The sequence below is a fragment of the Plantactinospora sp. A48 genome (assembly GCF_055793945.1).
This window is the reverse complement of the sequence record NZ_JBTIXF010000001.1, coordinates 1-57671: the sequence shown is the minus strand read 5'-3', so window position 1 is coordinate 57671 and position 57671 is coordinate 1. Positions and strand designations below refer to the sequence as shown.

Sequence of the window (57671 nt, the reverse complement as noted above, 5' to 3'; positions counted from 1 at the left end):
GTGAGTGGGTCGACACCGATGTCGGTCATCCTCTGGGGGCCGCCGGGCAGCGGCAAGACCACGATCGCCCACCTGGTGGCGGGCGCCACCGACCGGCAGTTCGTGGCCATGTCCGCGCTCTCGGCCGGGGTCAAGGATGTCCGGGCGGTGATCGACGCGGCTCGCCGGCGCCGCCGGGCCGGGGGTTCGCCGACCGTCCTGTTCATCGACGAGGTACACCGGTTCAGCAAGACCCAGCAGGACTCGCTGCTGGCGGCGGTCGAGGACCGGACGGTCACCCTACTGGCCGCCACCACCGAGAATCCGTACTTCTCGGTCATCTCCCCCCTGCTGTCGAGGTGCGTGCTGCTCACTCTCCAGCCGCTCGGCGAGGACGCCGTGCGCGGTCTGCTGCGCCGCGCGGTGACCGACCAACGCGGCCTGGGCGGCGCGGTCACCCTGGCCGCCGACGCCGAGGACCACCTGGTACGCCTCGCCGGCGGTGACGTGCGCAAGGCGCTGACCGCCCTGGAGGCAGCAGCCGCCGCCGCTCTGGCCGGCGCGCAGCCGGAGCCGGGGTCTGGCGGAGGTGAGCACCGGCCCGAGGGTCCTTCCGGCGCGCAGCCGGAGCCGGCATTTGACGGAGGTGAGCACCGGCCCGAGGGTCCCGCCGGGGTCGTGATCGACCTGGCCGTCGCGGAGCGGGCCGTCGACGTGGCCGCCGTGCGGTACGACCGGGACGGCGACGCGCACTACGACGTGACGAGCGCCTTCATCAAGAGCATGCGCGGTTCGGACGTGGACGCGGCGCTGCACTGGCTGGCCCGGATGCTCGTCGCCGGCGAGGACGCCCGGTTCATCGCCCGCCGGATCGTCATCTTCGCCAGCGAGGATGTCGGGATGGCCGACCCCTCGGCGCTCGGCGTCGCCACCGCCGCGGCGCACGCGGTGGAGTACGTCGGCCTGCCCGAGGCGCAGCTCAACCTGGCGCAGGCGGTGATCCACATGGCCACCGCGCCCAAGTCGAATTCGGCGACCACCGCCCTCGGGGCGGCGATGGCGGATGTCCGGGCGGGTCGGGGTGGCCAGGTCCCGCCGGGGCTGCGGGACGCGCACTACGCGGGTTCCCGCGGTCTCGGGCACGGCCGGGGTTACCGCTATCCGCACGACGACCAGCGCGGGGTGCTGACCCAGCAGTACGTGCCGGACGATCTGGTCGGGGTGGACTACTACCGGCCCACCGAGCATGGCGCCGAGCGAGCGGTGGCCGGTCGGCTACCGGCGCTGCGCGGCATCGTGCGGGGTCGGTCGGCGCCCCGGCGCGCCGAGGGCGCGGGCACCGCCGGGGTCGGCGGATCCGGCACGCCGGCGGGGCGGGACGTGGCGCGGCTGGCGACCGATGCGCTGGCGGGAGACGACATCGCTGCCGGGGTGGAGCGCGCCGGCGCGATGGTGGCCGGCGGATCGCCGGCCACGGAAGGGGAGCAACCGTGACACCGCGTGGTCCGGAACGTCCGGGGGATGGTTCCGAGGAGCGACGCGAGCCACCGGCCCGGGGGCGCCGGTGGGGACGCGCCCGGTCCGAGCCGGTCCCGCCGGCCGAGGTACCGGCCGAGGAGGTCGGCTGGATCGACGACCTGCGGACGGCCCGCGACCGGCGAGGTGGGATCGGTGGGCCGGATGGTCGGGACGCGCCACCGGCCGGTGCCGAGCACGGGCCGGGCCGGCCCGCCGAGGTGCCGGATCCCCGGCGACCCGGCTCGGCGTCCGGTCCGGACGCCCCGGGCCGGTCCCGGGCGGCGGCCGGGGAGCCCTGGCCCGAGCGTCAGGCCCCTCCGCCGGGCCAACCTGGCACGCAGGGTCAGCCGGGCATGTCGGGTCCGCAGGGCCAGCCGGGCATGTCGGGTCCGCAGGGCCAGCCGAGGATGCCGGGTGGGCCGGGTCAGCCGGGTGGGCCGGCGGCGCGGCCCGGTCCGGCGACGCCGGCCGCGCGGTCCGCGCCGGTCCGGCCCGGTCCGGGCCCGGGTCCACAGGGTGCGCCGGGTCCACAGGGTTCGCCGGGTTCGCAGGGTGTGCCGGGTCCACAGGGTGTGCCGGGCTCGCAGGGTGCGCCGGGTTCGCATTCCGGCCGGGCGGGATTCGGTCCCGCGCCGGTCCGGGGAGCCGAGCCCGCCGGACCCACAGGCGATCCGGCGGGTCGCGGTGGCCAGCAACCCGGCCGGGTCCGGGACGGACTGTCCGAGATGTCGGGCGAGGTGCGCCCGCCTCGACACGGTGGTGTGGACGGACCGGGCGCGGACGGTGGCGGCGAGGTCCGCCCGCCCCGGCACGGTGCCGCCGGTGGACTGGACGTGGACGGCGGTGGCGAGAGCCACCGGCCTCGGCACGGTGGCACCGGTGGACCGGATGCGGGCGGTAGCGGTGAGATTCGCCCGCCCCGGCACGGTGCCGCCGGTGGACTGGACGCGGGCGGTACTGGTGAGATCCGCCCGCCTCGGCATGGCGGTGTGGACGGACCGGTGCCGCCACGGGGGAGTGGGGCGCCCGACGGGCCTCGCCGCCCGGCCCGCCCAGCCGACTGGCTCCGCCGCGGTCGCGGTGACCGGTCCGCGCCGGTGAGCGGCGCGGCCGGTGGCGCCGCGGGTCCGGTGTCCGGACCGCCCGTGCCGGACCGGTCCGTCGGTGGTGCCGCGGGTCCGCCGTCCGGGCCGCCCCTGCCGGGACGGGCTGCCGGCGTGGCTCGGCCCGGCCAACCGCCCGCCGGTCCCGGGGTGCCGGCACCGGCCCTGCCGCCGGCCGGTCAGCCACCGCGCGGAACCAGGCCACCCGGTGGGCCGGGTGGCGCGGCGCCGCGCGGAAGCGGATCACCGGCTCCGGCGGAGGACCCGACCGGGCCGTCGGCCCAGCACCCGGCCGCTGACCAGCGCACCCCTTACCGCCGTACCGATGGCAGGCCGCCGGCCCCGGTTGCACCCGGCGCGGTCCGGCCGGCGCCGGGCTCACCGGCTCCGCCGTCGGGTCGGCCGTCCGGTGTGCCCGGTGAGCCGGCCCGGGGTGCGGCCCGGCCGGCCGCCGCGGGTACCGAACCACCGCGCGGAGCGGTCCGGGTCGACCGCCCGGCGCCCGCCGGGCAACCGCCGGCGGGCGTGGCGCCGGTCGGCGGCACCGCCGTACCGGTCCGCCCGGCCGGACGGCCGTCGCCGGGACCCGACCGGCCGACCGCCCCGACGCCGCCGGCCGGACCACCTCCGGTGACCGGTGCCGCGTCGGTGCCGGTGGCCCGGGCGGCAGCCGTGGTGCCACCCGAACCGGTCGGCGCGGGACCGGGCCGGGGAGCGCCGCCGAACAGCGCCGTCCCGAAGTCGGTCGGCGAGGGCCGTAACCGGATGTCGACCGGGGTGGACGCGGTCCGCGGTGCCCCAGCGGAGCTGCGCCGCCAGATGCGGGAGAAGCGCCGGCTCCGGCTGGCCGCTCTCATCCTGGCCTGCCTGGTGGTGCTGGCGGCCCTGCCGCTCTACTTCGGTTTCCGGGCGGCCGACCGGGATCCGGTCTTCACGTCACTCGACGCACTCGGCCTGCCCGCCTGGTCCGCGATCGGCACGGTGGACGACGTGAGCGGCAACCGCTGGTGCATGATCGACTGCCGGTTGCGGGAACGGATCACGCGGTCCCAGCGCGATCCCGAGGAGACCAACCGGGTGTACGTCGCCGCGCTCAAGAAGGCCGGCTGGCAGCCCTGGCAGCCGCCGCTGTGTCCGGAGCAGAAGGTCGAGGGGCACTACAGCTGTTGGCGGCGGGACGAACTGACCCTGGACCTGTGGGTACGCAAGCCGACCTGCAACGTGCCGGCGGATCCGAGCGCGCCGCCGAACGGCCGGCTACAGCCGCCGCCGCAGGACCGTAAGGACGAGGCGGACTGCGCCGGCTCGCAGGTGTCGGTCAAGGTGCGTAACGCCGTCGACGACGACCGGACCGGTCCGCAGCCGAGCACCGATCCGTCGCTCACCGGTGTGGATCCACGGCCGACCGGTTCCTGACGATCCACTCCGGGCTCCGGGGCATCCGCCCGTCGTGCGACCCGTGGTCGTCACGGACTGTAGGGTCTGCACGTTGGCGGAGACGGACGGGTGTAATCGCCGGCCTCGATTCCGGTAGGCGAGACCGCAGCCGGGGTACCAGGGCCCGCGACGATTTCCGGATTTGGGTGGAGGAGGACACGGGTGAGTGGTGGAGAGATCGCCGCACTGGTCGCGGCTGGGGCGTTTCTGATGCTGGTGCTGGTGCTGGCGGTACCGATCCTCCGGTTGCGGCGCACGGTCGACGCGGCGACGCGGGCGATCAACGACATGAACGAGCGGACGGGTCCGCTGTTGAGTGACGTGACCGCGACGGTCGGCAACGTCAACATCGCGCTCCAGCAGGTCCACACCTCGCTGGACGGGGTCAACCTCCAACTTGCCAAGATCGACACGATGACCGGGCACGCCCAGAACGTCACGGCGAACGTGGCCAACCTGGCCACCGTGGTGTCCGCGGCGGCGGCGAACCCGCTGGTCAAGGTCGCCTCCTTCGGCTACGGCATCCGCCGGGCCGCCGCCGCCCGCCGGCACGCCGAGACCGAGAAGGAGGTCCGGACCGCCATCAAGCAGCGCCGCCGGTCCGCCCGCCGGTCCGACCGCTGAACCCGGCGCTGGAGCCGGGACGCCGACCAGGAAGGATGGGGGCATGAGGCGGTTGCTGTGGTTGGGGATCGGGCTCGCGGTCGGCGCGTTGGTGGTCCGCAAGGTCACCCGCACGGCCCAGGCGTACACGCCCGCCGGGATCGCCACGTCGCTCACGGAATCCGTTGGCGGCCTGGTGGAGTCGCTGCGTAGCTTCGTGGACGACGTCCGCGACGGGATGGCGGAGCGCGAGGAGGAGATCCAGCGCGCGTTCACCGAGGGCGTGCTGTACGAGGACAAGTTCGCCGAGCTGCGGGAGCCCGCGCCCGGCGCTGACGAGCGGTTCCGGGAGGAAGGCACCCGATGAGAACGGCGGAGATCAAGCGACGGTTCCTGGCGCATTTCGAGGCGGCCGGCCACACCGTGGTGCCGTCCGCTCCGCTGCCCGCCATCAACGACCCGAACCTGCTGTTCATCAACGCCGGCATGGTGCAGTTCGTGCCGTACTTCCTCGGCCAGCAGACGCCGCCGTACCGGCGCGCCGCCAGCGTGCAGAAGTGCATCCGGACCCCGGACATCGACGAGGTCGGCAAGACCAGCCGGCACGGCACGTTCTTCCAGATGAACGGCAACTTCTCGTTCGGCGACTACTTCAAGTCCGAGGCGATCCCGCTGGCCTGGGACCTGGCCACCAGATCGGTGGAGACGGGCGGCTTCGGGCTCGACGCCGAGCGGATCTGGCCCACGGTCTACCTGGACGACGACGAGGCGTACGAGATCTGGCGCAAGGTGGGCGTGCCCACGGACCGGATCGTCCGGCGGGGCAAGGCGGACAACTTCTGGTCGATGGGCATTCCCGGTCCGTGCGGCCCCTGCTCGGAGCTGTTCTACGACCGGGGTCCGTCGTACGGCCGCGAGGGCGGACCCGAGGTCGACGAGGACCGGTACCTCGAATTCTGGAACCTCGTCTTCATGCAGTTCGAGCGGGGGCCGGGGCAGGGCAAGGAGGACTGGCCGATCCTCGGTGACCTGCCGGCCAAGAACATCGACACCGGCATGGGCCTGGAGCGGATGGCGTCGATCCTGCAGGGGGTCGACAACCTCTACGAGATCGACGAGGTCCGGCCGATCCTGGACCACGCGGCCGGGTTGACCGGCAAGCGGTACGGCGCCAACCCGTCGCATGTGGCCAGCGAGTCGCACCCCGACGACGTCCGGCTGCGGGTGGTCGCCGACCACGTGCGGACCGCGCTGATGCTGATCGGTGACGGTGTCACGCCGGGCAACGAGGGCCGCGGCTACGTGCTGCGCCGGATCATGCGCCGGGCGATCCGCGCCATGCGGTTGATGGGCTACCAGGACCGTTCGCTGCCCGAACTGCTGCCGGTGGCCCGGGACTGCATGTCGCCGTCGTACCCAGAGCTGGCTACCGATTTCGACCGGATCTCCCAGTACGCCTACGCGGAGGAGGACGCCTTCCTGTCCACGCTGCGCGCCGGCACCACGATCCTGGACACGGCGATCGCCGAGACCAAGGCGACCGGCGGCGGGAGCCTGTCGGGTGCGAAGGCGTTCCAGCTGCACGACACGTACGGCTTCCCGATCGACCTGACCCTGGAGATCGCCGCCGAGCAGGGTCTCCAGGTCGACTCCGACGGCTTCCGTCGGCTGATGGCCGACCAGCGGGCGCGGGCCAAGGCCGACGCGCAGGCCCGCAAGACCGGGCACGTGGACACCTCCGAGTACCGGTCGGCGCTGGACGCGGGCGGCCCGGTGCTGTTCAGCGGGTACACCGAGATCAGCCGCGAGTCGACGGTCCGGACGCTGCTGTCCGGCGGTGGGGCGGTGCCGGCGGCCGGCGAGGGCGAGCTGGTGGAGCTGGTGCTGGACGCCACCCCGTTCTACGCCGAGGGCGGCGGTCAGCAGCCCGACCAGGGCCTGATCACGGTGGGCGGCGGCCAGCTCGAGGTGCTGGACGTGCAGCAGCCGATTCCGGGGTTGACCGTGCACAAGGCCCGGGTGATCCGGGGCGAGGTGCGGACCGGCGAGACGGCGTACGCGGAGATCGATGTCACCCGGCGGCGGGCGATCTCCCGGTCGCACACCGCGACCCACCTGGTCCACCAGACCATGCGGAACTTCCTCGGCGAGTCGGCGACCCAGGCCGGGTCGCTGAACGCGCCGGGCCGGCTGCGGTTCGACTTCAACACCCCCACCGGGGTGTCGCCGAGCGTGCTGGCCGACGTCGAGCAGCAGATCAACGAGGTGCTGCTGAACGACCTGGAGGTGCACGCCTTCATCACCAGCCAGGAGGAGGCCCGCCGGCTGGGCGCGATGGCGTTGTTCGGCGAGAAGTACGGCGAACGGGTCCGGGTGGTCGAGGTCGGTGACTACGCCCGGGAGCTGTGTGGCGGCACCCACGTCTCCCGGTCCGGTCAGCTCGGGCTCGTCAAGATCCTCTCCGAGTCGTCGATCGGTTCCGGGGTACGCCGGGTGGAGGCGCTGGTCGGCATCGACGCCTTCGGGTTCCTGGCCCGGGAACACCTGCTGGTGTCCCGGCTGGCCGAGCTGTACCGGGTGCCCGCCGACCAGGTTGCCGACCGGGTCGAGCAGACCGTCACCCAGTTGCGGGACGCCGAGAAGGAGCTGGAGAAGCTGCGGGCCCAGCTCGTGCTCGGTGGTGCGGGGGCGCTCGCGGCGCAGGCGCGGGACCTGAGCGGGGTCGCGTACGTCGGCACCGAGGCGCCGGAGGGCGCGGCCGGGAACGACGTCCGGACCCTGGCCCAGGAGATCCGGGGCAGGATCGACGCGGCTCGTCCGGCCGTGGTGGCCGTGGCGGCCCGCTCCGGTGGCAAGGCTTCCATGGTGGTGGCGGTCAACGCGGCGGCGAAGGGTCGCGGCCTGTCGGCCGTGGACCTGGTCAAGGGCGCCTTCTCGGGTCGGGGCGGCGGCAACGCGGACCTCGCCCAGGGCGGAGGTCTGCCGGCCGCCGAGGCGCCCGGCCTGCTGGGCGCGGTGGAGCGGGCCATCGCCGGGGCGTAGTCCGGGGATCGACCCGGCGCCGGGCCACTTCTGTTGCCCGGCGCCGGGTCCCTGCTGCTGCCCCTGGCGGTTCTCCTGCTGGCCGGTGTCCGGACCCGGTGCCGTGGGGTCACCTTTGGTGGCCGGTGTACTCCTTACCGTGTGGTTGGCGTGGTGGAACGCCCACCTCGGTTGCCGTAGGGCGGTTCGCTGTGGTTTTCTCGGCCACGACGAACCGCCCCCTTTCCCGTCTGCGGAGGAAACGGACCACGATGACAGACTTTCCGCGCGGCGTCCGCCTCGGGGTGGACGTCGGGCAGGTGCGTGTCGGTGTGGCCCGTTCCGACCCGGACGGGGTGCTCGCGACCCCGCTGGTGACGTTGGCCCGGGACCTGCGGACGGCCGATCCGGACGTCCCGACGGACCTGGCCGAGCTGGGCCGGCTGGTCGGCGAGTACGAGGCGGTCGAGGTGGTGGTCGGATTGCCGGTGACGCTGGCCGGCCGGCACGGGCCGGCCGCCGAGATCGCCTCGACCTACGCCCGCCGGCTTGCCGGAGTGGTGGAACCGGTCCCGGTCAGGCTTGCCGACGAGCGGATGTCGACAGTCGTCGCGTCTCGTAGGCTGTCCGAGCGGGGCGTCAAGGGACGGCGTCAGCGGGCGGTGGTCGACCAGGCGGCCGCGGTGGAGATCCTGCAGAGCTGGCTGGACGCGCAGCGGAGGCGGACGACATGATCGACGAGCTGGATCTCGGCTTCGAGGAGCGGGCCGAGAAGGGCCGACATCGGCGCGGTTACGTCGCCAAGCGGACCGGCGGGAAGGCCGGCGGCCGGGGCAAGACGTTCGCCGCGCTGCTCATGACGCTGGTCCTGCTCGCCGCCCTGGGCGGCGGCGCCTGGTACGGCTTCGGCCGGATCCAGAGCTTCTTCGGCACCCCCGACTACCCGGGTCCGGGCACCGGTGAGGTGGTCGTCCAGGTGAAGGAGGGCGACTCCATCAGCGACATCGGCAACACGCTGTACACGGCGGATGTCGTCAAGAGCGCCAAGGCGTACATCAAGGCGGCCGAGGACAACTCGCGGGGCAAGAACGTCGGCGAGGGGACGTACAAACTGCGCAAGCAGATGAAGGCGTCCGACGCGGTTAACCTGCTGCTGGACCCGAAGAGCCGGCTGGTCAACGGGGTGACCGTCACCGAGGGCGAGATCAGCCTGGCGATCTACAAGAAGTTGTCGGACAAGACCAAGATCCCGGTCGACGAGTTCAAGAAGGCCGCCAAGGACCCGGAGAACCTGGGTGTGCCGGACTTCTGGTTCAAGCGCAACGACCACAAGAAGACGACGAAGAGCATCGAGGGTTTCCTCTACCCGGCGACGTACGAGATCCCGAAGGGGGCCACGGCCGAACAGATCCTGCGGATGATGATCGCCCAGTTCCTCCAGGTCACCACGGACATGAAGTTCGTCGAGACGGTGGAGGCGGAGCGGGGCGGGATCAGCCCGTACGAGGCGTTGATCGCCGCGTCGATCGCCCAGGCCGAGTCGGTCAACGCCAAGGACATGGGGCCGGTGGCCCGGGTCATCTACAACCGGGTGTACGCCGGCAAGTACTCGGTGTGCCACTGCCTCAAGATCGACAGCGGGATCAACTACTGGTTCCGGTTGCAGGGCAAGGACCCCAAGGACTCCGACAAGATCAAGCAGAGCGAGCTGAACGACCCGAAGAACCCGTACAACACGCACGACGTCGACGGCCTGCCGATCACCCCGATCAGCAATCCGGGCGAGGCGGCGCTCAAGGGCGCGATGAACCCCCCGGAGAGCGACAACATCTTCTTCGTGTCCATCGACAAGGAAGGCACGATGGGCTACGCCAAGGACGACGCCGGCTTCCGGGACCTCCAGCGGACCATGTGCCGCAACGGCGTGCTGACCGGCGAGAACTGCGGGTGAGGGCCGCCGTCCTCGGCAAACCGGTGGGGCACTCGCTCTCCCCGGTGATCCACAACGCCGGCTACGCGGCAGCCGGGCTGCCCGGCTGGTCGTACACGGCGATCGAGTGCGCCGAGGCCGAGCTGCCCGACCTGGTCGCCGGGCTCGGTCCGGACTGGGCCGGCCTGTCGCTCACCATGCCGCTGAAGGAGGCGGCGCTCGGGGTGGCCGCCGAGGTGACGCCGGTCGCCGCCGCCGTTGGCGCCGCCAACACGCTGGTACGGCGGAACGACGGCACCTGGTACGCCGAGAACACCGACGTGGCCGGCATGGTGGAGGTGCTGACCACGGCCGGCGTGCCGGCGCGTGCCGAGGTCACCGTCCTGGGCGCCGGCGGTACCGCTCGGGCGGCGCTGGCGGCGGCGGCGCGGCTGGCCGCCGCCGAGGTGACCGTGCTGGCCCGGCGGCCGGCCGCGATCGACGACCTGCGACCGGTGGCCGAGCGCCTGGGCGTACCGATGCGCGGTGCCGACTGGACCGACGCGGCCCGGATGGACGCCGATCTGGTGATCTCGACCGTGCCGAAGGGGGTGGCCGACCCGCTGGCCGGCGCGGTCCGCTGGCGTCCCGGTTGCGTCTACTTCGACGCCCTGTACGACCCGTGGCCGACGCCGCTGGCGGTGGCCGCCGGGGCGGCCGGCTGCCCCGTGGTCTCCGGGCTGGACCTGCTGCTGGCCCAGGCGATCGGCCAGTTCGAGCTGTTCACCCGGCGCACCGCCCCACGAACCGCGATGGCCGCCGCGTTGGCCGCCGCCCGCCGCGCCTGAACCCGCCGGCCGGCCCCCGCACCCACGCTGTGCCGCCGTGCCGCGCTGTGCCGCCGTGCCGCGCTGTGCCGTCCGTGCGTCGGGCTGCGTCGTCCGGTCGCGCTGTGTCGTCCGGTCGCGCTGCGTCGTCCGTGCCGCGCCGGCCTGTCCGTGCCGCACGGGGGCCGTCCGGGTTGCCCTTCGTTGGGTGTACGCCAGCCACCTCAAGCTGCCCGGTTGAGGTGGCTGGCGTACATCCCGCGGGGTGGCGCGGTAGGCGCTCAGGCCGCGGCGGTCCGCGTACCCGATCGGGACAGGGTGAGCGCGGCGGTGAGTGACAGGGTCGTGGCGCCGAGCACGACGAGCGCCATCGGCACGGCACTGCCGGCGTCGCCGAGGCCGACCAGCGGCGCGGCGGCGGCACCCACCACCGACTGCACCGCCCCCAGCAGCGCGGCGGCGCTGCCGGCCGAGTCCGGATACCGGTCCAGGGCCAGCGCCAGGCTGTTCGGCGTCACCATGCCGAGCGAGCCGACGAAGACGAACAGCGCCAGGGCCACCGGTACGACGCTGCCGGCGGCCGCGCCGGCCAGCAGCCCCGCCCCGGCGGCCACGCCGACGAACAACGTGGTCACCAGCAGCCGGCGCGGATCGGTGCGGTCCAGCAGCCGGGCGTTGAGCTGACCCGTGGCGACCAGACCCAGCGCGTTCAACCCGAAGATCAGGCTGAACACCCCGCCGGGCAGGCCGAAGACCTCCTGGAAGACGAACGACGACCCGGAGATGTAACCGAACAGGCCGGCGAAGGCGAGTCCCTGGGTCAGCGCGTACCCCAGGAAGATCCGGTCGGCGAACAGCGACCGCATGGTGCGGGCGGTGGCGGCCAGACCGCCGGTGCCGCGCCGGTGCGCCGGCAGCGTCTCCGGCAGCCGCCAGGCGACCGCCGCGGCGAGCAGCAGCCCGATCACCCCGAGGGTGAGGAAGACCGTCCGCCACGAGCCGAACCGCAGCACCAGGCTGCCCAGGCTCGGCGCGGCGACCGGCGCGATCCCGAACACCAGGGTCAGCCGGGAGAAGTACCGGGCCGCGGCGCGACCGGAGTAGAGGTCCCGGACGATCGCGCGGGCCACCACCACGCCCGTACCGCCCGCGAAGCCCTGCGCGAACCGGACGCCGGCCAGGATCCCGGCGTTCGGCGCCGCGGCGCAGGCCAGCGCCAGCAGCGCGTACGCGGTGACGCCGATCAGCACCGGCCGGCGGCGGCCCCAGCGGTCGCTCAGCGGTCCGGTGACCAACTGGCCCACGGCGAGGCCGACCAGGCAGGTGGTCAGCGACAGTTGGATCTGCGCGGGCGTCGCGGCCAGGCTGGTGGTCAGGTCGGGGAGCGCCGGCAGGTACATGTCCAGCGACAGCGGCCCGATGGCGGTCAGCGTGCCGAGCAGCGCCAGCAGCGCGGCGCCGGCCCGTCCGGTGGGCGCCGCCGGATGTGTGGGCGCCGTCGGGTGTGTGGGCGCCGCCGGATGTGTGGGCGCCGTCGGGTGTGTGGGCGCCGCCGGATGGCTGTGCGCCGCCGGACGGTTGGGCGATGGCGGGTCCGGACGCACGGACAGGCCGGTCGTTTCCGACACGGTAGGCACTCCCCACGATTGACGATCTCCACCGCAACATAGCGCCGATGCCGGTCCACCGACCCGGGACGTGAGCAGGCAGACAGCGACCCCCGGCCGACCCGCGACAGGCCGGCCCTCGGAAGGTCCGGTCCCGGCAGCCCCGGCGCGCGGTGGGTCCGGCCCCCCGGCAGCTCCGGCGCGCGGTGGGTCCAGGTGTTAGGAGGGGGTCCTTCCTATACAAAAAGCGATAACAGGGGGCCCTTCCTTACCAGCAGGCGGGATGGGTGGGCCGGTGCGTGTCGGGCGGTGCGTGGCGTGACACACTTGCCCCCGTGTTGCGCTGGTTGACCGCAGGTGAGTCGCACGGACCGGCCCTGGTCGCACTGCTCGAGGGCGTACCCGCCGGGATCGAGGTGACCAGCGGGGACCTTGGCCGGGAGCTGGCCCGGCGCCGGCTGGGTTACGGCCGGGGCGCCCGGATGTCGTTCGAGCGGGACGAGATCGAGATCGTCGGTGGTGTCCGGCACGGCGTCACGCTGGGTAGCCCGGTGGCGGTCCGGATCGGCAACTCGGAGTGGCCGAAGTGGCGCACGGTGATGGCCGCCGACCCGGTGGACCCGGACGAGTTGGCCGGGCAGGCCCGCAACGCGCCGCTGACCCGGCCCCGTCCCGGCCACGCCGACCTGGCCGGCATGCAGAAGTACGGCCACACCGACGCCCGGCCCATCCTGGAACGGGCCAGTGCCCGGGAGACCGCGGCCCGGGTGGCGGTGGGCACGGTGGCGCGGGCCCTGCTCCGGCAGGCGCTCGGGGTGGAGATCGTCTCGCACGTGGTCGAGTTGGGCTCGGTGGTCGCCAAGCCGGGTCTGCAACCCCGGCCGGAGGACGCCGAGCGGATCGACGCCGACCCGCTGCGCTGCCTCGATCCGGAGGCCAGCGCCCGGATGGTCGCCGAGGTGGACGCCGCACGCAAGGACGCCGACACGCTGGGCGGGATCGTCGAGGTGCTCGCCTACGGCGTCCCGCCGGGCCTGGGTAGCCACGTGCAGTGGGATCGCAAGCTGGACGCCCGGCTCGCCACCGCGCTGATGTCCATCCAGGCGATCAAGGGGGTGGAGATCGGCGACGCCTTCACCCAGGCCCGCTCGCGGGGCTCGGTGGCGCACGACGAGATCGTGCCGACCGCCACCGGCGTACGGCGGGTCACCGACCGGGCCGGCGGTCTGGAGGGCGGTATCAGCACCGGTGAGCCGCTGCGGGTACGGGCGGCCATGAAGCCGATCTCCTCGCTCAACCGCGCGCTGTCCACGGTGGACGTGACCACCGGCGAGCCGGCCACCGCGATCAACCAGCGGTCCGACGTGTGCGCCGTGCCGGCCGCGGCGGTGGTGGCCGAGGCGATGGTGGCGCTGGTGCTCGCCGAGGCGGCGACGGAGAAGTTCGGCGGCGACTCGGTGCCGGAGATCCGCCGCAACCTCGCCAGCTACCTGGACAACCTGGTGATCCGGTGACCGGCGCACCGGCCGGCCCCGATCCGTCCGGGTCCACGGCGCCCGGCTCTGACCCGTTCGGTCCCGACCGGGCCGGGGGAACGGCCGGCTCCGACGCCACCGCGCGCGCGCCGGTCTGCGTGCTCGTGGGCGCCCCCGGTGCCGGCAAGACGAGTACCGGTGAGCTGCTGGCGGAGGCGCTCGGCGTCGCGTTCCAGGACACCGACGCCGACATCGAGGTGCTGGCCGGCAAGACCATTCCCGAGATCTTCATCGACGAGGGCGAGGCGCACTTCCGCGAGCTGGAACGGGAGGCCGTGGCCGCGGCGCTCGGGTCCTTCGACGGGGTGCTCGCGCTCGGCGGCGGGGCGATCCTCGCCGAGGACAACCGGCGGCTGCTGACCGGGCACACGGTGGTGCACCTGTCGGTGGGACTGGCCGACGCGGTCCGCCGGGTGGGCCTGGGCGCCGGCCGGCCGCTGCTGGCGATCAACCCGCGGGCCACCCTGAAGTACCTGATGGACCAGCGCCGGCCGCTGTACGCCGGGGTGGCGACGTACACGGTCGACACCGACGGCCGGACGCCGGCCGAGGTCGCCGAGGAGGTGCTGACGATCCTGCGTCGCCACACCCCCGGCCGGACCGACGCGCCGGCGGCGCGGGACTAGGCTCGGATCGATGAACGAGACCGGAGAACTCACCCGGATCCCGGTTGGCGGCGAGCGGCCGTACGAGGTGCTGGTGGGCCGCGACCTGCTGGCCGCCGTACCCGATCTGCTGCCCGGCGCGGACCGGATCGCCGTGCTCTACGCCCCGCCGCTGGCCGGGGTGGCCCTGGCGTTGACCGAGCGGCTGGCCGGCGCCGGGCGTCGGCCGCTGCCGATCGAGGTGCCCGACGCCGAGGCGGGCAAGGATCTGGCCGTGGCGGCCGACTGCTGGGAGCGGCTCGGCGCGGCCGGCTTCACCCGCGGTGACGCGGTGCTGGGCGTGGGCGGCGGGGCCGTCACCGACCTGGCCGGTTTCGTGGCGGCCTGCTGGCTGCGCGGGGTCCGCTGGCTGGGGATACCCAGTTCGGTGCTGGGCATGGTGGATGCGGCGGTCGGCGGCAAGACCGGGATCAACACCGGTGCCGGGAAGAACCTCGTCGGAGCGTTCCACCCGCCGGCCGGGGTGCTGGCCGATCTGTCGCTGCTGACCGCGCTGCCCGAGCCGGAGCTGGTCACCGGGCTGGCCGAGGTGGTCAAGTGCGGGTTCATCGCCGACCCGGCGATCCTCGACCTGATCGAGCGGGACCCGGCGGCGGTCACCGACCCGACCGGGCCGGTGCTGCGGGAACTCATCGAGCGGGCCATCCGGGTGAAGGCCGAGGTCGTCTCGGCCGACCTGCGGGAATCCGGGCGGCGGGAGATCCTCAACTACGGGCACACCCTGGCGCACGCCATCGAACGGGTCGAGGACTACCGGTGGCGGCACGGGCACGCCGTGGCGGTCGGCCTGGTGTACGCGGCGGAGCTGGGCCGGCTCACGGGCCGGCTGGACCCGGACACCGCGCGGCGGCACCGGGCGATCCTGCTCCGGCTGGGTCTGCCGGTCAGCTACCCGGCGGACGCCTGGCCCCGGCTGCTGCCCGTGATGCGGGTCGACAAGAAGGCCCGTGGCGACACCCTGCGGTTCGTGGTGCTCGACGGACTGGCCCGGCCCGGCACCCTCGCCGGCCCGGACGAGGACCTGCTCCGGGCCGCCTACCAGGCGGTGTCCCAACAGTGAGGGTCGAGGTGTTGAACGGTCCGAACCTGGGCCGGCTGGGTAGCCGGGAGCCGGAGGTGTACGGCCGGACCACCTACGCCGACCTGGTGGAGCTGTGTGAACGTACCGGTGCCGAGGTCGGGCTGGACGTGGCCGTGCGGCAGACCGACGCCGAGGCCGAGATGTTGGGGTGGTTGCACGCGGCGGCCGACGCGGGCGCGGCGGTGGTGTTGAACCCGGGCGCCTGGTCGCACTACTCGTACGCGGTCCGGGACGCCTGCGCCATGCTGCGGGCTCCGCTGGTCGAGGTGCACATCTCCAACATCCACACCCGGGAGCAGTTCCGGCACCACTCGGTGATCTCCGCGGTGGCCACCGGGGTGATCTGCGGGCTGGGGGTGGACGGCTACCGGCTGGCGCTGCTGCACCTGGCCGGTGCGGCCGGGCCGTCGACCACGGGGTCGTCTTACGACATTCCGGGCGAGACCCCCCGATAGCCGCAAGATCGTCGGGCCCTCGACGCCGCCGACTCCGGCGCTGGGTAGACTTGCCCCGTCTATACGTCATTTGAAGATCAAGGCAGGACATGGCCACCACCAACGACCTCAAGAACGGTCTGGTTCTCAACCTCGACGGCGAGTTGTGGACCGTCATCGAGTTCCAGCACGTCAAGCCCGGCAAGGGCGGTGCGTTCGTGCGCACCACGCTGAAGAACGTGTTGTCCGGCAAGGTCGTCGACAAGACGTTCAACGCGGGCACCAAGGTCGACACGGCCACCGTCGACAAGCGCACCATGCAGTACCTGTACGCCGACGGCGAGGACTACGTCTTCATGGACCTGGAGACGTTCGACCAGATCCCGGTCCCCGGCGGCACCGTCGGCGAGGCGGCCAACTACCTGCTGCCCGAGGCGGAGGCGACGGTCGCCACCCACGAGGGCGTCCCGCTGTACATCGAGCTGCCCACCAGCGTGGTGCTGGAGATCACCTACACCGAGCCGGGCCTGCAGGGCGACCGGTCCACCGGTGGCAACAAGCCGGCGACCGTGGAGACCGGGGCGACCGTCCAGGTGCCGCTGTTCATCACCACCGGTGAGAAGATCAAGGTCGACACGCGCGACGGTCGCTACCTCGGCCGAGCCTGATGGCCGAGGCGCCCAAGTCGCAGATGCCCGCGCGCCGCAAAGCGCGCAAGCGGGCGCTGGACGTGCTGTACGAGGCTGACCTGCGGGACCGTCCACCGGTGGAGGTGCTGGCCGGCTATCTCGAGCGGATCGCGAAGCCCCATCCGGAGCACCTGGGATACACGGTGCGGCTGGTCGAGGGGGTGGCGCAGCACCTCGACCGGGTTGACGAGGTGATCGCCAGTTACGCCGAGGGCTGGACGCTGGAACGGATGCCGGTGATCGACCGGAACCTGGCTCGGATCGCCGTCTACGAGCTGCTCTACCTGGACGAGATCGACGACCCGGTGGCGATCAGCGAGGCGGTCGAGTTGGCCCGGCAGATGTCGACCGACGACTCGCCCCGGTTCCTCAACGGGGTGCTGGGCCGGATCGCCGAGTACGCGACCCGCTGAGCTCGACCGCGACGATCGCCGCGACCCGCTGAACTCGACCTCGGCCGGGTGTTTCGGGAGTTGGCAGTGTTTCGGGAGATGACAGGAGGCCCCGGGGGATCACCCCGGGGCCTCCTCGTCGTACCCGTCGCCTCGGAAGGCGAACCGCCTCAGGAGGCGAACAGTGCCCGAGGGTCGGCGACCAGCACACCGTGCTCGGTCAACCGCTCGATCAGGCCGGACGGCGAGGCGTCGTACACGATCGCCAGCGCCCGCAGGTCGTCGGCGCGGATCGACAGCACCCGGCCGTTGTAGTCACCCCGCTGCTGCTGGATGGCCCGTGCGTACCGGGCGACGTAGGCGAGTTCCTCCGACGCCTCGTCGTACAGCCGCTCCAGGTCCAGGACGATCTTGTTGGTCGGCTCGTGCCGGACACCACTGCCGTCGGGCAGCAGCTCCGAGACGGGGACGCGGTAGAAGTCGGCCAGCTCGGCGAGCCGGGACACGGTTACCGCCCGGTCGCCCCGCTCGTACGAGCCGACCACTACGGCCTTCCAACGGCCGTTCGACTTCTCCTCGACGCCCTGCAGGGACAGCCCCTGCTGCTGGCGGATCGAGCGCAGGCGGGCGCCCAACGACTTGGCGTACTCAGACGGCATTCGGTCACTCCCAGTGCTGGCTCGGGGTTCATCCCAGCGATCGCTACGGAGCGTGACGGTACGGGGATTGCGACACGGGGTCAAGTGCTGGCTACCGGTCGGTTCACGAGAAGGTTTCGCGAACCGGTCATTTCGCCTCGCTGACCAGGAGATCAGTGATTTTCGACCGTTCCACGAGGCCCGGACCGGTTTCGACGCGGGCCGCTGGTAACGTGACGGCGAGCCCCGGCCTGGCCCCTTGAGCAGGCCGTTCCCGACATCCTTTAACGACCCGTCCCGTGAGGCGGGGAAGGAGGTCCGCCGTGGCCTACCCACAGGCCGCCCGAGATCAACACGTGTCGCCACCGTCCGTGAAGGTCATCCTGACCAGTTCCGACGTCGCGCGCGTCGTCGACCGCATCGCCCACCAGATCCTGGAGAAGACCCAGGGCGCCAACGACACCGTGCTGCTGGGCATCCCCACCCGGGGCGTGCCGCTGGCCCGTCGGCTGGTCGCCCGGATCCACGCCTTCGAGCACGTCGAGCTGCCGGTCGGAGTGCTGGACGTCACCCTCTACCGCGACGACCTGCGCCGGAAGGGAATCCGCGCGGTGGGCCCGACCGAGGTCCCCACCGGCGGGATCGACGGCAAGCGGGTGATCCTCGTCGATGACGTGCTCTTCTCCGGACGTACCGTCCGGGCCGCCCTGGACGCGCTCAACGATCTCGGCCGGCCAAGCTCGGTCCAGCTCGCCGTGCTGGTCGACCGGGGGCACCGCGAGCTGCCGATCCGGGCCGACTACGTCGGCAAGAACATCCCCACGGCGCTGGCCGAGAGCGTCCGGGTGACGCTGGCCGAGACCGACGGCGCCGACGAGGTCCGGCTGTTGCCGGCCGGGCCCGCGACCGACACCCCGCCGGTGGGTACGCCCCGCCCGGGCGACACGACCGGGCCGGCGACGGACGGGAGGCGTCCGCGATGATCCGCCACCTGCTCTCCGGCGCCGACCTGGACGCCGACACCGCGACCCTGATCCTGGACACCACGGCCGAGATGGCCAGCGTGAGCGGCCGGGAGGTCAAGAAGCTGCCGGCGCTGCGGGGCCGGACCGTGGTCAACCTGTTCTACGAGGACTCCACCCGGACCCGGATCTCGTTCGAGGCGGCCGCGAAACGGCTGTCCGCCGACGTGATCAATTTCTCGGCCAAGGGTTCCAGCGTCTCCAAGGGCGAGAGCCTCAAGGACACCGCGCTCACCCTCCAGGCCATGGGCGCCGACGCCGTCGTGGTCCGCCACCCGGCGTCCGGCGCGCCGCACCGGCTCGCGAACTGGGTCGACGGCAGCGTGGTGAACGCCGGCGACGGCACCCACGAGCACCCCACGCAGGCCCTGCTGGACGCGTACACCATGCGCTCCCGGCTGGGCCGGATCGCCGGCCTGCACGTGGCCGTGGTCGGTGACGTGCTGCACAGCCGGGTCGCCCGGTCCAACGTGCTGCTGCTGACCACGCTGGGTGCCAAGGTCACCCTGGTCGGGCCGCCCACCCTGGTCCCGGTCGACTGGGCCGCCCGGGCCGGCGCGGCGATCCCACCCGGCCCGCCCGGCGGTCCGGCGGGGATGCCGGCCACCGACGTGTCGTACGACCTGGACGCGGTGCTACCCACCGTGGATGTCGTGATGATGCTGCGGGTGCAGCGGGAACGGATGACCGCCTCCTACTTCCCGTCGGCCCGCGAGTACGCCCGCCGGTACGGGTTGGACGGGCCCCGGCTGCGCCGACTGCCCGAACACGCCGTGGTGATGCACCCCGGTCCGATGAACCGGGGCATGGAGATCACGCCGGAGGTCGCGGACTCGCCGCGCTCCACCATCGTCGAGCAGGTCGCCAACGGTGTCTCCGTCCGGATGGCCGTGCTGTACCTGCTCCTGGGCGGGTCCCGGTGAGCGCGAGGAGTGAGCTTGCGAGCCCCGCAGTCGCGAACGAAGGATTTTCGGTGAGCGCGAGGAGTGAGCTTGCGAGCCCCGCAGTCGCGAACGAAGGAATACACATGAGCTTCACGTACCTGATCAGGGGTGCCAGCGTGCTGGGCGCCGCACCGACCGACCTGCTGGTGCGCGACGGCGCCGTGGTGGAGGCCGGCAGTGGGCTGTCCGCCGCCGGCGCGACAGTGGTCGACGCGGCCGGGCTGGTCGCGCTGCCCGGCCTGGTGGACCTGCACACCCACCTGCGCGAGCCGGGCCGGGAGGACGCCGAGACCGTCGAGTCCGGGTCCCGGGCCGCGGCGCTGGGCGGCTACACGGCGGTCTGCGCGATGGCCAACACCTCGCCGGTCGCCGACACGGCCGGCGTCGTCGAGCAGGTCTGGCGGTTGGGCCGGGAGGCCGGTCTGGTGGACGTCCAGCCGATCGGCGCGGTCACCGTGGGGCTGGCCGGTGAGCGCCTGGCCGAGCTGGGCGCGATGGCCGACTCGGCCGCCGCGGTGCGGATCTTCTCCGACGACGGGCACTGCGTGGCCGATCCCCGGCTGATGCGCCGGGCCCTGGAGTACGTCAAGGCGTTCGGCGGGGTCATCGCCCAGCACGCCGAGGAGCCCCGGCTGACCGAGGGCGCCCAGATGCACGAGGGTGAGGTGTCGACCCGGCTCGGGTTGACCGGTTGGCCGGCCGTCGCCGAGGAGGCGATCATCGCCCGGGACGTGCTGCTGGCCGAGCACGTGGGCAGCCGGTTGCACGTCTGCCACGTCTCCACGGCCGGCAGTGTCGAGGTGCTGCGGCAGGCCAGGGCGCGCGGCGTGGCGGTCACCGCCGAGGTGACGCCGCACCACCTGCTGCTCACCGACGAGCTGATCGCCGGCGGCGGGCCGGGCGGCGCGTACGACCCGGTCTACAAGGTCAACCCTCCGCTGCGTACGGCGGCGGACGTGGCGGCGCTGCGGGCCGCGCTGGCCGAGGGCGTCCTCGACGTGGTCGCCACCGACCACGCGCCGCACGCCGTCGAGGACAAGGAGTGTGAGTGGGCGTACGCCCGGCCCGGGATGCTCGGGCTGGAGACCGCACTCTCGATCGTGCTCGACGTGTTCGGCCCGGACTGGGAGCTGATCGCCGAGCGGATGTCCCGGACGCCCGCCCGGATCGCCGGGCTGACCGGGCACGGTCACGTACCGGCGCCGGGTCGGCCGGCCACCTTCACCCTGGTCGATCCGGCCGCCCGTCGGCGGATCGACCCGGGCGAGCTGGCCAGCCGCAGCCGTAACACCCCGTACGCCGGAATGGAGCTGCCGGGCCGGATCGTCGCGACGTTCCTGCGCGGTACGCCGACGGTGCTCGACGGAAAGGCCGTGAAGTGATCGGAGGTCAGGCATGAAGAGGCGTCCCGCGATCCTGGTTCTGGAGGACGGCCGGTCCTTCACCGGCGAGGCGTACGGCAGCATCGGTGAGACGTTCGGCGAGGCGGTCTTCACCACCGGCATGACCGGTTACCAGGAGACGCTCACCGACCCGTCGTACCACCGGCAGGTGGTGGTGCAGACCGCGCCGCACATCGGCAACACCGGGGTGAACGGCGAGGACGACGAGTCGGGCCGGATCTGGGTGGCCGGGTACGTGGTCCGGGATCCGGCCCGGATCGGCTCGAACTGGCGCTCCACCGGTGGCCTGGAGGACCGGTTGGCCACCGAGGGGGTGGTCGGGATCAGCGGCGTGGACACCCGCGCGCTGACCCGGCACCTGCGCGAGCGGGGCGCCATGCGGGTCGGGGTGTCCAGCGTGGAGCAGGACCCGCGGGCCCTGCTGGAACGGGTGCTCCGGTCGCCCCGGATGGTCGGCGCCGACCTGTCGGCCCAGGTGACCACGCAGCGGCCGTACACCGTCGAGGCGGTGGGCGAGCACCGGTTCACGGTCGCGGCGCTCGACCTGGGCATCAAGCGGAACGTGCCGCGCCGGCTGGCCGCGCGCGGTGTGACCACCCACGTGCTGCCGGCGCACAGCACCATGGCGGACATCCTGGCCACCGGGGCCGACGCGGTGTTCTTCTCGCCCGGTCCGGGTGACCCGGGCACCGCCGACCATCCGGTGGCCCTGGCCCGCGAGGTGCTGGACCGGCGGCTCCCGCTGTTCGGCATCTGTTTCGGCAGCCAGATCCTCGGCCGGGCGCTGGGCTTCGGGACGTACAAGCTCGGCTACGGCCACCGGGGCATCAACCAGCCGGTGCTGGACCGGGCCACCGGCAAGGTGGAGGTGACCAGCCACAACCACGGCTTCGCGGTGCGGGTACCGGGGGCCGTGGAGCAGGCGGCCGTGCCGGACCAGCTGATCGACACCGACTTCGGCGCGGTCGAGGTCAGCCATGTCTGCCTCAACGACAACGTGGTCGAGGGCCTGCGGGCGCGGGACGTGCCCGCGTTCACCGTGCAGTACCACCCGGAGGCGGCGGCGGGCCCGCACGACGCGGACTACCTGTTCGACCGCTTCGCGGAACTGATCGAGGGCCGCGCCCTCGACCGGCAGCGCAGCGAGGGCCGCGCCCTCGAGGGACAGCGCAGCGAGGGCCGTGCCCTCGACGGGCAGCGCACTGAGGGCCGTGCCCTCGACGGAAACCACAGCGAGGGGCGGGGGCGGTAGCCATGCCTAAGCGGACGGATCTACGGCATGTCCTGGTGATCGGCTCGGGGCCGATCGTCATCGGTCAGGCGTGCGAGTTCGACTACTCCGGCACGCAGGCGTGCCGGGTGCTGCGCGCCGAGGGGCTGCGGGTCAGCCTGGTCAACTCCAACCCGGCGACCATCATGACCGACCCGGAGTACGCCGACGCGACGTACGTGGAGCCGATCACCCCGGAGTTCGTCGAGCTGGTGATCGCCAAGGAACGGCCGGACGCCCTGCTGCCCACCCTGGGCGGGCAGACGGCGCTGAACACGGCCGTCGCGCTGCACGAGGCCGGCGTGCTCGACAAGTACGGCGTGGAGCTGATCGGCGCCGACATCGAGGCGATCCGCCGGGGCGAGGATCGGCAGCTGTTCAAGGACATCGTGGTCCGGGCCGGCGCCCGGATCGGCGTCGAGGAGCCGACCGGGTTGGTGCCGCGTTCCCGGGTGTGCCACTCGATGGACGAGGTCCGGGACACGGTCGCCGAGCTGGGCCTGCCGGTGGTGATCCGGCCGTCGTTCACGATGGGCGGCCTCGGCTCCGGAATGGCCCACACCGACGCCGACCTGGACCGGATCGCCGGCCAGGGGCTCGCGGCCAGCCCCGTGCACGAGGTGCTGATCGAGGAGAGCGTGCTCGGCTGGAAGGAGTACGAGCTGGAACTCATGCGGGACCGGCACGACAACGTGGTGGTGGTCTGCTCGATCGAGAACCTCGACCCGATGGGCGTGCACACCGGCGACAGCGTGACCGTGGCGCCGGCCATGACGCTCACCGACCGGGAGTACCAGCGGCTGCGGGACCTGGGCATCGCCGTCCTGCGCGAGGTCGGGGTGGACACCGGCGGGTGCAACATCCAGTTCGCGGTGAACCCGGCCGACGGCCGGCTCGTGGTCATCGAGATGAACCCCCGGGTGTCCCGCTCGTCGGCGCTGGCGTCGAAGGCCACGGGTTTCCCGATCGCCAAGATCGCGGCGAAGCTGGCCATCGGGTACACCCTGGACGAGATCCCGAACGACATCACCCTCGAGACGCCCGCGGCGTTCGAACCGGCCCTGGACTACGTGGTGGTGAAGATCCCACGGTTCGCCTTCGAGAAGTTCCCCGGAGCCGACCCGGAGCTGACCACCACGATGAAGTCGGTGGGCGAGGCGATGGCCATCGGCCGCAACTTCACCGAGGCGCTCAACAAGGCCATGCGGTCGGTCGAGACGAAGGCGGCCGGGTTCTGGACGCTGCCGGACCCCGACGGCGCGACCCGGGAGAACACCCTGGCCGCGCTGCGTACGCCGCACGACGGCCGGCTCTACACCGTGGAACGGGCGCTGCGGCTGGGCGCCTCCATCGCCGAGGTGTTCGAGGCGTCCGGCGGGATCGATCCGTGGTTCATCGACCAGATCGTCGCGCTGATCGAGCTGCGTCAGGAACTGGTGGAAGCGCCGGTGCTCGACCGGGACCTGCTGCGCCGGGCCAAGCGGGCCGGCCTGTCCGACCGGCAGGTCGCCGCGCTGCGGCCCGAACTGGCCGGCGAGGACGGGGTACGCACGCTGCGCCACCGGCTCGGCCTGCGCCCGGTGTTCAAGACCGTTGACACCTGCGCGGCCGAGTTCGCGGCCCGCACCCCGTACCACTACTCCTCGTACGACGAGGAGACCGAGGTGCTGCCGTCGGCCCGGCCGAAGGTGCTGATCCTGGGTTCCGGGCCGAACCGGATCGGCCAGGGCATCGAGTTCGACTACTCCTGCGTACACGCGGTTCAGGCGCTGCGGGCCGCGAACCCGGCGGCGGGTGGATTCGGGCCGGCGGGTGCGGGCGGGTCGGCTGCCGGCGGGCCGGCGGCGGATGCGGCCGGGCCGGACCAGGCTGCCGGCGGCGGCTTCGAGACCGTGATGGTGAACTGCAACCCGGAGACGGTGTCGACCGACTACGACACCGCCGACCGGCTCTACTTCGAGCCGCTGACCTTCGAGGACGTGCTGGAGGTGTGGCGGGCCGAGGACGCCCCCGGGAAGGAGGCCGGGGGTCCGGGCGTGGTCGGGGTGATCGTCCAGCTCGGCGGGCAGACGCCGCTGGGCCTGGCGCGACGGCTCAAGCAGGCCGGCGTGCCGGTGGTCGGCACCTCGCCGGAGTCCATCCACCTGGCCGAGGACCGGGGCGCGTTCGGTGCGCTGCTGAACCGGTCCGGGCTGCGGGCGCCCGCGTACGGCACCGCCACCTCGTTCGAGGAGGCGAAGGCGATCGCCGACGAGATCGGGTACCCCGTGCTGGTCCGCCCGTCGTACGTGCTGGGTGGCCGGGGCATGGAGATCGTGTACGACGAGCCGACGCTGCGCGCCTACATCGGCCGGGCCACCGACATCTCACCGGACCACCCGGTGCTGGTGGACCGGTTCCTCGACGACGCCATCGAGATCGACGTGGACGCGCTCTGCGACGCCGACGGCGAGGTGTACCTCGGCGGGGTGATGGAGCACATCGAGGAGGCCGGGATCCACTCCGGCGACTCGTCCTGCGCGTTGCCGCCGATCACCCTCGCCGGCTCGCACCTGGCGCAGGTCCGCCGGTACACCGAGGTGATCGCCCGGGGGATCGGGGTCCGCGGGCTGCTGAACGTCCAGTACGCGCTGAAGGACGACATGCTGTACGTCCTGGAGGCCAACCCGCGGGCCTCCCGTACCGTGCCGTTCGTCTCCAAGGCCACGGCGGTGCCGCTGGCCAAGGCGGCGGCCCGGATCATGCTGGGCGCCACGGTCGCGCAGCTGCGCGCCGAGGGGTTGCTGCCGGCCGTCGGGGACGGCGGGACGCTGCCGGACGACGCGCCGGTCGCCGTGAAGGAGGCGGTGCTGCCGTTCAAGCGGTTCCGTACCCCCGCCGGCAAGGGGGTGGACTCGCTGCTCGGACCGGAGATGAAGTCCACCGGCGAGGTGATGGGAATCGACACGACGTTCGGGCACGCGTTCGCGAAGAGCCAGGCCGCCGCGTACGGTTCGCTGCCGACCAGCGGGACGATCTTCGTTTCGGTGGCCAACCGGGACAAGCGCGGGATGATCTTCCCGATCAAGCGGTTGGCCGATCTCGGCTTCGCGATCGTGGCGACCACCGGCACCGGCGAGGTGCTGCGCCGGCACGGCATCTCCTGCCAGCTCATCCGCAAGCACTACGAGGAGGCGGGGGAGGGCCCCGACGCGGTGTCCATGATCCTCGGCGGCGAGGTGGCCCTGGTGATCAACACGCCGCAGGGTTCGGGGGCGAGCGCCCGCTCCGACGGGTACGAGATCCGCAGCGCCGCCGTGACCGCGGACATCCCGTGCGTCACCACCGTGCCCGGCGCGGCGGCCGCGGTGATGGGCATCGAGGCCCTGATCCGCGGTGACATGACGGTACGTCCCCTCCAGGAACTCCACGCCCTCCTCCAGGCCACCCGATGACCCCCCCACCCCCCCAGACCCCCCACCCCCCCGGGTTGATCATGAAGTTAGCGGACGATTTCGGTGGCAGAACCACCGCTAACTTCATGATCAACGGGGTCCGACCGGGGTGCGACCGGGGTTCGGACGGGGTTGGGTCGGGGTTCGGTTGGGGTTGGGGCGGGGGTTGGGGGTGGTGATGTTTGAGCGGGTGGTGCGGCCTTGGCTGTTTCGGCTGGGTGGTGGCGACGCCGAGGCGGCGCACGAATGGACACTGCGCCGCCTCGCCGGGCTGTCCCGGAACCGGGCCGCGCTGGCGGCGCTGCGAGCCCGGTACGCCGTACGCGCGCCACGAACGGTGTTCGGGGTCGAGTTTCCCAACCCGGTGGGGTTGGCCGCCGGAATGGACAAGGACGGCGCCGCCCTGCCGGCCTGGCCGGCACTCGGATTCGGCTTCGTCGAGGTCGGTACGGTCACCGCGCACCCACAGCCGGGCAACCCGCGGCCACGGCTGTTCCGGCTGCCGGACAGCGTGGCCGTGGTCAACCGGATGGGGTTCAACAACTTGGGCGCGGCGGCTCTGGCGACCCGGCTCGCCGCGCTGGACCGGCCGCTCGGCGTACCGCTGGGCATCTCGCTGGGCAAGTCGAAGGTCACCGCGCTCGACGACGCGGTCGAGGACTACCTGGCCTCGTACCGCGCGCTGCGCGACCACGGCGACTACTTCGCGGTGAACGTCTCCTCGCCGAACACCCCGGGGCTGCGCGCCCTGCAGGACCGGGGCCACCTGGACGCCCTGCTCGCCGCGCTGGTGGGGGAGAAGCCGATCCTGGTGAAGATCGCCCCCGACCTCACCGAACCGGCGATCGCCGAACTGCTCGCGGTCTGCCTGGAGCGGGGGGCGGCCGGCGTCATCGCCACCAACACCACGATCGGTCGGGGCGGGGTCGCCGCGGCCGACCGGGCGGTGGCCGCCGAGACCGGTGGGCTGTCCGGCCGTCCACTGGCGGCGCGGGCCCGTGAGGTGGTCGCCTTCGTGCACGCCGAGACGGGGGGCAAACTGCCGGTGATCGGGGTCGGCGGGGTGCTCGGTCCCGACGACGCCAGCCGGCTGTTCGACGCCGGCGCGAGCCTGGTCCAGCTCTACACGGGGTTCATCTACCGGGGGCCGGCACTGGTCCGAGCCATCGCCCGGGCCACGTCCGCCGCCCCGCCGGCCCCAGGGGTCACGCCACGCGCTGGGGCTACGTCGTCGCCGGGGGTTACGCCACCCCCTGGGGGTACGTCGTCGCCGGGGGTTACGCCGGCCACGCCGTCTCGGGGCGCTGCGCCGGGCTCGGACACCCCGGGCGCGTCGGCTCGCACCCCGTGAACCGGTCGCGGGGGACCGCAGCCGCACCGTCGAGGGCGTTAACAGGGGGCCCTTCCTATACGGAAAGCGATAACAGGGGGCCCTTCCTTACCAGCGGAGGGGGAAATGGTGACGCCTGAGGAGATGCTGGCGGCCGACCGGGCGCATGTCTGGCATCCGTACGCGCCGCTGCCGTCGGCCACCCCGCCGTACCCCGTCGAGGGCGCCGAGGGCGTGCGGCTGCGTCTGGCCGACGGTCGGGAACTGGTCGACGGGATGTCCTCGTGGTGGGCCGCCATCCACGGGTACCGGCATCCCGCGCTGGACCGGGCGGTCACCGAGCAGCTGGGCCGGATGAGCCACGTCATGTTCGGCGGCCTCACCCACGAGCCGGCGGTACGGCTGTCCCAGGCGCTGGTGGAGCTGACCCCGCCGGGCCTGGAACACGTCTTCCTCTGCGACTCGGGTTCGGTGAGCGTGGAGGTGGCGATCAAGATGTGCCTGCAGTACCAGCGTGGCCGGGGCCGCCCGGAGCGCCGCCGGCTGGCCACCTGGCGGGGCGGCTACCACGGTGACACGTTTCACCCGATGAGCGTCTGCGACCCGGAGGGCGGCATGCACCACCTCTGGGGCGACGTGCTGCCCCGGCAGGTCTTCGCGGCCGAGCCGCCGGCCGGTTTCGACGCGCCGGTGGATCCGGCGTACGAGGCGGAGCTGGTCGCCACGGTGGAGCGGCACGCCGGGGAACTGGCCGCGGTGATCGTGGAGCCGGTCGTGCAGGGCGCCGGCGGGATGCGGTTCCACAATCCGCACTACCTACGGGTGCTGCGCGAGGTCACCAGCCGGCACGGTGTCCTACTCATCTTCGACGAGATCGCCACCGGCTTCGGTCGTACCGGTCGGTGGTTCGCGGCGGAGCACGCCGGTGTCACCCCGGACGTGCTCTGTGTCGGCAAGGCGCTCACGGGTGGCTATCTCACCCTCGCGGCGGCGCTCTGCACACCCGAGGTCGCGCGCGGGATCTCGGCCGGCGGGGTGCTGGCGCACGGGCCCACGTTCATGGCGAACCCGCTCGCCTGTGCCGTGGCCAACGCCTCCGTCGAGCTGCTCCGGGAGGGTGGCTGGACGGCGGACGTACCCCGGATCTCGGCCGGGCTGCGGGCGGGCCTGGCGCCGCTGCGGGGCGCCCCCGGGGTGGCGGACGTGCGGGTGCTCGGCGCGATCGGCGTGGTGCAGCTCGACCACGAGGTGGACCTGGCGGCGGCCACCGCCGCCGCGGTGGACCAGGGCGTCTGGCTCCGGCCGTTCCGGGACCTCGTCTACACGATGCCGCCGTACGTCACCGGGGACGAGGACGTGGCGAGGATCGTCCGGGGTGTCGCCGCCGCGGTGGCCGCGGGCTGACGGAAGTCCGGGGCGGCCCGTCGCGGGTTGACGGGTGGTCCGGGGCGGCTCGGGCGGCTCGGAGGTCGGTCCGACTGGGCCGCGGAGCGCATCGGTGGGCGTGCCGCCGGTGCCGAGGGAGAGGAGAGGCTGTGGAGACCTTCGGCGAACGACTGGACGCCGCCATGCGACTGCGGGGTCCGCTCTGCGTGGGGCTCGACCCACACCCCGCGTTGCTGTCCCGATGGGGGCTGCCGGACGACCCGGACGGGCTGGCTCGGTTCTGTGACAGCGTGGTCACCGCTCTCGCCGATCGGGTGGCGGTGGTAAAGCCGCAATCCGCCTTCTTCGAGCGATTCGGGTCCCGAGGCGTCGAAATTCTTGAGTCAACTATCCGACAGTTGCGTTCGGCGGGGACGCTTGTGCTCCTCGATGTGAAGCGTGGCGACATCGGCTCCACGGTCGCGGCCTACGCTTCCGCGTACCTCGACCCATCCAGCTCGCTGTATGTCGACGCGGTGACCGCGAGTCCCTATCTCGGTGTCGGTTCATTGGCGCCGATGTTCGACACGGCGCGCGCGAACGGCGGCGGGGTTTTCGTTCTCGCGCTCACCTCCAATCCGGAGGGCCCCTCCGTACAGCACGCGCGCGGCGCCGACGGGCGCACCGTGGCGCAGACCGTGATCGACGAGATTTCCCAGCTCAACGAGGGTGCGAAGCCGATCGGGAGCGTCGGTCTGGTGGTCGGAGCGACGATCGGTCGGACCGGTCACGACCTGTCCCGGGTCAACGGTCCGCTGTTGGCGCCGGGCCTCGGCGCCCAGGGCGCGACGGCCGCGGACCTCCGGACCGTGTTCGGTGAGCGGCTGTCGGCGGTGCTGCCGTCGTACTCCCGGGAGGTCCTTTCGGCCGGACCGGAGCCGGCCGCGCTACGCGCCGCCGCCGACCGCGTACTCGCGGAATGCCGGGCCGCGCTGGGTCGTACGGCTGAGTGACCACTCGGTCACCAAGCCATGATCCCCGCGCGCCCACGTTGCCGAAAGCGTCGCTGCCCGCTAGTTTTCCCGGCGCTGGGAACCACATACCCCTTTGGTTCACAGCCACACCATGTTTCACAGATGCGGCGGATCGATGGCCGCCGCGATAGGGACCTGAGGAGAACTGGTGCCGCTCCCGTCATTGAGCCCCGAGCAGCGCGCTGCAGCGCTGGAGAAGGCCGCGGAGATCCGCAAAGCCCGTGCCGAGCTGAAGGAGCAGCTCAAGCAGGGCAAGACCACCCTCGCTTCCGTCCTCGAACGGGCGGAGTCCGACGATGTCGTCGGGAAGCTGAAGGTCTCGGCCGTCCTGCAGGCGATGCCTGGCATCGGCAAGATCCGGGCTACCCAGATCATGGAGAAGCTCAAGATCGCCGATAGCCGGCGCCTCCGCGGCCTCGGCGAGCAGCAGCGTAAGGCACTGCTTGGGGAGTTCGCTGCGAACTAGTTCGCAGCACCGTGTAGAAACAAGCAGTGAGCATGGATGACGACGCGCGCCCGGCAGCTCGTCTCACGGTCCTTTCCGGCCCCTCCGGGGTCGGCAAGGACAGTGTGATCGAGCTGATCCGGGCGCGCTCGCACTGGGTCTGGCTGTCGGTCTCGGTCACCACCCGCCCGATGCGGGACTACGAGGTCGACGGCGTCCACTACTACTTCGCCGACCGGGACGAATTCGAACGCATGGTCGCCAGCGGGCAGTTGCTGGAGTGGGCCGAGTTCGCCGGGAACCTCTACGGCACCCCCCGGGGGCCGGTGGAGGCGCACCTGCGGCGCGGTCAGCCGGTACTACTCAAAATCGACCTGCAGGGTGCTCGGCAGGTCCGGCAGGCGATGCCGGAGGCGCAACTGGTCTTCCTGGCCCCGCCCAGCGTCGAGGAGCTGAAACGTCGGCTGATCGGGCGGGGCACCGACGACGACGAGACCATCCGCCGGCGGCTGGTGCACGCCGACGAGGAGCTTGCCGCCGAGAGCGAGTTCGATGTGACGGTTGTCAACGACTACGTCGAGCGCGCCGCGGACGAACTGGTAGGCTTGCTCGGTTATTCCTTTCTGACCCCGGTCCAGCCGCGTTCCGGCGGTTGATCGGCCGCACCACGCCGGTCGCACCACGCCGGCCGCACTACGCCGGCCGCACCACGCTGGTCGTGTCGCCAGCACGGCATGGTCGGTCGCGCTTCGGCGTGGAACCCGCCACGTCTCGGCGTGGCGGGAGGGAACCGGCCGCGTCCCGGTGGGTCGGGAGGGATCCGCCGCGTCTCGGCGTGGCGGGAAGCAGTCGGCCGCGCTCCGGCGTGGCGGACACAGCAGGAACCGCCCGCGCCACCGTCGCGGGTCGGCAGACAAACCGCCGCGCGGCCGCGCGGCTGACAAACGCAGAGGTCGTATTTCGTGGGATCCATCGCCAACCCAGAGGGCATCACCAATCCGCCGATCGATGAACTGCTGGAGAAGACCTCCTCGAAGTACTCTCTGGTGATCTTCGCTGCGAAGCGGGCCCGCCAGGTCAACGCCTACTACAGCCAGCTCGGTGAGGGCCTGCTGGAGTATGTCGGCCCGCTGGTCGAGACGACGCCGCAGGAGAAGCCGCTCTCGATCGCGATGCGCGAGATCAACGCGGGACTGCTCACCGCCGAGCCGATCGAAGCGCCGTAACCCGATGCCGGTCCGCGTCGTCCTCGGCGTGGGCGGGGGCATCGCCGCGTACAAGGCATGCGAGCTGCTCCGGCTCTTCACCGAGTCGGGGCACTCCGTGCGGGTGGTGCCCACCGCGGCGGCGTTGACCTTCGTCGGCGCGCCCACCTGGGCCGCCCTGTCCGGCCAGCCGGTCGCGGCCGATGTCTGGGCCGACGTGCAGGAGGTGCCGCACGTACGGCTGGGCAAGGAGGCCGACCTGGTGGTGGTCGCCCCGGCCACGGCCGACCTGCTGGCTCGGGCCGCCCACGGGCTCGCCGACGACCTGCTCACCAACACGCTGCTGACGGCCCGCTGCCCGGTGGTGCTGGCCCCCGCCATGCACACCGAGATGTGGGAGCACTCCGCGACGGTGGAGAACGTGGCCACCCTGCGCCGCCGGGGCGCGCTGGTGATCGAGCCGGCGAGCGGCCGGCTGACGGGTGCCGACACCGGCAAGGGCCGGCTGCCCGACCCCGCCGAGATCTTCGCGGTCGCCCGCCGGGTCCTGGCCCGGGGCGTGGTCGAGCCGGACCTGGCCGGTCGCCGCGTGGTGGTCACCGCCGGCGGCACCCGGGAGCCGTTGGATCCGGTCCGCTTCCTGGGTAACCGATCCTCCGGCAAGCAGGGGTACGCCTTCGCCCGGTCCGCCGTCGCCCGCGGCGCGCGGGTGACCTTGATCACCGCGAATGTCGCGCTGGCCGACCCGGCCGGGGTGGACGTCGTCCGGGTCGGCACCACCGAGGAGTTGCGCAAGGCGACCCTGGAGGCGGCCGACGGCGCCGACGCCGTGGTGATGGCCGCCGCACCCGCCGACTTCCGCCCGGCCAACTACGCCACCCACAAGATCAAGAAGTCGGACGACGGAACCGCGCCGGACATTGCGTTGGTCGCCAATCCGGACATCGCCGCCGAACTGGGCGAGCGTCGCCGGCCCGGCCAGGTGCTGGTGGTCTTCGCCGCCGAGACCCGGGACGCCGAGGTCAACGCGCGGGCCAAGCTGACCCGCAAGAAGGCGGACCTCATCGTGGTCAACGTGGTGGGCGCCGACCGGGTGTTCGGCGCCGACACCAACGCGGCGACCGTGCTCGGGGCCGACGGGTCCCGGACCGAGTTGCCGGAGCAGGCCAAGGAGGACCTCGCCGACCGGGTACTGGACCTGGTCACGGCCCGACTGTCCAGTTCCTGAGCTGCGTGGTGAAGTTCCGACAGCCTTCGAGGTCGGCACGGTAGCCTGCGGCGAGAAGTTCGCGGCGGTGTCTAGACTGCCGCCCAACAGCTGTCGACACTGAGGAGCACCGTGGCACGCCGCCTGTTTACCTCCGAGTCGGTCACGGAAGGCCACCCGGACAAGATTGCCGACCAGATCAGCGACGGCATCCTCGACGCGCTGCTCACCCAGGACCCGCGCAGCCGCGTCGCGGTCGAGACGCTGATCACGACCGGCCAGGTCCACGTCGCGGGTGAGGTCACCACCCAGGCGTACGCCGACATCCCGACCATCGTGCGGGAGACCATTCTGGACATCGGGTACGACTCGTCCAAGAAGGGCTTCGACGGTGCCTCCTGCGGGGTCAGCGTCTCCATCGGCTCCCAGTCGCCGGACATCGCCCAGGGCGTGGACAGCGCGCTGGAGCTGCGCAGCGGTTCCTCGGAGAGCGCGCTGGACGCCCAGGGCGCCGGTGACCAGGGCATGATGTTCGGCTTCGCCTGCTCCGAGACGCCCGAGCTGATGCCGCTGCCGATCGCGCTGGCCCACCGCCTGTCCCGGCGGCTGTCGGCCGCCCGCAAGGACGGCACCATCCCCTACCTGCGCCCGGACGGCAAGACGCAGGTCACCATCGAGTACGACGGGCTGCGGCCGGTCCGGCTGAACACGGTCGTGGTGTCCAGCCAGCACGCCGCCGACATCTCGCTGGAGTCGCTGCTGACGCCGGACGTGCGGGAGCACGTGATCGGCCCCGAACTCGACGGGCTGGGCCTGGAGACCGACGGTTACCGGCTGCTGGTCAACCCGACCGGCCGGTTCGAGATCGGCGGCCCGATGGGTGACGCCGGCCTCACCGGGCGGAAGATCATCGTCGACACGTACGGCGGGTACGCCCGGCACGGCGGTGGCGCGTTCTCCGGCAAGGATCCGTCCAAGGTGGACCGCTCGGCGGCGTACGCGATGCGGTGGGTCGCCAAGAACGTGGTGGCCGCCGGCCTCGCGGAGCGCTGCGAGGCGCAGGTCGCGTACGCGATCGGCAAGGCCCAGCCGGTCAGCCTGTTCGTCGAGACGTTCGGCACCGAGAACGTCCCGGTCGAGCGGATCGAGCGGGCCATCAGCGAGGTGTTCGACCTGCGTCCCGCGGCCATCATCCGGGACCTGAACCTGCTGCGGCCGATCTACCGGCAGACCGCCGCCTACGGGCACTTCGGGCGCGAGCTGCCCGACCTGACCTGGGAGGGCACCGACCGCGCCGGCGACCTGAAGTCGGCAGCGGGAGCCTGACCAGCGGCAAGCGTGGCGACCGGCAACCCGCCGACGGGTTGCCGGTCGCGCGCGTCTGCGTCGATGTACCCCTGGCCCACCTCGACCGGCCCTTCGACTATCTGGTGCCCGCCGAGCTGGCCGACACGGCGGTGCCGGGCACCCGGGTCCGGGTCCGGTTCGCCGGCAAGCTGGTGGACGGTTGGCTGCTGGACCGGGCCGCTGATTCGCCGCACAGCGGCCGGCTGACGTACCTGGACCGGTTGGTCTCCCCGGAGCCCGTGCTGGCACCGGAGATCGCCCGGCTGGCCCGCACGGTCGCCGACCGGTACGCGGGAAACCTCGCCGACGTCCTCCGGCTGGCCGTACCGCCCCGGCACGCCCGCGTCGAGCGCGAGCCCACCGCCACCCGGGATCCGGTGACGGCCGGCGTGGCGGTGCCGGCGGACGAGGCGGTGCCGGCGGACGAGGGCTGGCGGGCGTACCCGGCCGGGCCGGCGTTCCTGACCGCGCTCGCCGACGGGCGCTCGCCGCGCGCGGTGTGGTCGGCGCTCGCCGGCGAGGACTGGCCGGCCCGGTACGCGGCGGCGCTGGCGGCCACCGTGGAGTCCGGGCGCGGTGCCGTGGCGGTCGTCCCGGACGCCCGGGACCTGGACCGGCTGGACGCCGCGCTCACCGCGCGCCTCGGTCCGGGCCGGCACGTGGTGCTGTCGGCGGCGCTGGGCCCGGCCAGGCGGTACCGCGCCTTCCTCGCGGCCCGGCGCGGTGAGGTGCCGGTGGTGATCGGTACCCGGGCGGCGGCGTTCGCCCCGGTGGACCGGCTCGGCCTGGTGGCCATCTGGGACGACGGGGACGATCTGCACGCCGAGCCGAGGGCGCCCTATCCGCACGCCCGGGAGGTGCTGCTGACCCGGGCACAGTTGGCCGGGGCGGGTGCCCTGGTGGGCGGGTTCGCCCGCAGCGGTGAGGCGCAGTTGCTCGCGGAGACCGGGTGGGCCGTCGGGATCACCGCGGACCGCGACGTGGTCCGGTCCCGTACGCCCAGGGTGACGCCGATCGGCGACGACCCGCAACTGGCCCGGGACCCCGCGGCGGAGTCGGCCCGGTTGCCGAGCGTGGCCTGGGAGGCGGCCCGGTCGGCGCTGGGCGCCGGTGCGCCGGTGCTGGTGCAGGTGCCCCGCCGGGGATACCTGCCGTCGATCTCCTGCGCCACCTGCCGTACCCCGGCCCGGTGCCCGCACTGCTCCGGACCGTTGGCCCTGCGTTCGGCGCGGGCCGTCCCGGCGTGCCGTTGGTGCGGCCGGCCGGCTGCCGCGTACTCCTGTCCGACCTGTGGCGACCGCCGGCTGCGCGCGGCCGTGACCGGGGCCCGGCGTACCGCGGAGGAACTGGGCCGGGCCTTCCCCAGGGCGACGGTGCGGACCTCGGGCCGGGAGGAGGTGCTGGCGGCGGTGCCGGCCGAACCGTCGGTGGTGGTGGCCACCCCGGGCGCCGAGCCGGTCGCGGCCGGCGGTTACGGCGCGGTGCTGCTGCTGGACGCCTGGGCTCTGCTCACCCGGGCCGACCTGCGGGCCAGCGAGGAGACGCTGCGCCGCTGGATGACGGCGGCGGCGCTGGCCCGGCCCGCCGAGGCGGGCGGCCGGGTGGTCGTGGTGGCCGACGCCGGCCTGGCGACGGTGCAGGCGCTGCTGCGCTGGGACCCGGGCTGGTTCGCGGCCCGTGAGCTGGCGGAGCGCCGTGAGCTGGGTTTCCCGCCGGCGGTCCGGATGGCCAGTGTGACGGGTACCCCCGAGGCCGTGGCCGACCTGCTCGGCCTGGCCCGGCTGCCGTCGGGGGCCGAACCGCTCGGGCCGGTCCCGGCCGCCGAGGGCGCCGAGCGGATGCTGCTGCGGGTGGCCCGGTCGGGCGCCGCCGACCTGGCTCGGGCCCTGCACGAGGCGGCCGGGGTGCGGGCCGCCCGCAAGGCCGCCCATCCGGTCCGGATCCAGGTCGATCCGCACGAACTGTTCTGAGCCCGGTCGCACCCGAGCGGGCGCCGGGTGCCGACCGGTGCCAGCGGGCGCGTTGACCGTGTCTCCGGCGCTCGTGACGGGTCCGTAGACTGGTACGGCAGCAGTTTCACCGCCACGAAGGAGTCAGCTCGCGTGACCGTCCAGCCCATCCGTCTCTTCGGTGATCCGGTGCTGCGCACGCCGGCCGACCCGGTCGTCGACTTCGACGCCGAGCTGCGCAAGCTCGTCGCCGACCTGACCGAGACGATGCGCGAGCAGAGTGGGGCCGGGCTGGCCGCCCCGCAGCTCGGGGTGAGCCTGCGGGTCTTCGCGTTCGACGTGGACGACGTGGTGGGACACCTGGTCAACCCGGTGCTGGAGTTCCCGGACGAGGAGGAGCAGGACGGCCCGGAGGGCTGCCTGTCCATCCCGGGGCTGTACTTCGACACCAAGCGCCGGCAGAACGTGGTGGCCAAGGGGTTCAACGAGTACGGCGACCCGGTGCAGATCGTCGGCACCGGCCTGATGGCGCGGTGCGCGCAGCACGAGACGGACCACCTGGACGGGGTGCTGTTCATCGACCGGCTCGACCCGGCGGGCCGCAAGGAGGCCATGAAGGCCATCCGGCAGGCCGAGTGGTACGACCAGGGCGCCCCGCCCGTGGTCAAGCTCAGCCCGCACGGACCGGCCAGCCCGTTCGGCCTGGGTCGGTGAGCTGATGCGACTCGCCTTCGCCGGCACGCCGGCCGTCGCCGTACCCGCACTGGACGCCATCGCCGCCTCCGGACGGCATGAGCTGGCGGCCGTGGTCACCCGCCCGGACGCCCCGGCGGGGCGTGGTCGTGGCCTCCAGCGCTCCCCGGTGGGCGCGTGGGCCGACGAACGGGGGATCGAGGTGCTCACCCCCGACCGGCCCCGGGATCCGGACTTCCTCGCCCGGCTCGGCGCCCTGGGCGTCGACTGCGTGCCGGTGGTCGCCTACGGCGCGCTGGTCCCGCCGGCCGCGCTGGAGATCCCCCGGTACGGCTGGATCAACCTGCACTTCTCGCTGCTGCCCGCGTGGCGCGGGGCGGCCCCCGTGCAGCACGCGGTCCTGCACGGCGACGAGATCACCGGCGCCAGCGTCTTCCAGCTGGAGCAGGGCCTCGACACGGGCCCGGTCTACGGCACGGTGACCGACGAGATCCGCGCCACCGACACCTCCGGTGACCTGCTGCACCGGCTGGCGCGCTCCGGTGCGGGCCTGCTGGTGGCGGTGCTCGACGCGATCGAGGCGGGCACCGCGCGGGCCGAGCCGCAGCCGGGGGACGGTGTTTCGACGGCGCCCAAGTTGACCGTCGAGGACGCGCGGGTGCCGTGGTCGGACCCGGCGTTCGCGGTGGACCGCCGGATCCGGGCCTGCACGCCCGCCCCGGGTGCCTGGAGCACGTTCCGGGGCGAGCGGTTGAAGCTCGGGCCGGTCGTACCGGTCGCCAACGGTCCGGACCTGAAGGCCGGCGAGCTGTGGACGGAGCGGGGCCGGGTGCTCGTCGGCACCGGCACCACGGCGGTCAGCCTGGGCGAGGTGCGGGCGGCGGGCAAGCGCGCCATGCCGGCCTCCGACTGGGCGCGCGGCGTCCGGGTCGGCGCCGGCGAGGCGCTGGCATGACGGCCGACCGGGAGTCGAGCCTGCCCCGTGCCGCCGACCGGGAGCCGGGCCGCTCCAGCGGTGCCGATCGGGAGTCGGGTCGGTCCAGCGGTGCCGACCGGGAGTCGGGTCGGTCCAGCGGTGCCGACCGGGAGTCGGGTCGGTCCACTGGCACCGACCGGGGCCAGGGTCGGCCGCGTGGGACCGACCGGGGGTCGGCGGATGGCCGCGGCCGGTCCGGCCGACCGGCCAGGCCGGCGGTCGACCCCGCGCGCCGGGCGGCGTACGACGCCGTCGCCGCGGTACACCGCGACGACGCCTTCGCCAACCTGGTGCTGCCGGCCCTGTTGACCGAGCGCGGGCTGTTCGGCCGGGACGCCGCGTTCGCCACCGAGCTGACCTACGGGACGCTGCGCGCGCTGGGCACCCTGGACGCCGTGCTCGCCTCGGCCGCCGGTCGCGAGGTCGAGCGGATCGACCCACCCGCCCGGGACGCGCTCCGGCTCGGGGCGTACCAGTTGCTGCACACCAGGGTTCCGGCGCACGCGGCGGTGTCGGCGTCGGTGGACCTGGTCCGGGCGGTGGCCCCCGGCGCGGCCGGGTTCGCCAACGCGGTGCTGCGGCAGGTGTCGGAGAAGGACCTGGACGCCTGGATCACGGAGTTGGCTCCACCGGTCGACACCGACCCGCTCGGGCACCTCTCGCTCGCGTACAGCCACCCCCGGTGGATCGTCCGGGCGTTCCTGGACGCACTCGGTGGCGACCTCGGGGAGACCACCAGGTTGTTGATCGAGGACAACGACCGGCCACCGGTGCATCTGGCCGCCCGCCCGGGCCGGGCTGACGCGGTCGAGTTGGCCGACGAGGTCGGCGGGGCGCCCGGCGCGTTCTCGCCGTACGCGGTCTACCTGCCCGGCGGTGCCCCCGGTGACCTGGCCGCGGTGCGGCAGGGCCGGGCACACGTGCAGGACGAGGGCTCGCAGCTGGTGGCGGCGGCGCTTGCCGGCGCACCGCTGGCCGGCGGTCCCGACGCGCGCTGGCTCGACCTGTGCGCCGGACCGGGCGGCAAGGCTGGGCTGCTCGGCGCGCTGGCCGCGCAACGCGGCGCCGAGGTCACCGCCGTCGAGGTGGCCGAGCACCGGGCCCGGTTGGTGACCCAGGCCGTACGCGGGCTGCCCGTGACGGTCCACACGGCCGACGGCCGCGACGTGGGGGTCGAGCCGGATCTGCCGGAGGGCGGGTTCGACCGGGTACTCGTGGACGCGCCGTGTACCGGGCTCGGCTCGTTGCGCCGGCGGCCGGAGTCGCGGTGGCGACGGCAGCCCGGTGATCTGCCCGCGCTGACCCGACTCCAGCGGGAACTGCTCGGCGCGGCGCTGCGGGCGGTCCGCCCGGGTGGCGTGGTCGGCTACGTCACCTGCTCGCCGCACACTGTGGAGACGCACGTGACGGTCACCGAGTCGGCGCGGCGGTCGGGGGTGCCTGTCGACTTCGTCGACGCCCGGACGTTGCTGCCGGCCGGCATGCCGGGACTCGGCGACGGCCCCACCGTGCAGCTCTGGCCGCACCGGCACGGCACGGACGCGATGTTCCTGGCGGTGCTGCGCCGGGAGCCGACGGGCTGACCTCCCGGCGCCCCCGCCGGAACGCCGCGCCGCGCCGGACCGGGCCGGCAGGTGCCCGACCGGGTCAGCCGGCCCGGGTTGTGTGTGGTGCGACCGGGTCAGCCGGCCGGCAGCCCGGCCGGGCCGGCGTCGCGCAGGGACCGGCTGAGCGTCCGGTCGGTCCACAGGAAACACAGCACGCCGCGGTCGCCGTCCCGCCAGTCCCGGTCGTCCGGGGCCTTCCAGATCGAACCCACCCGCGCCTGTACGGTCCGGACGGGAGCGCCGGTGAACCGGGCGATGATCTCCGTGCACCGACCGCCGATCCGGTCCCCGTCCCGGACCAACGCCGCGCGGTCCATACCGGCCGGCGCGGTCCAGACACCGGCGAACTCCGCGTCGTGTGGCGCCGTGCAGGACTCCTCGTCCATTGCGGCGAGTTCGTCGTCGTGTCGTTGGACCCGGAAGCAGGTGTGACTGAGCGGGGAACCGGGCCGTAGCGCACCGGCGAACCTGGACTCCCGGGGGCGCGGGATTCCGCTGTCGCTGCCCAGGCGGTACGTCTCGTAGAGGTCGCAGCGGAACCAGCGGGCGCCCGTGGACCAGTCGTGGCGCGGCGGGAGCAACAGGTCCAGGTCCAGGCGACCGCCGTGCCAGTCGGCGCCGAGCAGCGCGCTGGCCGCCCGTTCACACCGGGCCCGGGCGGCGCGCACCGTTGGCGAGCCGGCCGACGGCGGGCCGGGGCGGGCCGCGTCGGCTCCGGTGAGGGTGCCGACCAGCACGGTCTCGGTGTCGTGCGGCTGTTCGCAGTCCACCTGCCGGTCCTCGGTGATGCCCGCGTCGCCGCGCTCCGGGTGGCAGACCCCGGCGGCCGGTACGAACGCCGCCGCCGACGGCAGGGCGGCCCAGTCGTCGGTCAGGTCCCGGTCCACCCCGCCCGTTGCGCGGCAGGAGGCGCAGGCCAGCAGGGTGGCCAGGCCCAGGATCACCGAGCGCCACCGTCGCATCGCCCGCTCCTCTCCGGGGCCGGCCACCATCCGGTGGTCAGGACGCCGTCGCCGTGGCAGCGCGGCCAGGGGGCCGCGTCCGCCCGGTGTTCGGGGACCCGGTGCCAGCGACGGGCCAGCAGCATACGGTACGGCGACGCGGCGGCTGCCCACGGCCACGGCTCAGGACGTGGGCAGCAGGGCCGGTCCCTCGTCGTGGGCCGATCCCTTCAGGTCCCGGTCGTTCATCCACAGGAAGCACTGAACGCCACGGTCGCCGCCGGCCCAGGCCGTCGCGTCCGGGTGGTAGTAGATGGAGCCCACCCGGGCACCGACCGCGCCGTCGTCGGGGATGCCGGCGAACGCGGCGACCCGGCTCAGGCAGGCCCGGTGGGTACGGTCAGCCGCGCGCTCGAACTCCTCGAACGTCCGCTCGGGCGCCCGGTAGACCCCCACGAACTCGGCCCGGTGCGGCTGCTGGCAGGGCACCGGCTCCATGAAGTTGATGTCGTCGTTGATCATCTTGGGCTGGAAGCAGCGGTGGGCCAGCGCCGCCGTCCCGGTCAGCGCGCCGCGCAGGCTGCGGGTGCGGGCGACCGCCGTGTCGTCGTCGAGGCTGCGTGTCTCGACCAGGTCGCAGCGGTACCAGCGGGCGCCGGCCGACCAGGCGGCGACCCGGGGCAGCATGAGGGTCAGCGCCAACCGGCCGGTGCGCCAGTCGGCGCCGAGCAGCCGGGTGGCGTCCCGGTCACAGGCGTCGTGCGCGGCCAGGACGGTGGCCGAGCCGGGCGGCGGCGGCGTCCGACGGGTGGCGTCCCTGCCGGTGAACGTGGCCACCCGGACGGTCTCGGCCCGGTGCTCCTCGTCGCAGGGCACCGGCTGGTAGGTCGCCACCGACGCCTCGCCGGCCCGGGCGTGGCAGGTGCCGGACTGTGGCGTCCAGACGGCCAGTGGGCCGACCGGGGTCCAGTCGTCGGTGAGGTCGGTGTCCACTCCGGGCGGTGCGGCGCAGCCGGCCAGCACGACCGTGACGAGTACCGACGCCGCCACGCTGCCCAACCACCGTCGCACCCTGTCGTCCCTCCCGCGGACTCGATGCCGGGCCGCGCGCCACCGGTCGCTGCGCGACTTCGGCGCTGGCGGACCGGATCGCACGGTGTGTCGAGCAGCCGATGCTACTAGTGTGTCCGATCTGCCGGGAACGGCCTCGGCCACAATTGGTGGCTTTGCCGGGCTGTCGCGACCGGGAGTGCCGGTGCGCTGCACCGACGGTGGTGTGCCGGGCCTGCCGGAGTCCCGCCCGCACGTCGGGCCGCCTCGTGACACCGGCGCCTGGCGACCTTCGTAGACTGACGCCGTGGCCACACCGATCGTCGCACCCAGCATCCTCGCCGCCGACTTCGCCCGGCTGGCCGACGAGGCCAGGGCCGTGGAGTCCACGGCGGACTGGCTGCACGTGGACGTGATGGACAATCACTTCGTGCCGAACCTGACCATCGGGCTGCCGGTGGTGCAGAGCCTGCTCGCGGTCACCTCGCTGCCGTTCGACGTGCACTTGATGATCACCGACCCGCGCCGGTGGGCGCCGGCCTACGCCGACGCCGGGGCGTACAACGTCACCTTCCACGCGGAGGCGTGTGACGACCCGGTGGCGCTGGCCAAGGAGCTGCGCTCGGCGGGCGCGAAGGCGGGGCTGGCGCTCGACCGGGACACCCCGATCGAGCCGTACCTCGACCTGCTGCCGAGCTTCGACACCCTGCTGATCATGACGATCAAGGCCGGGTTCGGCGGGCAGCGGTTCATCCCGGAACTGCTGGACAAGGTCCGCACGGCGCGTCGGCACGCCGCCACCGGCCACCTGGACCTGCGGATCGAGGTGGACGGCGGGATCGGCGAGGACACCATCGAGCAGGCGGCCGAGGCGGGCGCCGACGCTTTCGTGGCCGGCACCGCGGTCTACGGTGCCGCCGACCCGGCCGCCGCGGTCACCGAACTGCGGCGCCGGGCCGCCCGCGCCAGCCAGCCGGGCTGAGAAGGCCGGACCCGACCAGCCGGATCAGCCGCGATCGGAGGCGCTTACCGTGACCGTGGACCCGCCGCAGGAGCGGCCCGACGTCATCCTGGTGGTCGATGACGACGAGGACATCGCCCGGTTCGTCGCCTTCAACCTGCGGTTGCACGGTTTCGAGGTGATCCACGCGCACGACGGGCAGGAGGCGCTGGAGGTCATCGAGCGGCAGCGGCCGGACCTGGCCGTGGTGGACCTGATGATGCCCCGGATGGACGGCGTCGAGCTGACCCGACGGCTGCGCGCCGACCCGATGACCGCGGTGCTCCCGGTGATCATGCTGACCGCACGCGGGATGACCCAGGACAAGGTGGTGGGACTGACCACCGGCGCCGACGACTACCTGGTCAAGCCGTTCGACACCGCCGAACTCGTGGCCCGGGTGATCTCCACGCTCCGCCGGAACAAGGAGTTCCGCGAGGTGTCCCCGCTGACCGGGCTGCCCGGCAACAGCCGGATCCGCCGGGAGATCACCGACCGGGTACGGGGTGGCCTGGAGTACGCCGTCGGCTACGTCGACATCGACCGTTTCAAGAGCGTCAACGACCGGTACGGCTTCGTCCGTGGCGACGAGTTCATCAGCACCCTGGCCCGCAGCCTGCACCGGGCGGTGGTCTCGGTGTCGCTGCCACCGGCGTTCCTCGGGCACGTCGGCGGCGACGACTTCGTGTTCGTCTGCGCCCCCGAACAGGTCCGGCCGCTGACCGAGCGGGCCGTCGTCGACTTCGAGAAGGCGGCGGACGAGCTGTACGACGAGCCGGACCGGGAGCGTGGCTACGTCGAGCTGAAGGACCGGCGTGGTCAGATCCAGCGGGCGGCGCTGGTCACCCTCTCCATCGGGGTGGCCCTGTCCACGCCGCAACGGCGGTTCACCGACCCGCTGGAGGCGATAGCCGTCGCGTCGGACATGAAGAGCGTCGCCAAGGGCCAGCCGGGGTCGTACGTGGCCCTGGACCGCCGCCGGTCGGGTGCCTGAATCGAACAGTGGCCGCCCGACCGTGCGGTCGTGGTCCAGCGGTTCCGGCGGCGCGGCGGTTCCAGGCTCAGCGGTTCCGGGCTCAGCGGTTCCGGAGGGCGGCCGTGAACGCCCGCCAGGTGGCCGGTTGGAAGGTCAGCGCGGGACCGTGCGGGTCCTTGCTGTCGCGGACGCCGATCACCCCGGTCAGGTTGTCGGCCACCTCCACACAGTTGCCGTTGGATCCGCTGCGGGTGCTCTTGCGCCACCTGGCGCCGGTCAGGTCCATCGCTCCGCCGCTCCCTTGATCAGGTCCAGGGACTCGGGGCGCGGTAGCGCCTCCGCGGCGATCCGCGCCCACCGTTGTTCGAGGGTAGCAATGTCCTTCCTGCGGTCCGTCGTCTGCGCCATGAGCTGGTTGTCGACACAGGCTGTCCGCCGGCCGTCCGGCAGGTCGGCCAGCACGAACGAGCCCTGTTGGCCGGTGTAGACGCCGAGCCGGGACGGCACGATCTGGAGCTTCACCTGCGGCAGCGCCGCCACCTGGACCAGTTGCCACAGCTGCTCACCGACCGCCTTGCGCTGGTCCTCGGCGGCGCGTTCGAGCGCGCTCTCGTCCAGCAGCACTGTCAGCATCGGTGGCTGCTCCCGGTGCAGCACGGCCCGCCGGGCCAGCCGCGCCGCCACGAGCCGGTCCAACTCCTCGTCCTGCAACAGCTCACCAGCGAGCGTCACCCGGGCGTAGCTCTCGACCTGGAGGACCGCCGGTACATACGCCGGTTCGAACCAGCGCAGCACCGTCGCCTCCTGCTCGTACTCGATCCAGTCCCGCAACCAGGCCGGCGCGCCCAGCCGCTCATACAGCCGCTGGTACACGCCGCCGGTGTGCAGAGCCTTGTCGACGGCCCTGACGTAGTCGGCGGTGGGGGACCGCTGCCCGCACTCGATCCCGGACACGTGGCTGTTCGAGTAGTTGATCTGTCTGGCCAGATCCTCCTGTGTCATTCCCCGCGCCTGCCGGGCGGCGCGCAATTCATCAACGAGAAATTCGCTGCCAGTTCCCATCGATTCCCAAACCTTTCCCAGATCTTGTTCCCGGGCACACCCGGGAACAACCGAACCGACTGAGATAATCAGGGGTGGTTCCGTTTTACCGCGAGCGTATCCACCCGGCGGGGAAGGCGGAAGACGTGCCGAAAGCTTCTGCGGAAAGGGCGAGAAAGTGCAATTGGCTACCCCGATCCACCCGGTCACGAGGACCGAAGGCGTGACCGATGTTCGAACGCGATCGAGATGATCCGCGTTCACTTACCGCCGTACGAAAGCGCCGGGGTTCGTCGTACAGAAAGCGCCGGGTCCGCCGTACAAAATTGGTCGGGGTCCGCCGGGCGGAATCCGCCGGAAAGGAGACCGATGCGGCCGGCGGGTCGGATCCGGCCCGGAACGACCACCGGGCGGGGTGCCGGTCCGGCCCGAGTGGACCCCGACCGGCGGACCAGGTCGGCGGGACAGCCGTCGACCGGCCGTTGACCGGGCGGCAGGTGGTTGTGAGGTGGATCGCTGTGGGGGCGCGCGGTCGTCGCGGACGTGCAAGACTCTGAAGGTACCCACCACGCGCTGGCGGGACTCGGTGTAATTCCGAACCGGCGGTGATCCGCGGCCCAACGGCCACGGTAAGCCCGCGACCCGGTCGGCCCCGTGCCGCCCGGTGGACCTGGTGTGATTCCAGGGCCGACGGTTGGGGGCGGGCTCCACCCGCGCCCAGACAGTCCGGATGGGAGACAGCGCGCGGGACGGAGGGGTCCTCGGGCCGTGCGCTGCGCGCCGCCCGGTCGGCCCCTCGGGGTCGGCGCTGCCGTCCCCGGATCTCCGCCTCCGCCTGCCCACTCCCGGCCTGCCCGCGCACCCGGCGAGCGGAAGCGAGGGCGGCATGCCGAGCGAAGCCATCGACACGGCGATGCGCCGCGCGATCGAGCTGGCCGCCCGAGGCATCGGCACCACCAGCCCCAACCCCGTCGTCGGATGCGTCCTGCTCGACCCGACGGGCCAGGTGGTGGGCGAGGGTTTCCACGCCTACGCCGGCGGCCCGCACGCCGAGATCGTGGCGCTGGCCCAGGCCGGCGACCGGGCCCGGGGTGGCACCGCCGTGGTGACCCTGGAACCCTGCGACCACACCGGCCGCACCGGCCCGTGTTCCGGGGCGTTGATCCGGGCCGGGGTGGCCCGGGTGGTGATCGGGGTGGCCGATCCCGACCCGGTGGCCGCCGGTGGCGCCGAGACGCTGCGCGCCGCCGGCATCGAGGTCCAGACCGGCGTCCGCGAGGCGGAGGCGGAGGCCGGGAACATCGCCTGGCTCACCGCGGTACGCCGCGGCCGGCCCTACCTGACCTGGAAGTACGCGGCCACCCTGGACGGGCGTTCGGCCGCGGCCGACGGCACCAGCAGGTGGATCACCTCGGAGCCGGCCCGGATGGAGGTCCACGCGCTGCGGGGCGCCTCCGACGCGGTGATCGTCGGGGTGGGCACCGTGCTCGCCGACGATCCCCGGCTGACCGCCCGCAACCTGCGGGACGGTTCGCTGGCGATCCGCCAGCCGCTGCGGGTGGTGGTGGACAGCGCTGGGCGTACCCCGGCCGACGCCCAGGTCCGCGACGCCGCGGCGGCCAGTTGGATCGCCACCGCCGCGGACGTCGGCGCCGGGCCCGACGGCCGGGTCGACCTGCGCCGCCTGATGACCCGGCTGTACCAGCGGGGAGTCCGTTCGGCGCTGCTGGAGGGCGGCCCCGAGCTGGCCGGCGCGTTCCTGCGGGCGGGCCTGGTCGACCGGGTCGTCGGCTACCTCGCGCCCCGGTTGCTCGGCGCCGGCCCGGCCGCGCTGGCCGACGCCGGCGTGCGGACCATCGCGGACATCATCGACCTGGATCTCACCGACATCGAGCGGGTCGGCCCCGACCTGCGAATCTCCGCCGTTCTGCGGCAGAGGGAGGTTTGAGGCATGTTCACCGGCATCGTCGAGGAACTCGGCACCGTCGTCCGGGTGAGCGAGACGTCCGGCGACTCGGCGCTGGTGGCGCTGCGTGGCCCGACCGTCACCGGGGACGCCCGGCACGGCGACTCGATCTCGGTCAACGGCGTCTGTCTGACCGTGGTGGCGGTGGACGGCGACGTGTTCACCGCCGACGTGATGGGCGAGACGCTGCGCCGGTCCGCGCTGGGCGCGTTGCGGCCGGGTGACCGGGTGAACCTGGAACGCGCCGCCACCCTCGGCAGCCGGCTGGGCGGGCACCTCGTGCAGGGCCACGTCGACGGCGTCGGGACGGTGCTGTCCCGCGAGGCCGCCGAGCAGTGGGAGACGGTGCGGTTCTCGGTGCCGCCGGAGCTGACCCGCTACCTGGCGGAGAAGGGCTCGATCACCGTGGACGGCGTCTCGCTGACCGTGGTGGCGGTGGGCCCGGACTGGTTCACCGTCGGACTGATCCCCACCACGCTCGACCTGACCACGCTGGGCGCCCGCACGGCCGGCGATCCGGTGAACCTGGAGGTCGACGTGATCGCCAAGTACGTCGAACGGTTGCTCGGCGCCCGGCCCGGAATGGCCGACGGCGCGTCGTCGTTGTCGGGCGCGGGTGGCGTGTTGCCGCCCGACGTGGGGGAGGCGTGATGGGGTTCCTCGGTTGGCTGCTGGACGCCCGACTGGACATCGCCGGCTCGACGGTGCTGTGGCGGGAGATCGTCGGCAACGTCTTCGGGCTGGCCTCCGCGCTGCTCGGCATGCGCCGCCGGACCTGGGCCTGGCCGGTCGGCATGGTCGGCAACGCGTTGCTGTTCACCGTCTTCCTGGGTGGCGCGTTCGCCACGCCGTACCAGGTCGACCTGTACGGCCAGGCGGGCCGCCAGGTCTTCTTCTTCGCCGTCAGCCTCTACGGCTGGTGGCGGTGGACCCGGATGCGTCGGCTGCGGACCGTGCCGGACGGCGCACCCGTCGCGCCCCGCTGGGCCAGCGGCCGGGAGCGGCTGCTGCTGCTCGGCGCCGCCGTCGTGGCCATGGCGGTGTTCTACCCGTCGCTGCGGGCGCTGGGCTCCTGGGGCCCGCTGGCGGACGCCTGGATCCTCACCGGCAGCCTGCTGGCCACCTACGGAATGGCGCGCGGGTACGTCGAGTTCTGGCTGATCTGGATCGCGGTGGACGCGGTCGGGCTGCCACTGCTGCTGCGCGGCGGGTTCTACCCCTCCGCGGCCATGTACGCCGGCTACGGCCTGTTCTGCGTCTGGGGCCTGGTGAGCTGGTGGCGGACCTCCCGGACGTTGCGCGCCCTGCCGATCCGGACCGAGTACGCGGAGGCGACAGCGTGACCGGGTTGACTGAGCCGCTGGCCGACGGACCGTTCGGCACCATCGAGCAGGCGGTGGCCGAGATCGCCGCCGGCCGGCCCGTGGTGGTGGTCGACGACGCGGACCGGGAGAACGAGGGCGACCTGGTGTTCGCGGCCGACTTCGCGACCCCGGAACTGGTCGCGTTCACCATGATCGAGTGCCGGGGCCTGCTCTGCGTACCCATGGAGGACGCCGACCTGGACCGGCTGCACCTGGGCGACATGGTGGAGCACAACACGGAGCGGCACGGGACGGCCTTCACCGTGTCGGTCGACGCCCGGGTCGGGGTCACCACCGGGATCAGCGCCGCCGACCGGGCCCACACCATCGGGCTGCTGGCGAACCCCGCGAGCCGGCCCGACGACCTCGCGCGCCCCGGCCACGTCTTCCCGCTGCGGGCCCGGCCCGGCGGTGTGCTGCGCCGCCCGGGGCACACCGAGGCGGCGGTCGACCTGGCCCGGCTGGCCGGGCTCACCCCGGCCGGGGTGATCTGCGAGATCGTCAACGACGACGGCACGATGGCCCGGCTGCCCGAGCTGACGGTCTTCGCCGAGAAACACGGGCTGGTGCTGATCACCATCGCCGACCTGATCGCCTACCGGCGGCGGACCGAGAAGCGGGTCCAGCGGGTGGCCGACGCCCGACTACCCACCCGGTACGGCCTGTTCCGGGCGGTCGGCTACCGGGTCACCGACGACCCGGCCGAACACATCGCGCTGGTCCACGGCGACCTGGGCGACGGGCACGACGTGCTGGTGCGGGTGCATTCGGAGTGCCTGACCGGCGACGTCCTCGGCTCGCTGCGCTGCGACTGCGGGCCGCAACTGGACGCCGCGTTGACCCGGGTGGCCCGGGAGGGCCGGGGCGTGGTGCTCTACATGCGCGGCCACGAGGGCCGGGGGATCGGGCTGTTGCACAAGCTCCAGGCGTACCAGTTGCAGGATCTCGGGCGGGACACCGTGGACGCGAACCTCGACCTGGGCCTGCCCGCGGACGCCCGGGACTACGGCACCGGGGCGCAGATCCTCTACGACCTGGGCGTGCGCTCGATGCGGCTGCTCACCAACAACCCGGCCAAGCGGGCGGGCCTGGAGGGGTACGGCCTGACGATCAGCGGCCGGGAGCCGATGCCGGTCCGGGCGCATCCGGAGAACGTGCGCTACCTGCGGACCAAGCGGGACCGGATGGGTCACCTGTTGGACGAACTGGACGACGTAGCCGAAGGGTTGGGATAGCGATGGCGGGCTTCGGGGAACCGGCGACCGAGCCGGTGGACGCCACCGGTCTGGTGGTCGGGGTGGTGGCGGCCCGGTGGCACGGTGAGCTGACCGACCACATGCTGGACCGGGCGGTGGCGGCGGCCACGGCGTGCCGGGCCGCGGACGTGGTGGTGGCCCGGGTGGCCGGCTCGGTCGAGCTGCCGGTCGTGGCGCAGGCGTTGGCCCGGCGCTGCGACGTGGTGGTGGCCCTCGGGGTCGTGGTGCGCGGCTCCACCGCCCACTTCGACTACGTCTGCCGGTCGGTGACCGACGGGCTGACCCGGGTGGCGCTGGACACCGGCAAGCCGGTGGCGCACGGCGTGCTGACCGTCGACGATCTCGACCAGGCCCGCGACCGGGCCGGACTGCCCGGCTCGGCCGAGGACAAGGGTTGGGCGGCGACGGTGGCCGCGCTGGACGCCGCCGTGGCGATCCGCCAGGTCATCGCGACGGCCGGGCGTCGGGTGGGCTTCGTCGGCTGACCCGCCGGGACGGCGCCCGCCCGCCTGCCGGGGGAGGGGACCGACCCGCTTGCCCGAGGGGTGATCGAGGGCTGCGAGAATCATCTTTCGTGAAGACGTTCGAGGAGCTGTTCGCCGAGCTGGAGGCCAAGGTCGCCGCCCGCGACCCCGGGTCGGCGACCGTGGCCGCGGTGGACCGAGGTGTCCACGCCATCGGCAAGAAGGTCGTCGAGGAGGCGGCCGAGTCCTGGATGGCCGCCGAGCACGAGGGGCCGGAGCGCACCGCCGAGGAGATCTCCCAACTGCTGTACCAGGCTCAGGTGCTGATGCTCGCCACCGGTCTGCGACTTGAGGACGTCTACCGACATCTGTGAGTGCCCCCGCGTCCCGTCCCGCCCGACGAATCCGCCAAGGAGCACCCGAAGATGTTGCGAATCGCCGTACCCAACAAGGGAACCCTCGCCGAGCCCGCCGCGCAGATGCTGCGTGAGGCCGGCTACCAGCAACGCACCGACAGCAAGGACCTGGTCTGCCGGGACGACCCCAACGGGGTCGAGTTCTTCTACCTGCGTCCCCGGGACATCGCCACCTATGTGGGCTCCGGCGACCTCGACCTGGGCATCACCGGCCGGGATCTGCTGGTCGACGCCGGCAGCTCGGCCGAGGAGATCCTCGACCTGGGCTTCGGCGGGGCCACCTTCCGGTTCGCCGCCCGGCCCGAGACGCTCTCCTCGATCAAGGAGCTGGGTGGTCGCCGGGTCGCCACCGCGTACCCCGGGGTGGTGCAGCGCTACCTGGCCGAGTACGACCTGGACGCCGAGGTGATCCGGCTGGACGGCGCGGTGGAGAACGCCGTCCGGCTGGGCGTGGCGGACGTGATCGCCGACGTGGTGGAGACCGGCGCCACGCTGCGTCAGGCCGGGCTGGTGGTGGTGGGCGACCCGATCCTGCGCTCGTCCGCCGTGCTGGTTCGCCGGACGGGGACTCCGGCCAACCCGCAGGTCGACCAGCTCGACCGCCGGCTGCACGGGGTGCTGGTGGCCCGGCGCTACGTCATGCTGGCCTACGACGTGCGGGCCGACCTGCTGGAGCAGGCCAGCGCGCTGACCCCGGGCATCGAGTCGCCGACCATCTCGCCGCTGCACCGGGAGGGCTGGGTGGCGGTCCAGGCCATGGTGCTGCGGGACCAGATCCACCGGGTCATGGACGAGCTGTACGACCTGGGCGCCCGGGCGATCCTGGTCACCAACATCCACGCCTGCCGCCTCTGAACTGCGGTACGCCGGCCGGTGCCACGGGGTACCGGTCGGCGGGCGTCGTGCCGGTGGCAGACTGGACGGGTGAGTGACTCCGACGTCGTCAGGTTGCGCCCGCGCCGGGCCCGGGTGGTCTGCTGGATCTCGGCGGCCGCCGTGCTGGTGGTCTTCACGGCGGTGGCGACCTCGCTGCACGGCTCCACCGGGGAGGGCAGCGCGACCTTCCAGCGGGGCGATCAGGTGGCCATGGTCGGGCTCGGCATCCTGGCCGCGCTGGGCATCCTGCTGTTCACCCGCCCCCGGGTCGACGCGGACGCGCGGGGTGTCCGGGTTCGTAACATTCTCGGGTCTTACGAGCTGCCCTGGGAGGTCGTCCGGGCCGTGCGGTTCGGTCGCGGCTCCCCGTGGGCCAGCCTGGAGTTGCACGACGAGGACAGCCTGCCGATGATCGCGGTCCAGGCCGTGGACAAGGAGTTGGCGGTGGCCGGGGTACGCGCGCTGCGCGCCCTGCACCAGCGGCACGGCGCGGCGGTGGCGCCCGCCGCCCCGGTCACGCCGCCGGGCCGGATCGAGGGCTGACCCGGGGCCGACGGGCGCCCGGCGGAGAAACCGAGGTTTGCGCTGGTGGCCGCGCTGCGGCGGCCGGCCGGACGACCTGCTATCATCGTTACGTCGACCATGCTGTAGTCCACCCTTGTTGTCATGTGAGCTTGTGATCTGACAACACCGGGATGGGCATCCCGCTTCGGCGGGCAGCCATAAAGCGGAGCGCCTGCTCCCACCCGTGTCACCTCTTCCGGTGTCCGGGTCCGGTCAACCGGCCTCGGGGCCTCGTGTCCCGGTGCCGGCGGTGCGTGTCGCGCGCCACGACCGGTCGAGCGGGCCCTGGCATGCGCCGGGGCCTTCTGCTTTCCGGGTCGGCTCCCACCCGGGAGCCGCCGGGGTCACATCCTTTTCGAGTACGGACCGAGGAGGCCCCATCAGCGTCGAACCACGCGTCAACGATCAGATCCGGGCACGGGAGGTTCGCCTGGTCGGTCCCGAGGGTGAGCAGGTGGGCATCGTCCCGCTTGAGCGGGCCCTCCAGCTGGCCGCGGACGTCGATCTGGACCTGGTCGAGGTTGCGCCGATGGCGCGCCCACCGGTGTGCAAGCTCATGGACTTCGGCAAGTTCAAGTACGAGAGCGCACTGAAGGCGCGCGAAGCGCGGCGTAACCAGCAGCAGACCGTCATCAAGGAGATGAAGCTCCGCCCGAAGATCGACCCGCACGACTACGAGACCAAGAAGGGTCACGTGGTCCGGTTCCTCAAGGCGGGCGACAAGGTCAAGGTGACGATCATGTTCCGCGGTCGCGAGCAGAGTCGCCCGGAGCTGGGTTACCGGCTCCTGCGCCGGCTCGAGTCGGAGATCTCGGAACTCGGGTACGTCGAGGCCGCCCCCAAGCAGGACGGCCGTAACATGATCATGGTTCTGGCTCCGCACCGGGCCACCAAGGCCGCCGCGGTCGCCGCGACGGCTGCGCGTGGCGGGGCGCCGCGGGAGCCACGGGACATCGATGGCTCAGCCGCCCCCGAGGCGGTCGAGACCGGAGCGGCCGGTGAGGCCGGCGTCGCCGTCGAAACCGGCGGCGAGTAACAGGGGAGAGACGTTTCACATGCCGAAGATGAAGAGCCACACGGGTATGGGCAAGCGGGTCCGGGTCACCGGCCGCGGCAAGGTCGTGTCCCAGCAGGCAGGTATGCGGCACAACCTGGAGAAGAAGTCCTCCACCCGGACCCGCCGGCTGGCCGGCACGGTCGAGGTGGCCAAGGCCGACATCAAGCGCATCAAGAAGCTGCTGGGCCGCTGACGCGCGCCACCTGACACGTAAGAAGGAGTTGAGATGGCACGCGTCAAGCGGGCTGTGAACGCCCAGAAGAAGCGTCGTACCCTGCTGGAGACCGCCAGCGGCTACCGCGGACAGCGCTCCCGGCTGTACCGCAAGGCCAAGGAGCAGGTGCTGCACTCGATGCAGTACGCCTACCGGGACCGTCGCGACCGCAAGGGCGACTTCCGGCAGCTGTGGATCACCCGGATCAACGCGGGCGCCCGCGCCAACGGGATGACCTACAACCGGCTGATCCAGGGCCTCCGGCTGGCCGGCATCGAGGTGGACCGCAAGATCCTCGCCGACCTGGCCGTCAACGACGCCCCGGCGTTCGCCGCGATCGTCGAGGTGGCCCGTGCCGCCGTGGCGGCCGAGGGCACCGGTGGCGCCTCGGCTCAGGCCGCCTGATCCAGGTTCGGGCCCGAACGGCCTGATCCGATCCGTACGCCCTCCCCGGCCACCCGCCGGGGAGGGCGTGTCGTTGTTGGCGAACGAACGGGAGCGACAGTTGTTCACGCCGCGTACCCCCCGGGTGGTGGCCGCCCGCCGGCTGCACCGCCGCCGGGACCGGGACGGCACGGGCCGGTTCCTCGCCGAGGGGCCACAGGCGGTACGCGAGGCGCTGGCCCGACCGGGCACCGTCACCGAGCTGTTCGGCACCCCGGCCGCGTTCGACCGGTACCCCGAGTTGACCTCGGCGGCCCGCGAGGCGGGCGTGCCGGTGTCGCCGGTGACCGAGGACGCGCTGGCGGCGCTCGCCGAAACCGTCGTACCGCAGGGGCTGGTCGCGGTCTGCGGGCACTTGGACGTGTCGCTGACGGAGGCCCTTTCCGGCCCGCCCCGGCTGGTGGTGGTGCTGGCCGGGATCCGGGATCCGGGAAACGCCGGGACGGTGCTGCGGACCGCCGACGCCGCCGGCGCCGCGGCGGTGATCTTCGCCGGGGAGGCGGTCGACCCGTACAACGGCAAGTGCGTGCGCGCCTCGGCCGGCAGCCTGTTCCACCTGGACGTGGTGCGGGCACCGGACCCCGCCGCCGTGCTGGCCGAGGCGCGGGCGGCCGGGCTGCGGGTGCTGGCCGCCTCCGGGTACGGCGAGACCGACCTGGACGACCTGGCCGACGCCGGTGACCTGGCCAACCCCACGGCCTGGGTGTTCGGGTCCGAGGCGCACGGCCTGCCGGCCGACCTCGCCGCCGCCGCGGCGGCCCGGGTCCGGGTGCCGCTGCACGGCCGCGCCGAGAGCCTCAACCTGGCTGCGGCGGCCGCCGTCTGCCTGTACGCTTCCGCGAGAGCACTGCGGTGACCCGTTCGACGGTCCCGCACGGTCCGACGAAGGAGCCTTCGGCGATGATGAACGCGGTACGGCGTTCGTTTAGCCAGCCCGCCGGTGATGGCGGGCGGTGGAGCTGACCCTTCGTCCATACCTCCCACCGGCGGGCAGCGGCCGCGCCGCGCGTCCGTAGACTCGCACCGCCGCCGTCGAGGCGGCGACCGCCGTGAGGGAGTACCCGTACGCCATGACCTACCGCAACGACCCGTACGACCCGAAGCAGGCCGCCCTGCTCGACCCGGCCGCGCTGGCCGAGGCCGTGACGGCCGCCCGCCGGGCGTTCGCCACCGCCGCCGACCCGGACGAGCTGGCCGGGCTGCGCCATCAGCATCTGGGTGACCGGGCCCCGGTCTCGCTGGCCCGCCGTGAGATCGGCGCGCTGCCGCCGGCCGCCAAGTCGGACGCGGGCAAGCGGGTCAACGAGGCCCGCCGCGCCATCGAGGCCGACTTCGCCGACCGGCGGGCCGAACTGGACCGCGCCGAGGCCGCCCGGGTGCTGGTGGCCGAGCGGGTGGACGTCACGCTGCCGTACGACCGGCGCCCGCGCGGAGCGCGGCACCCGCTGACCGTGCTGATGGACGAGATCGCCGACCTGTTCGTGGGGATGGGCTACGAGATCGCCGAGGGCCCCGAGGTGGAGCTGGAGTGGGCGAACTTCGACGCCCTCAACATCCCACCCGACCACCCGGCGCGGGGCCTGATGGACACCGTCCACATCGCCGGCAAGGACGGCGCGGCCGACGCCGGCCTGGTGCTGCGCACCCACACCTCGTCGGTGCAGGTGCGCACCATGCTGACCCGGCAGCCCCCGATCTACATCGTCTGCCCGGGACGGGTCTACCGCACCGACGAGCTGGACGCCACGCACAGCCCGGTGTTCCACCAGGTCGAGGGACTGGTGGTCGACCGGGACATCACGATGGTCCACCTGCGCGGCACGCTGGAACACTTCGCCCGGATGATGTTCGGCACCGGCGCCCGGGTCCGCTGGCGGCCACACTACTTCCCGTTCACCGAGCCGTCGGCCGAGTTCGACGTGTGGTTCCCGGAGCACCGTGACGGCCCGCGCTGGGTCGAGTGGGGTGGCTGCGGCATGGTGAACCCCCGGGTGCTGCGGGCCTGCGGCATCGACCCGGAGGTCTACTCGGGCTTCGCGTTCGGCATGGGCATCGACCGGACGCTGATGCTGCGGCACGGGATCAGCGAGATCCGGGACCTCTTCGAGGGCGACGTGCGGTTCACCCGCGCCCTCGGGGTCGAGTCCTGACCGACGCGGACAAACGGAATCTGGTGGAGAACTGATGCGCGTTTCACTGTCCTGGCTCCGCGAGCACGTCGATCTGCCCGCCGAGCTGAACACCGCCGAACTGGACGCGGCACTCGTGGGTCTCGGCCTCGAACCCGAGTCCATCGTGGACCAGCGGGAGACCGTCACCGGCCAGCTCGTGGTCGGCGAGGTGCTCCAGATCGAGGAGTTGACCGGGTTCAAGAAGCCGATCCGGTTCTGCCGGGTCGACGTCGGCGGCGCCAACGGCACCGGCGAGCCACAGGAGATCGTCTGCGGGGCGCGGAACTTCGCCGAGGGCGACCGGGTGGTGGTCATCCTGCCCGGTGGGGTGCTGCCGGGCGGGTTCGCGATCGGCGCCCGCAAGACGTACGGGCGCAACTCCAACGGCATGATCTGCTCGGCCCGCGAGCTGGGGCTCGGCGACGACCACTCGGGCATCATCGTGCTGCCCGGCGACGCGCCCGGCAAGCCCGGCGACGACGCCCGGCCCATCGTCGGACTCGACGACGTGCTGATCGAGGTCGAGGTCAGCCCGGACCGCGGCTACGCGCTGTCGGTGCGTGGCATCGCCCGCGAGCTGTCGCACGCGTTCGACGTGCCGTTCCGGGACCCGGGGCTGGTCCCGGCGCCCGAGGTGACCGCCGAGCCGGCGTACCCGGTCCAGGTCCACGACCCGGTGGGCTGCGACCGGTTCGCCGCCCGGCTGGTGCGCGGGGTCGACCCGGCCGCGCCGACGCCGGACTGGATGGCCCGCCGGCTCACCGTGGCCGGCGTCCGCACCATCTCGTTGCCGGTGGACATCACCAACTACGTGATGCTGGAGCTGGGCCAGCCCATGCACGCCTTCGACGCGGCGGCACTGTCCGGTCCGCTGGTGGTCCGGCGCGCGGTGCCGGGCGAGCGGCTGACCACCCTCGACGGGGTCGACCGGGCGCTGGACCCGGAGGACCTGGTGATCTGCGACGCCGGGCTGCCGATCTCGTTGGCCGCCGTGATGGGCGGCGAGACCTCCGAGGTGGTGGCCACCACCACCGAGGTGCTGTTCGAGGCCGCGCACTGGGACCCGGTCACGGTGTCCCGGACCGCGCGCCGGCACCGGCTGTTCAGCGAGGCGGCCAAGCGTTGGGAGCGCGGGGTCGACCCGACCCTGCCGCTGGTCGCGCTGGAGCGGGCGGTCACGTTGCTCACCACGTACGGGGGTGGCACCGTCGCGCCGGGCATCACCGACCTCAACGAGGTGCGCCCGCGTACCCCGATCAGCCTGGACGCCGGGCTGCCCAGCCGGCGGGTCGGAGTGGACTACCCGCCGGCCCGGGTGGCGGCGCTGCTGGAGCGGGTCGGCTGCTCCGTGGCGGCCGGCGACTCCGTGCCGGCCGGCGACTCGCTGGCGGCCGGCGGCTCCGTGGTGGCCGGGGGCGGGACCGTGTTCGCGGTGACCCCACCGAGCTGGCGGCCCGACCTCACCGACCCGGCCGACCTGGTCGAGGAGGTGGTCCGGCTCGACGGGTACGACAAGGTGCCCGGCGTGCTCCCGCCGGCCCCGCCCGGCCGTGGCCTCACCCCGCAGCAACGCCGCCGCCGGGCCGTGGCCCGGGCGCTGGCCGAGAACGGGTACGTCGAGGTCGTGCCGTGGCCGTTCATCGCGCCGGAACTGGCCGACCAGCTCGGGCTGGACCCCGACGACCCGCGCCGGGAGACGCTGCGGCTGGCCAACCCGCTCGCCGACACCGAGCCGCTGCTGCGGACCTCGCTGCTGGGGCCGCTGCTCGCGGTGCTGCGCCGCAACCTGGGCCGGGGACACCGGGACCTGGCCCTGTACGAGATCGGTCCGGTGTTCCAGCCGCGCGCCGGGGTGGGTACGCCGCCCACGATGGGCGTGGACCGGCGACCGACCGACGAGGAGTTCGCGGCGGCCGACGCGGTGGTGCCGGACCAGCCCCGGCACGTGGCCGTGGTGCTGGCCGGTGAGGTCGAACCGGCGGGCTGGTGGGGCGCGGGCCGCCCGGCCGGCTGGGCCGACGCGGTGCGGGCCGGCCGGCTCGTGCTGGACGTCGCCGGCATCCCGGCCGACCGGGTGACGGTACGCGCCGCCGAGCGGGCACCCTGGCACCCCGGCCGCTGCGCCGAGCTGCTGGTCGACGACCGGGTGATCGGGTACGCCGGGGAACTGCACCCGGCGGCGCTCGCCGCGCTGGAACTGCCCCGCCGGACCAGCGCGCTGGAGCTGGACCTGGACGCCGTGCCCCCGGCGCCGGTGCGCCCGGCACCCCGGATCTCCGGGTACCCGCCGGCGCTCATCGACGTGGCACTGGTGGTCGACGAGGCGGTGCCGGCCGCCGACCTGGAGCGGGCCCTGGCCGAGGGCGCCGGTGAGCTGCTGGAGTCGATCCGGCTGTTCGACGTGTACGCCTCGGAGCAGCTCGGTGCCGGTCGCCGCTCACTGGCGTACAAGCTCACCTTCCGGGCCCCGGACCGGACGCTCACCGCCGAGGAGGCGGTGGCGGCCCGGGACGCGGCGGTGGCCGAGGCCGCCCGCCGGTACGACGCCACCCTGCGCGGCGCCTGAAGGGAAAGGAAGGGCACCTTCTTATCGCTTTTTGTATAGGAAGGGGCCCTTCCTGACGCCCGGGGCTCTCAGCCGACTCGGCCGCGGCCAAGGGCGTCGGTACGGCCCCACCGGCCAGGTATGCCGAGCAGTTCGATCCGACCGATCTTGGTCGGCACCGCCGGCCGGGTCACCAGATGGTCGCCGCGCGGCTCCAGTCCGAGCATGGTGCGCAGCAGCAGCAGCGGGGCGCCGGTGGACCAGGCCTGCGGGCTGCACGCGGTCGGGTACAACACCGGATACCGGGTGAGTTCCCGGTCGTAGCCGCCGAACGCCTCGGGCAGCCGGCCGTTGAAACATGCCGCGGCGTCGAAGATGCCCTCGGCGACCCGGGCGGCCTCGGTGGTGTAGCCGTAGCGGCGTAGGCCCCAGGCGATGATGGAGTTGTCGAAGGGCCAGACGGTGCCGACGTGGTAGCCGAGGGGGTTGTAGCGGCCTTCGCCTTTGGCGAGGGTGCGGATGCCCCAGCCGGAGAACAGGTGGGGGCCGAGGAGGTGTTGGGTGATTTTTTCGGCGCGGTGTTCTTCGACGATGCCGCTCCACAGGAGGTGGCCGATGTTGGAGGACAGGGCGTCGACGTGGTTGCCGTCGGGGTCG

At 73.1% G+C, this 57671-nt stretch carries 52 protein-coding genes, 3 pseudogenes and 1 riboswitch (1 of these 56 running past the window's edge); of the genes and pseudogenes, 48 read left to right on the top strand and 7 right to left on the bottom strand.

All coding sequences use genetic code 11. The features are described 5' to 3' along the window. The 9 genes from ACXN5W_RS00275 to ACXN5W_RS00235 all read left to right on the top strand — a co-directional run. On the top strand, window positions 1-1473 hold the 3' portion of the coding sequence (locus ACXN5W_RS00275) for a replication-associated recombination protein A (RefSeq protein ID WP_473156040.1). 225 nt of this gene lie to the left of the window's left edge; 1473 of the gene's 1698 nt are visible here — the last part of the coding sequence; its start codon lies beyond the left edge, outside the window; the stop codon is at window positions 1471-1473. A gap of 846 nt (window positions 1474-2319) precedes the next feature. After that, window positions 2320-2598: a hypothetical protein gene (locus ACXN5W_RS00270; protein WP_473156039.1), complete on the top strand. Its 279-nt coding sequence runs from the start codon at window positions 2320-2322 to the stop codon at window positions 2596-2598. 413 nt (window positions 2599-3011) lie between these two features. After that, the gene (locus ACXN5W_RS00265) at window positions 3012-4016 is read left to right on the top strand and encodes a hypothetical protein (protein ID WP_473156038.1); all 1005 of its coding nucleotides are present in this window, start codon (window positions 3012-3014) and stop codon (window positions 4014-4016) included. 183 nt (window positions 4017-4199) lie between these two features. Beyond that, window positions 4200-4661 carry a DUF948 domain-containing protein gene (locus ACXN5W_RS00260; protein WP_473156037.1) on the top strand — a complete coding sequence of 154 codons (462 nt, stop codon included), beginning with the start codon at window positions 4200-4202 and terminating at the stop codon, window positions 4659-4661. Window positions 4662-4704: 43 nt separating this feature from the next. Next, window positions 4705-5007 carry a hypothetical protein gene (locus tag ACXN5W_RS00255; RefSeq protein WP_473156036.1) on the top strand — a complete coding sequence of 101 codons (303 nt, stop codon included), beginning with the start codon at window positions 4705-4707 and terminating at the stop codon, window positions 5005-5007. Beyond that, window positions 5004-7682, top strand: a complete 2679-nt coding sequence (gene alaS, locus ACXN5W_RS00250) for an alanine--tRNA ligase (protein WP_473156035.1) — start codon at window positions 5004-5006, stop codon at window positions 7680-7682. Before ACXN5W_RS00255 ends, alaS begins: the two co-directional genes overlap by 4 nt. Before the next feature lie 251 nt (window positions 7683-7933). Continuing rightward, window positions 7934-8395 (top strand): Holliday junction resolvase RuvX, encoded by a 462-nt coding sequence (gene ruvX, locus ACXN5W_RS00245; protein ID WP_473156034.1) that lies wholly within the window; start codon window positions 7934-7936, stop codon window positions 8393-8395. Next, window positions 8392-9612, top strand: a complete 1221-nt coding sequence (gene mltG, locus ACXN5W_RS00240; protein ID WP_473156033.1) for an endolytic transglycosylase MltG — start codon at window positions 8392-8394, stop codon at window positions 9610-9612. Before ruvX ends, mltG begins: the two co-directional genes overlap by 4 nt. Then, entirely contained in the window at window positions 9609-10418 is an 810-nt protein-coding gene (locus ACXN5W_RS00235) for a shikimate dehydrogenase (RefSeq protein WP_473156032.1), read from the top strand. Before mltG ends, ACXN5W_RS00235 begins: the two co-directional genes overlap by 4 nt. Before the next feature lie 260 nt (window positions 10419-10678). Here the strand turns inward: ACXN5W_RS00235 and ACXN5W_RS00230 are convergent, their stop codons facing one another. After that, window positions 10679-12001: a multidrug effflux MFS transporter gene (locus ACXN5W_RS00230; RefSeq protein ID WP_473156291.1), complete on the bottom strand. Its 1323-nt coding sequence runs from the start codon at window positions 11999-12001 to the stop codon at window positions 10679-10681. A 338-nt stretch (window positions 12002-12339) separates the two neighbouring features. Here ACXN5W_RS00230 and aroC point away from each other — a divergent pair, with 338 nt between their 5' ends. From aroC to nusB, 6 genes are all read left to right on the top strand, one after another. Next, window positions 12340-13518 carry a chorismate synthase gene (aroC, locus tag ACXN5W_RS00225; protein WP_473156031.1) on the top strand — a complete coding sequence of 393 codons (1179 nt, stop codon included), beginning with the start codon at window positions 12340-12342 and terminating at the stop codon, window positions 13516-13518. Window positions 13519-13637: 119 nt separating this feature from the next. Beyond that, a complete protein-coding gene (locus tag ACXN5W_RS00220; protein ID WP_473156290.1) occupies window positions 13638-14165 on the top strand; it encodes a shikimate kinase in 528 nt (175 codons plus the stop codon). Window positions 14166-14175: 10 nt separating this feature from the next. Continuing rightward, a complete protein-coding gene (gene aroB / locus ACXN5W_RS00215) occupies window positions 14176-15264 on the top strand; it encodes a 3-dehydroquinate synthase (RefSeq protein WP_473156030.1) in 1089 nt (362 codons plus the stop codon). Next, a complete protein-coding gene (aroQ, locus tag ACXN5W_RS00210) occupies window positions 15261-15740 on the top strand; it encodes a type II 3-dehydroquinate dehydratase (protein WP_473156029.1) in 480 nt (159 codons plus the stop codon). The genes aroB and aroQ overlap by 4 nt, the downstream gene beginning before the upstream one ends. An 89-nt stretch (window positions 15741-15829) precedes the next feature. Then, on the top strand, window positions 15830-16387 hold the full coding sequence (gene efp, locus ACXN5W_RS00205) for an elongation factor P (RefSeq protein ID WP_473156028.1): 558 nt from the start codon (window positions 15830-15832) through the stop codon (window positions 16385-16387). 23 nt (window positions 16388-16410) lie between these two features. After that, window positions 16411-16821 carry a transcription antitermination factor NusB gene (gene nusB / locus ACXN5W_RS00200; protein WP_473156289.1) on the top strand — a complete coding sequence of 137 codons (411 nt, stop codon included), beginning with the start codon at window positions 16411-16413 and terminating at the stop codon, window positions 16819-16821. A 149-nt stretch (window positions 16822-16970) separates the two neighbouring features. Here nusB and bldD read toward each other — a convergent pair whose 3' ends face one another. Further along, window positions 16971-17459, bottom strand: coding sequence for a transcriptional regulator BldD (gene bldD, locus ACXN5W_RS00195; protein ID WP_095564825.1), 489 nt, complete (start codon window positions 17457-17459; stop codon window positions 16971-16973). Between the two features lie 302 nt (window positions 17460-17761). Here bldD and pyrR point away from each other — a divergent pair. The 17 genes and pseudogenes from pyrR to ACXN5W_RS00110 form a co-directional block, all read left to right on the top strand. Next, a pseudogene (gene pyrR, locus ACXN5W_RS00190) lies at window positions 17762-18325 on the top strand (bifunctional pyr operon transcriptional regulator/uracil phosphoribosyltransferase PyrR); the annotation flags it as partial. A 92-nt stretch (window positions 18326-18417) separates the two neighbouring features. Further along, window positions 18418-19383 (top strand): aspartate carbamoyltransferase catalytic subunit, encoded by a 966-nt coding sequence (locus ACXN5W_RS00185; RefSeq protein ID WP_473156027.1) that lies wholly within the window; start codon window positions 18418-18420, stop codon window positions 19381-19383. Between the two features lie 104 nt (window positions 19384-19487). Then, window positions 19488-20786, top strand: a complete 1299-nt coding sequence (locus tag ACXN5W_RS00180; protein ID WP_473156026.1) for a dihydroorotase — start codon at window positions 19488-19490, stop codon at window positions 20784-20786. A 13-nt stretch (window positions 20787-20799) separates the two neighbouring features. Then, window positions 20800-21930, top strand: a pseudogene (gene carA, locus ACXN5W_RS00175) (glutamine-hydrolyzing carbamoyl-phosphate synthase small subunit); the annotation flags it as partial. Window positions 21931-22061: 131 nt separating this feature from the next. Further along, window positions 22062-25511 (top strand): carbamoyl-phosphate synthase large subunit, encoded by a 3450-nt coding sequence (gene carB, locus ACXN5W_RS00170; RefSeq protein ID WP_473156025.1) that lies wholly within the window; start codon window positions 22062-22064, stop codon window positions 25509-25511. Between the two features lie 175 nt (window positions 25512-25686). Next, window positions 25687-26688, top strand: a pseudogene (locus tag ACXN5W_RS00165) (quinone-dependent dihydroorotate dehydrogenase); the annotation flags it as partial. Between the two features lie 279 nt (window positions 26689-26967). After that, a complete protein-coding gene (locus ACXN5W_RS00160) occupies window positions 26968-28245 on the top strand; it encodes an adenosylmethionine--8-amino-7-oxononanoate transaminase (RefSeq protein WP_473156024.1) in 1278 nt (425 codons plus the stop codon). 131 nt (window positions 28246-28376) lie between these two features. Continuing rightward, window positions 28377-29219, top strand: a complete 843-nt coding sequence (pyrF, locus tag ACXN5W_RS00155) for an orotidine-5'-phosphate decarboxylase (RefSeq protein ID WP_473156023.1) — start codon at window positions 28377-28379, stop codon at window positions 29217-29219. A gap of 169 nt (window positions 29220-29388) precedes the next feature. Beyond that, a complete protein-coding gene (gene mihF / locus ACXN5W_RS00150) occupies window positions 29389-29706 on the top strand; it encodes an integration host factor, actinobacterial type (protein WP_473156022.1) in 318 nt (105 codons plus the stop codon). Window positions 29707-29738: 32 nt separating this feature from the next. After that, a complete protein-coding gene (gene gmk, locus ACXN5W_RS00145) occupies window positions 29739-30341 on the top strand; it encodes a guanylate kinase (RefSeq protein ID WP_473156021.1) in 603 nt (200 codons plus the stop codon). 306 nt (window positions 30342-30647) lie between these two features. Further along, complete coding sequence (rpoZ, locus tag ACXN5W_RS00140) at window positions 30648-30911, top strand: DNA-directed RNA polymerase subunit omega (protein ID WP_095564834.1); 264 nt, start codon at window positions 30648-30650, stop codon at window positions 30909-30911. Between the two features lie 4 nt (window positions 30912-30915). After that, a complete protein-coding gene (coaBC, locus tag ACXN5W_RS00135; RefSeq protein WP_473156020.1) occupies window positions 30916-32118 on the top strand; it encodes a bifunctional phosphopantothenoylcysteine decarboxylase/phosphopantothenate--cysteine ligase CoaBC in 1203 nt (400 codons plus the stop codon). 111 nt (window positions 32119-32229) lie between these two features. Continuing rightward, on the top strand, window positions 32230-33423 hold the full coding sequence (gene metK / locus ACXN5W_RS00130; RefSeq protein WP_473156019.1) for a methionine adenosyltransferase: 1194 nt from the start codon (window positions 32230-32232) through the stop codon (window positions 33421-33423). 38 nt (window positions 33424-33461) lie between these two features. After that, window positions 33462-35414: a primosomal protein N' gene (locus ACXN5W_RS00125; RefSeq protein ID WP_473156018.1), complete on the top strand. Its 1953-nt coding sequence runs from the start codon at window positions 33462-33464 to the stop codon at window positions 35412-35414. A gap of 132 nt (window positions 35415-35546) precedes the next feature. Further along, window positions 35547-36107: a peptide deformylase gene (gene def, locus ACXN5W_RS00120; RefSeq protein ID WP_473156017.1), complete on the top strand. Its 561-nt coding sequence runs from the start codon at window positions 35547-35549 to the stop codon at window positions 36105-36107. 4 nt (window positions 36108-36111) lie between these two features. Continuing rightward, window positions 36112-37041 carry a methionyl-tRNA formyltransferase gene (fmt, locus tag ACXN5W_RS00115; protein ID WP_473156016.1) on the top strand — a complete coding sequence of 310 codons (930 nt, stop codon included), beginning with the start codon at window positions 36112-36114 and terminating at the stop codon, window positions 37039-37041. Next, entirely contained in the window at window positions 37038-38645 is a 1608-nt protein-coding gene (locus tag ACXN5W_RS00110; protein WP_473156015.1) for an RsmB/NOP family class I SAM-dependent RNA methyltransferase, read from the top strand. Before fmt ends, ACXN5W_RS00110 begins: the two co-directional genes overlap by 4 nt. Before the next feature lie 98 nt (window positions 38646-38743). Here the strand turns inward: ACXN5W_RS00110 and ACXN5W_RS00105 are convergent, their stop codons facing one another. Together ACXN5W_RS00105 and ACXN5W_RS00100 are read right to left on the bottom strand one after the other, a co-directional pair. Further along, window positions 38744-39631, bottom strand: a complete 888-nt coding sequence (locus ACXN5W_RS00105; RefSeq protein ID WP_473156014.1) for a septum formation family protein — start codon at window positions 39629-39631, stop codon at window positions 38744-38746. A 162-nt stretch (window positions 39632-39793) separates the two neighbouring features. Beyond that, window positions 39794-40681: a septum formation family protein gene (locus ACXN5W_RS00100; RefSeq protein ID WP_473156013.1), complete on the bottom strand. Its 888-nt coding sequence runs from the start codon at window positions 40679-40681 to the stop codon at window positions 39794-39796. Between the two features lie 286 nt (window positions 40682-40967). Between ACXN5W_RS00100 and rpe the strand changes: the two genes are divergently transcribed. Both rpe and ACXN5W_RS00090 read left to right on the top strand, forming a co-directional pair. Beyond that, window positions 40968-41642, top strand: coding sequence for a ribulose-phosphate 3-epimerase (gene rpe, locus ACXN5W_RS00095; protein ID WP_473156012.1), 675 nt, complete (start codon window positions 40968-40970; stop codon window positions 41640-41642). Beyond that, window positions 41572-42654: a GGDEF domain-containing response regulator gene (locus ACXN5W_RS00090; RefSeq protein WP_473156011.1), complete on the top strand. Its 1083-nt coding sequence runs from the start codon at window positions 41572-41574 to the stop codon at window positions 42652-42654. Before rpe ends, ACXN5W_RS00090 begins: the two co-directional genes overlap by 71 nt. A gap of 82 nt (window positions 42655-42736) precedes the next feature. On the opposite strand, the gene ACXN5W_RS00085 is transcribed toward ACXN5W_RS00090, so the two are convergent. Beyond that, a complete protein-coding gene (locus tag ACXN5W_RS00085; protein ID WP_473156010.1) occupies window positions 42737-42922 on the bottom strand; it encodes a DUF397 domain-containing protein in 186 nt (61 codons plus the stop codon). After that, entirely contained in the window at window positions 42913-43698 is a 786-nt protein-coding gene (locus ACXN5W_RS00080; RefSeq protein WP_473156009.1) for a helix-turn-helix domain-containing protein, read from the bottom strand. Before ACXN5W_RS00080 ends, ACXN5W_RS00085 begins: the two co-directional genes overlap by 10 nt. 547 nt (window positions 43699-44245) lie before the next feature. After that, window positions 44246-44423, top strand: a riboswitch (FMN riboswitch). 140 nt (window positions 44424-44563) lie between these two features. On the opposite strand from ACXN5W_RS00080, the gene ribD reads away from it, so the two are divergent. From ribD to pheT, 14 genes are all read left to right on the top strand, one after another. Beyond that, window positions 44564-45625, top strand: a complete 1062-nt coding sequence (ribD, locus tag ACXN5W_RS00075) for a bifunctional diaminohydroxyphosphoribosylaminopyrimidine deaminase/5-amino-6-(5-phosphoribosylamino)uracil reductase RibD (protein ID WP_473156008.1) — start codon at window positions 44564-44566, stop codon at window positions 45623-45625. A 3-nt stretch (window positions 45626-45628) separates the two neighbouring features. Further along, the gene (locus ACXN5W_RS00070) at window positions 45629-46294 is read left to right on the top strand and encodes a riboflavin synthase (protein WP_473156007.1); all 666 of its coding nucleotides are present in this window, start codon (window positions 45629-45631) and stop codon (window positions 46292-46294) included. Then, window positions 46294-46986, top strand: a complete 693-nt coding sequence (gene pnuC, locus ACXN5W_RS00065) for a nicotinamide riboside transporter PnuC (protein ID WP_473156006.1) — start codon at window positions 46294-46296, stop codon at window positions 46984-46986. Before ACXN5W_RS00070 ends, pnuC begins: the two co-directional genes overlap by 1 nt. 5 nt (window positions 46987-46991) lie before the next feature. Then, on the top strand, window positions 46992-48242 hold the full coding sequence (locus ACXN5W_RS00060) for a bifunctional 3,4-dihydroxy-2-butanone-4-phosphate synthase/GTP cyclohydrolase II (RefSeq protein WP_473156288.1): 1251 nt from the start codon (window positions 46992-46994) through the stop codon (window positions 48240-48242). Between the two features lie 2 nt (window positions 48243-48244). Next, window positions 48245-48748, top strand: a complete 504-nt coding sequence (gene ribH, locus ACXN5W_RS00055; RefSeq protein WP_473156005.1) for a 6,7-dimethyl-8-ribityllumazine synthase — start codon at window positions 48245-48247, stop codon at window positions 48746-48748. Window positions 48749-48837: 89 nt separating this feature from the next. Continuing rightward, on the top strand, window positions 48838-49101 hold the full coding sequence (locus ACXN5W_RS00050) for a phosphoribosyl-ATP diphosphatase (RefSeq protein WP_473156004.1): 264 nt from the start codon (window positions 48838-48840) through the stop codon (window positions 49099-49101). Window positions 49102-49152: 51 nt separating this feature from the next. Then, window positions 49153-49998, top strand: a complete 846-nt coding sequence (gene hisG / locus ACXN5W_RS00045) for an ATP phosphoribosyltransferase (RefSeq protein WP_473156003.1) — start codon at window positions 49153-49155, stop codon at window positions 49996-49998. Window positions 49999-50067: 69 nt separating this feature from the next. Beyond that, window positions 50068-50562, top strand: coding sequence for a PH domain-containing protein (locus tag ACXN5W_RS00040; RefSeq protein WP_473156002.1), 495 nt, complete (start codon window positions 50068-50070; stop codon window positions 50560-50562). 400 nt (window positions 50563-50962) lie between these two features. After that, entirely contained in the window at window positions 50963-51619 is a 657-nt protein-coding gene (infC, locus tag ACXN5W_RS00035) for a translation initiation factor IF-3 (protein WP_473156287.1), read from the top strand. A 19-nt stretch (window positions 51620-51638) separates the two neighbouring features. Further along, on the top strand, window positions 51639-51833 hold the full coding sequence (rpmI, locus tag ACXN5W_RS00030) for a 50S ribosomal protein L35 (protein WP_473156001.1): 195 nt from the start codon (window positions 51639-51641) through the stop codon (window positions 51831-51833). Window positions 51834-51866: 33 nt separating this feature from the next. Beyond that, window positions 51867-52259, top strand: a complete 393-nt coding sequence (gene rplT / locus ACXN5W_RS00025; protein WP_473156000.1) for a 50S ribosomal protein L20 — start codon at window positions 51867-51869, stop codon at window positions 52257-52259. Between the two features lie 127 nt (window positions 52260-52386). After that, window positions 52387-53154: a TrmH family RNA methyltransferase gene (locus ACXN5W_RS00020; protein WP_473156286.1), complete on the top strand. Its 768-nt coding sequence runs from the start codon at window positions 52387-52389 to the stop codon at window positions 53152-53154. Window positions 53155-53368: 214 nt separating this feature from the next. After that, window positions 53369-54448: a phenylalanine--tRNA ligase subunit alpha gene (gene pheS, locus ACXN5W_RS00015; protein ID WP_473155999.1), complete on the top strand. Its 1080-nt coding sequence runs from the start codon at window positions 53369-53371 to the stop codon at window positions 54446-54448. Window positions 54449-54482: 34 nt separating this feature from the next. Continuing rightward, the gene (gene pheT, locus ACXN5W_RS00010) at window positions 54483-57035 is read left to right on the top strand and encodes a phenylalanine--tRNA ligase subunit beta (RefSeq protein WP_473155998.1); all 2553 of its coding nucleotides are present in this window, start codon (window positions 54483-54485) and stop codon (window positions 57033-57035) included. Between the two features lie 68 nt (window positions 57036-57103). Here the strand turns inward: pheT and ACXN5W_RS00005 are convergent. Next, a partial coding sequence (locus ACXN5W_RS00005; RefSeq protein ID WP_473155997.1) for an amylo-alpha-1,6-glucosidase occupies window positions 57104-57671 on the bottom strand: 568 nt, incomplete at its 5' end.

Excerpts from the sequence above, each read along its gene's own strand:
- ACXN5W_RS00255 (WP_473156036.1), top strand. The coding sequence starts at position 4,705 with ATGAGGCGGTTGCTGTGGTTGGGGATCGGGCTCGCGGTCGGCGCGTTG.
- alaS (WP_473156035.1), top strand. The coding sequence starts at position 5,004 with ATGAGAACGGCGGAGATCAAGCGACGGTTCCTGGCGCATTTCGAGGCG.
- ruvX (WP_473156034.1), top strand. The coding sequence starts at position 7,934 with ATGACAGACTTTCCGCGCGGCGTCCGCCTCGGGGTGGACGTCGGGCAG.
- mltG (WP_473156033.1), top strand. The coding sequence starts at position 8,392 with ATGATCGACGAGCTGGATCTCGGCTTCGAGGAGCGGGCCGAGAAGGGC.
- aroB (WP_473156030.1), top strand. The coding sequence starts at position 14,176 with ATGAACGAGACCGGAGAACTCACCCGGATCCCGGTTGGCGGCGAGCGG.
- efp (WP_473156028.1), top strand. The coding sequence starts at position 15,830 with ATGGCCACCACCAACGACCTCAAGAACGGTCTGGTTCTCAACCTCGAC.
- nusB (WP_473156289.1), top strand. The coding sequence starts at position 16,411 with ATGCCCGCGCGCCGCAAAGCGCGCAAGCGGGCGCTGGACGTGCTGTAC.
- bldD (WP_095564825.1), bottom strand. The coding sequence starts at position 17,459 with ATGCCGTCTGAGTACGCCAAGTCGTTGGGCGCCCGCCTGCGCTCGATC.
- ACXN5W_RS00185 (WP_473156027.1), top strand. The coding sequence starts at position 18,418 with ATGATCCGCCACCTGCTCTCCGGCGCCGACCTGGACGCCGACACCGCG.
- ACXN5W_RS00180 (WP_473156026.1), top strand. The coding sequence starts at position 19,488 with ATGAGCTTCACGTACCTGATCAGGGGTGCCAGCGTGCTGGGCGCCGCA.
- carB (WP_473156025.1), top strand. The coding sequence starts at position 22,062 with ATGCCTAAGCGGACGGATCTACGGCATGTCCTGGTGATCGGCTCGGGG.
- ACXN5W_RS00160 (WP_473156024.1), top strand. The coding sequence starts at position 26,968 with ATGGTGACGCCTGAGGAGATGCTGGCGGCCGACCGGGCGCATGTCTGG.
- gmk (WP_473156021.1), top strand. The coding sequence starts at position 29,739 with ATGGATGACGACGCGCGCCCGGCAGCTCGTCTCACGGTCCTTTCCGGC.
- coaBC (WP_473156020.1), top strand. The coding sequence starts at position 30,916 with ATGCCGGTCCGCGTCGTCCTCGGCGTGGGCGGGGGCATCGCCGCGTAC.
- fmt (WP_473156016.1), top strand. The coding sequence starts at position 36,112 with ATGCGACTCGCCTTCGCCGGCACGCCGGCCGTCGCCGTACCCGCACTG.
- ACXN5W_RS00110 (WP_473156015.1), top strand. The coding sequence starts at position 37,038 with ATGACGGCCGACCGGGAGTCGAGCCTGCCCCGTGCCGCCGACCGGGAG.
- ACXN5W_RS00105 (WP_473156014.1), bottom strand. The coding sequence starts at position 39,631 with ATGCGACGGTGGCGCTCGGTGATCCTGGGCCTGGCCACCCTGCTGGCC.
- ACXN5W_RS00085 (WP_473156010.1), bottom strand. The coding sequence starts at position 42,922 with ATGGACCTGACCGGCGCCAGGTGGCGCAAGAGCACCCGCAGCGGATCC.
- ACXN5W_RS00080 (WP_473156009.1), bottom strand. The coding sequence starts at position 43,698 with ATGGGAACTGGCAGCGAATTTCTCGTTGATGAATTGCGCGCCGCCCGG.
- ribD (WP_473156008.1), top strand. The coding sequence starts at position 44,564 with ATGCCGAGCGAAGCCATCGACACGGCGATGCGCCGCGCGATCGAGCTG.
- ACXN5W_RS00070 (WP_473156007.1), top strand. The coding sequence starts at position 45,629 with ATGTTCACCGGCATCGTCGAGGAACTCGGCACCGTCGTCCGGGTGAGC.
- pnuC (WP_473156006.1), top strand. The coding sequence starts at position 46,294 with ATGGGGTTCCTCGGTTGGCTGCTGGACGCCCGACTGGACATCGCCGGC.
- ribH (WP_473156005.1), top strand. The coding sequence starts at position 48,245 with ATGGCGGGCTTCGGGGAACCGGCGACCGAGCCGGTGGACGCCACCGGT.
- hisG (WP_473156003.1), top strand. The coding sequence starts at position 49,153 with ATGTTGCGAATCGCCGTACCCAACAAGGGAACCCTCGCCGAGCCCGCC.
- rpmI (WP_473156001.1), top strand. The coding sequence starts at position 51,639 with ATGCCGAAGATGAAGAGCCACACGGGTATGGGCAAGCGGGTCCGGGTC.
- rplT (WP_473156000.1), top strand. The coding sequence starts at position 51,867 with ATGGCACGCGTCAAGCGGGCTGTGAACGCCCAGAAGAAGCGTCGTACC.
- pheS (WP_473155999.1), top strand. The coding sequence starts at position 53,369 with ATGACCTACCGCAACGACCCGTACGACCCGAAGCAGGCCGCCCTGCTC.
- pheT (WP_473155998.1), top strand. The coding sequence starts at position 54,483 with ATGCGCGTTTCACTGTCCTGGCTCCGCGAGCACGTCGATCTGCCCGCC.